At 59.7% G+C, this 55937-nt stretch carries 54 protein-coding genes and 1 pseudogene (1 of these 55 running past the window's edge); 30 read left to right on the forward strand and 25 right to left on the reverse strand.

The annotated features are described in order from the left end of the window. The 3 genes and pseudogenes from NW812_RS09275 to sppA form a co-directional block, all read left to right on the forward strand. Window positions 1-240: pseudogene (locus NW812_RS09275) on the forward strand (16S rRNA (adenine(1518)-N(6)/adenine(1519)-N(6))-dimethyltransferase); the annotation flags it as partial. A gap of 31 nt (window positions 241-271) precedes the next feature. Next, window positions 272-976 (forward strand): 3-oxoacyl-ACP reductase FabG, encoded by a 705-nt coding sequence (fabG, locus tag NW812_RS09280; RefSeq protein WP_414396123.1) that lies wholly within the window; start codon window positions 272-274, stop codon window positions 974-976. Window positions 977-1051: 75 nt separating this feature from the next. Further along, a complete protein-coding gene (gene sppA, locus NW812_RS09285; protein WP_414396282.1) occupies window positions 1052-1858 on the forward strand; it encodes a signal peptide peptidase SppA in 807 nt (268 codons plus the stop codon). A 38-nt stretch (window positions 1859-1896) separates the two neighbouring features. On the opposite strand, the gene raf1 is transcribed toward sppA, so the two are convergent. The 4 genes from raf1 to infC all read right to left on the reverse strand — a co-directional run bounded on the left by raf1 (window position 1897) and on the right by infC (window position 6106). Then, complete coding sequence (raf1, locus tag NW812_RS09290) at window positions 1897-2976, reverse strand: RuBisCO accumulation factor 1 (protein ID WP_414396125.1); 1080 nt, start codon at window positions 2974-2976, stop codon at window positions 1897-1899. Window positions 2977-3102: 126 nt separating this feature from the next. Then, entirely contained in the window at window positions 3103-4980 is a 1878-nt protein-coding gene (locus NW812_RS09295) for a serine/threonine-protein kinase (protein ID WP_414396127.1), read from the reverse strand. Between the two features lie 76 nt (window positions 4981-5056). Further along, on the reverse strand, window positions 5057-5521 hold the full coding sequence (gene bcp / locus NW812_RS09300; protein WP_414396129.1) for a thioredoxin-dependent thiol peroxidase: 465 nt from the start codon (window positions 5519-5521) through the stop codon (window positions 5057-5059). Between the two features lie 15 nt (window positions 5522-5536). Further along, window positions 5537-6106 (reverse strand): translation initiation factor IF-3, encoded by a 570-nt coding sequence (gene infC / locus NW812_RS09305; RefSeq protein ID WP_414396131.1) that lies wholly within the window; start codon window positions 6104-6106, stop codon window positions 5537-5539. 274 nt (window positions 6107-6380) lie between these two features. Between infC and NW812_RS09310 the strand changes: the two genes are divergently transcribed. The 4 genes from NW812_RS09310 to NW812_RS09325 all read left to right on the forward strand — a co-directional run bounded on the left by NW812_RS09310 (window position 6381) and on the right by NW812_RS09325 (window position 10246). Then, entirely contained in the window at window positions 6381-6620 is a 240-nt protein-coding gene (locus NW812_RS09310; protein ID WP_414396133.1) for a hypothetical protein, read from the forward strand. Window positions 6621-6629: 9 nt separating this feature from the next. Next, complete coding sequence (locus NW812_RS09315; RefSeq protein WP_414396135.1) at window positions 6630-8033, forward strand: aspartate ammonia-lyase; 1404 nt, start codon at window positions 6630-6632, stop codon at window positions 8031-8033. A 202-nt stretch (window positions 8034-8235) separates the two neighbouring features. Continuing rightward, window positions 8236-8817: a Uma2 family endonuclease gene (locus tag NW812_RS09320; RefSeq protein ID WP_414396137.1), complete on the forward strand. Its 582-nt coding sequence runs from the start codon at window positions 8236-8238 to the stop codon at window positions 8815-8817. A gap of 49 nt (window positions 8818-8866) precedes the next feature. Next, window positions 8867-10246, forward strand: a complete 1380-nt coding sequence (locus NW812_RS09325; protein WP_414396139.1) for an MFS transporter — start codon at window positions 8867-8869, stop codon at window positions 10244-10246. Here the strand turns inward: NW812_RS09325 and NW812_RS09330 are convergent. From NW812_RS09330 to mnmH, 5 genes are all read right to left on the reverse strand, one after another. Next, window positions 10239-10679, reverse strand: coding sequence for a hypothetical protein (locus NW812_RS09330; RefSeq protein WP_414396141.1), 441 nt, complete (start codon window positions 10677-10679; stop codon window positions 10239-10241). The genes NW812_RS09325 and NW812_RS09330 overlap by 8 nt on opposite strands. 136 nt (window positions 10680-10815) lie before the next feature. After that, window positions 10816-11913 carry a chlorophyll synthase ChlG gene (chlG, locus tag NW812_RS09335; RefSeq protein WP_414396143.1) on the reverse strand — a complete coding sequence of 366 codons (1098 nt, stop codon included), beginning with the start codon at window positions 11911-11913 and terminating at the stop codon, window positions 10816-10818. Window positions 11914-11948: 35 nt separating this feature from the next. Continuing rightward, window positions 11949-12785 carry a SpoIID/LytB domain-containing protein gene (locus tag NW812_RS09340; RefSeq protein ID WP_414396145.1) on the reverse strand — a complete coding sequence of 279 codons (837 nt, stop codon included), beginning with the start codon at window positions 12783-12785 and terminating at the stop codon, window positions 11949-11951. A gap of 29 nt (window positions 12786-12814) precedes the next feature. Beyond that, window positions 12815-14092 carry an MFS transporter gene (locus NW812_RS09345; protein WP_414396147.1) on the reverse strand — a complete coding sequence of 426 codons (1278 nt, stop codon included), beginning with the start codon at window positions 14090-14092 and terminating at the stop codon, window positions 12815-12817. A gap of 104 nt (window positions 14093-14196) precedes the next feature. Then, window positions 14197-15318, reverse strand: coding sequence for a tRNA 2-selenouridine(34) synthase MnmH (gene mnmH, locus NW812_RS09350; RefSeq protein WP_414396149.1), 1122 nt, complete (start codon window positions 15316-15318; stop codon window positions 14197-14199). A gap of 137 nt (window positions 15319-15455) precedes the next feature. Between mnmH and NW812_RS09355 the strand changes: the two genes are divergently transcribed. Then, window positions 15456-17387, forward strand: a complete 1932-nt coding sequence (locus NW812_RS09355) for a S9 family peptidase (protein WP_414396151.1) — start codon at window positions 15456-15458, stop codon at window positions 17385-17387. 69 nt (window positions 17388-17456) lie between these two features. Continuing rightward, window positions 17457-19646 (forward strand): transglycosylase SLT domain-containing protein, encoded by a 2190-nt coding sequence (locus NW812_RS09360; RefSeq protein ID WP_414396153.1) that lies wholly within the window; start codon window positions 17457-17459, stop codon window positions 19644-19646. Here NW812_RS09360 and NW812_RS09365 read toward each other — a convergent pair. Then, window positions 19542-19844 carry a DUF3082 domain-containing protein gene (locus tag NW812_RS09365; RefSeq protein ID WP_414396155.1) on the reverse strand — a complete coding sequence of 101 codons (303 nt, stop codon included), beginning with the start codon at window positions 19842-19844 and terminating at the stop codon, window positions 19542-19544. The genes NW812_RS09360 and NW812_RS09365 overlap by 105 nt on opposite strands. A gap of 72 nt (window positions 19845-19916) precedes the next feature. Here NW812_RS09365 and NW812_RS09370 point away from each other — a divergent pair, with 72 nt between their 5' ends. Beyond that, window positions 19917-20585: a J domain-containing protein gene (locus NW812_RS09370; RefSeq protein WP_414396157.1), complete on the forward strand. Its 669-nt coding sequence runs from the start codon at window positions 19917-19919 to the stop codon at window positions 20583-20585. Between the two features lie 183 nt (window positions 20586-20768). Here the strand turns inward: NW812_RS09370 and NW812_RS09375 are convergent, their stop codons facing one another. Further along, complete coding sequence (locus tag NW812_RS09375; RefSeq protein WP_414396159.1) at window positions 20769-21746, reverse strand: fatty acid desaturase; 978 nt, start codon at window positions 21744-21746, stop codon at window positions 20769-20771. A gap of 315 nt (window positions 21747-22061) precedes the next feature. On the opposite strand from NW812_RS09375, the gene psaK reads away from it, so the two are divergent. Both psaK and NW812_RS09385 read left to right on the forward strand, forming a co-directional pair. After that, complete coding sequence (gene psaK, locus NW812_RS09380) at window positions 22062-22307, forward strand: photosystem I reaction center subunit PsaK (RefSeq protein ID WP_414396161.1); 246 nt, start codon at window positions 22062-22064, stop codon at window positions 22305-22307. A gap of 572 nt (window positions 22308-22879) precedes the next feature. Next, a complete protein-coding gene (locus NW812_RS09385) occupies window positions 22880-23017 on the forward strand; it encodes a photosystem II reaction center protein K (protein ID WP_414396163.1) in 138 nt (45 codons plus the stop codon). Between the two features lie 111 nt (window positions 23018-23128). Here the strand turns inward: NW812_RS09385 and NW812_RS09390 are convergent, their stop codons facing one another. Further along, window positions 23129-23668 (reverse strand): DUF3611 family protein, encoded by a 540-nt coding sequence (locus NW812_RS09390; protein WP_414396164.1) that lies wholly within the window; start codon window positions 23666-23668, stop codon window positions 23129-23131. Between the two features lie 112 nt (window positions 23669-23780). Then, window positions 23781-24173: a DUF4168 domain-containing protein gene (locus NW812_RS09395; protein WP_414396166.1), complete on the reverse strand. Its 393-nt coding sequence runs from the start codon at window positions 24171-24173 to the stop codon at window positions 23781-23783. A 273-nt stretch (window positions 24174-24446) separates the two neighbouring features. Between NW812_RS09395 and bchI the strand changes: the two genes are divergently transcribed. Beyond that, window positions 24447-25505 carry a magnesium chelatase ATPase subunit I gene (gene bchI / locus NW812_RS09400; RefSeq protein ID WP_414396168.1) on the forward strand — a complete coding sequence of 353 codons (1059 nt, stop codon included), beginning with the start codon at window positions 24447-24449 and terminating at the stop codon, window positions 25503-25505. Window positions 25506-25539: 34 nt separating this feature from the next. Here the strand turns inward: bchI and NW812_RS09405 are convergent, their stop codons facing one another. The 6 genes from NW812_RS09405 to NW812_RS09430 all read right to left on the reverse strand — a co-directional run bounded on the left by NW812_RS09405 (window position 25540) and on the right by NW812_RS09430 (window position 30250). Beyond that, window positions 25540-26193, reverse strand: a complete 654-nt coding sequence (locus tag NW812_RS09405) for a cofactor assembly of complex C subunit B (RefSeq protein ID WP_414396170.1) — start codon at window positions 26191-26193, stop codon at window positions 25540-25542. A 50-nt stretch (window positions 26194-26243) separates the two neighbouring features. Next, entirely contained in the window at window positions 26244-26765 is a 522-nt protein-coding gene (locus tag NW812_RS09410; RefSeq protein ID WP_414396172.1) for a thermonuclease family protein, read from the reverse strand. Between the two features lie 91 nt (window positions 26766-26856). Further along, window positions 26857-28011 (reverse strand): homocysteine biosynthesis protein, encoded by a 1155-nt coding sequence (locus NW812_RS09415; RefSeq protein ID WP_414396174.1) that lies wholly within the window; start codon window positions 28009-28011, stop codon window positions 26857-26859. Window positions 28012-28069: 58 nt separating this feature from the next. Beyond that, on the reverse strand, window positions 28070-28378 hold the full coding sequence (locus tag NW812_RS09420) for a hypothetical protein (protein WP_414396176.1): 309 nt from the start codon (window positions 28376-28378) through the stop codon (window positions 28070-28072). A 92-nt stretch (window positions 28379-28470) separates the two neighbouring features. Next, window positions 28471-29202, reverse strand: a complete 732-nt coding sequence (gene pgl / locus NW812_RS09425) for a 6-phosphogluconolactonase (RefSeq protein WP_414396178.1) — start codon at window positions 29200-29202, stop codon at window positions 28471-28473. 40 nt (window positions 29203-29242) lie between these two features. Continuing rightward, a complete protein-coding gene (locus NW812_RS09430) occupies window positions 29243-30250 on the reverse strand; it encodes a phosphoribulokinase (protein ID WP_414396180.1) in 1008 nt (335 codons plus the stop codon). Between the two features lie 269 nt (window positions 30251-30519). Between NW812_RS09430 and NW812_RS09435 the strand changes: the two genes are divergently transcribed. From NW812_RS09435 to NW812_RS09465, 7 genes are all read left to right on the forward strand, one after another. Then, on the forward strand, window positions 30520-31410 hold the full coding sequence (locus tag NW812_RS09435; protein WP_414396182.1) for a ferredoxin--NADP(+) reductase: 891 nt from the start codon (window positions 30520-30522) through the stop codon (window positions 31408-31410). Between the two features lie 93 nt (window positions 31411-31503). Next, window positions 31504-34101: a leucine--tRNA ligase gene (leuS, locus tag NW812_RS09440; RefSeq protein ID WP_414396184.1), complete on the forward strand. Its 2598-nt coding sequence runs from the start codon at window positions 31504-31506 to the stop codon at window positions 34099-34101. 94 nt (window positions 34102-34195) lie between these two features. Next, window positions 34196-34762, forward strand: a complete 567-nt coding sequence (locus tag NW812_RS09445; RefSeq protein WP_414396186.1) for a formylmethanofuran dehydrogenase subunit E family protein — start codon at window positions 34196-34198, stop codon at window positions 34760-34762. A 165-nt stretch (window positions 34763-34927) separates the two neighbouring features. Beyond that, the gene (locus NW812_RS09450; protein WP_414396187.1) at window positions 34928-36874 is read left to right on the forward strand and encodes a TonB-dependent receptor plug domain-containing protein; all 1947 of its coding nucleotides are present in this window, start codon (window positions 34928-34930) and stop codon (window positions 36872-36874) included. A 69-nt stretch (window positions 36875-36943) separates the two neighbouring features. After that, window positions 36944-37330, forward strand: a complete 387-nt coding sequence (locus NW812_RS09455; RefSeq protein WP_099812174.1) for a DUF1636 domain-containing protein — start codon at window positions 36944-36946, stop codon at window positions 37328-37330. Window positions 37331-37339: 9 nt separating this feature from the next. Continuing rightward, entirely contained in the window at window positions 37340-38209 is an 870-nt protein-coding gene (locus NW812_RS09460) for a (2Fe-2S) ferredoxin domain-containing protein (protein WP_414396189.1), read from the forward strand. A gap of 3 nt (window positions 38210-38212) precedes the next feature. Next, window positions 38213-38884: a hypothetical protein gene (locus NW812_RS09465; RefSeq protein WP_414396191.1), complete on the forward strand. Its 672-nt coding sequence runs from the start codon at window positions 38213-38215 to the stop codon at window positions 38882-38884. On the opposite strand, the gene NW812_RS09470 is transcribed toward NW812_RS09465, so the two are convergent. Then, a complete protein-coding gene (locus NW812_RS09470) occupies window positions 38855-40036 on the reverse strand; it encodes an RNA-guided endonuclease InsQ/TnpB family protein (protein WP_414396193.1) in 1182 nt (393 codons plus the stop codon). The two genes, NW812_RS09465 and NW812_RS09470, sit on opposite strands and share 30 nt — an antisense overlap. Window positions 40037-40463: 427 nt before the next feature. On the opposite strand from NW812_RS09470, the gene NW812_RS09475 reads away from it, so the two are divergent. Next, window positions 40464-41402 carry a hypothetical protein gene (locus NW812_RS09475; protein ID WP_414396194.1) on the forward strand — a complete coding sequence of 313 codons (939 nt, stop codon included), beginning with the start codon at window positions 40464-40466 and terminating at the stop codon, window positions 41400-41402. Window positions 41403-41604: 202 nt separating this feature from the next. Here NW812_RS09475 and pth read toward each other — a convergent pair whose 3' ends face one another. Next, window positions 41605-42312, reverse strand: a complete 708-nt coding sequence (gene pth, locus NW812_RS09480) for an aminoacyl-tRNA hydrolase (protein ID WP_414396196.1) — start codon at window positions 42310-42312, stop codon at window positions 41605-41607. A gap of 138 nt (window positions 42313-42450) precedes the next feature. Here pth and NW812_RS09485 point away from each other — a divergent pair, with 138 nt between their 5' ends. The 3 genes from NW812_RS09485 (at window position 42451) to prfB (ending at window position 46336) form a co-directional block, all read left to right on the forward strand. After that, window positions 42451-43677, forward strand: coding sequence for an HD domain-containing phosphohydrolase (locus NW812_RS09485; RefSeq protein WP_414396198.1), 1227 nt, complete (start codon window positions 42451-42453; stop codon window positions 43675-43677). 251 nt (window positions 43678-43928) lie between these two features. After that, window positions 43929-45110: a methyl-accepting chemotaxis protein gene (locus NW812_RS09490; RefSeq protein WP_414396200.1), complete on the forward strand. Its 1182-nt coding sequence runs from the start codon at window positions 43929-43931 to the stop codon at window positions 45108-45110. Window positions 45111-45207: 97 nt separating this feature from the next. Further along, a protein-coding gene (prfB, locus tag NW812_RS09495; RefSeq protein WP_414396203.1) for a peptide chain release factor 2 occupies window positions 45208-46336 on the forward strand; the annotation gives its coding sequence in 2 pieces (ribosomal slippage) (window positions 45208-45279 and window positions 45281-46336; 1128 coding nt in all). Here prfB and NW812_RS09500 read toward each other — a convergent pair. Further along, window positions 46333-47340, reverse strand: a complete 1008-nt coding sequence (locus NW812_RS09500; RefSeq protein WP_414396205.1) for an o-succinylbenzoate synthase — start codon at window positions 47338-47340, stop codon at window positions 46333-46335. The genes prfB and NW812_RS09500 overlap by 4 nt on opposite strands. A gap of 110 nt (window positions 47341-47450) precedes the next feature. Here NW812_RS09500 and trmH point away from each other — a divergent pair, with 110 nt between their 5' ends. The 5 genes from trmH (at window position 47451) to NW812_RS09525 (ending at window position 52177) form a co-directional block, all read left to right on the forward strand. Then, a complete protein-coding gene (gene trmH, locus NW812_RS09505) occupies window positions 47451-48035 on the forward strand; it encodes a tRNA (guanosine(18)-2'-O)-methyltransferase TrmH (protein WP_414396207.1) in 585 nt (194 codons plus the stop codon). Window positions 48036-48214: 179 nt separating this feature from the next. Beyond that, on the forward strand, window positions 48215-49192 hold the full coding sequence (locus NW812_RS09510) for an alpha-ketoacid dehydrogenase subunit beta (protein ID WP_414396210.1): 978 nt from the start codon (window positions 48215-48217) through the stop codon (window positions 49190-49192). An 81-nt stretch (window positions 49193-49273) separates the two neighbouring features. Further along, window positions 49274-50653, forward strand: coding sequence for a DUF3084 domain-containing protein (locus tag NW812_RS09515; protein ID WP_414396212.1), 1380 nt, complete (start codon window positions 49274-49276; stop codon window positions 50651-50653). 11 nt (window positions 50654-50664) lie between these two features. Beyond that, entirely contained in the window at window positions 50665-51090 is a 426-nt protein-coding gene (locus NW812_RS09520) for a resolvase (RefSeq protein WP_414396215.1), read from the forward strand. Window positions 51091-51115: 25 nt separating this feature from the next. After that, on the forward strand, window positions 51116-52177 hold the full coding sequence (locus NW812_RS09525) for an extracellular solute-binding protein (RefSeq protein WP_414396217.1): 1062 nt from the start codon (window positions 51116-51118) through the stop codon (window positions 52175-52177). A gap of 11 nt (window positions 52178-52188) precedes the next feature. On the opposite strand, the gene tig is transcribed toward NW812_RS09525, so the two are convergent. From tig to ccsB, 3 genes are all read right to left on the reverse strand, one after another. Next, window positions 52189-53793 (reverse strand): trigger factor, encoded by a 1605-nt coding sequence (gene tig / locus NW812_RS09530; protein WP_414396219.1) that lies wholly within the window; start codon window positions 53791-53793, stop codon window positions 52189-52191. Window positions 53794-53851: 58 nt separating this feature from the next. Beyond that, window positions 53852-54235 (reverse strand): LapA family protein, encoded by a 384-nt coding sequence (locus NW812_RS09535; protein ID WP_414396221.1) that lies wholly within the window; start codon window positions 54233-54235, stop codon window positions 53852-53854. A 67-nt stretch (window positions 54236-54302) separates the two neighbouring features. Beyond that, the gene (ccsB, locus tag NW812_RS09540; protein WP_414396284.1) at window positions 54303-55259 is read right to left on the reverse strand and encodes a c-type cytochrome biogenesis protein CcsB; all 957 of its coding nucleotides are present in this window, start codon (window positions 55257-55259) and stop codon (window positions 54303-54305) included. 232 nt (window positions 55260-55491) lie between these two features. Between ccsB and NW812_RS09545 the strand changes: the two genes are divergently transcribed. Then, window positions 55492-55937, forward strand: the start of a protein-coding gene (locus tag NW812_RS09545) for a hypothetical protein (protein ID WP_414396223.1). 859 nt of this gene lie beyond the right edge of the window; the window shows 446 of its 1305 coding nt (coding positions 1-446); it begins with the start codon at window positions 55492-55494; its stop codon lies beyond the right edge, outside the window.

Here is a 55937-nt window from a genome sequence, read left to right on the forward strand (position 1 = left end):
CCCCGCTGGTTCTCCCAACTGGTTTGCCAGGGCTTCTCTGCCCGCCGCAAGCAACTTGTCAACGCTCTAAGAGGGCTCGTGGATCGCGAGACCGTGGCCGCCGCTCTGGCCCAACTCCGCCTCAGCCCCACGGCGCGCGCCGAAGAGCTGGATCTGGGCGATTGGCTGGCCCTGAGCAATCTACTGCTGGAGCAGATGCCTAGAATGGCTGCCGTTTCCGGCAAGGGAAAACCGCGGTAGGGTGAGAGGGAGTTCTCACCCAGAACAACCTATGCTCAACAACCAGGGCAAACAGATCCTTGTTACTGGAGGTACCGGTGGGCTGGGGCTGGGAGTAACCCCTGTGCTCCTGGACACAGGGGCAGCGTTGACCTTGACCTACCGCCAAGAAGAGGAGCTGGCTGCTTTGCGGCAGCGCCTGCCAGCCAATAGCCTGGATCGGGTGCGCTTTGTGCAGGTGGACTTGCTGAACGAAGCGGCTGTGGCCCGGCTCATTGACGATCTGCCCCGCGTCGATGGCTTGGTGCACCTGGTGGGTGGCTTTGCCATGGGCCCCACCCACGAGTACAGCCTAGAAGCTTGGCGGCGCGACTTCGACCTCAATCTCACCACCACTTTTTTGGCCTGCAAGCACAGCCTGCGCAAGATGTGGCAACAGGGTTATGGACGAATCGTAACGATAGCCTCCCGAGGGGCAGTAGAACCGGGATCTCAGCTGGCGGCCTACTGTGCCTCCAAAGCCGGGGTAGTGGCCCTCACCCGCACCATTGCCGCCGAGACCAGAGGCACCGACATCACCGCCAACGTCATCCTGCCCAGCATTATTGACACCCCCGCCAATCGCGCCGCCATGGGATCTGAGCAGGCAGAGCTGTGGGTGAAGCCGGAGTCGATTGGGCAGGTGATTGCCTTTTTGGTCTCGGAAGCAGCCCGCGATCTCAGAGGGGCAGCGATCCCGGTGTATGGCAATGTCTAATCCAGTTGGTTGACCCAGCCACCAAGCACCTTCCATGATAGGAGATATGGGCTTATTTTTGTGCCGTTCTTTACTATGCTGAAGCAATGGTTCTCGGGTGGTTTACGTCGGCAAATTGGCCGCATTGAGGTGGCGGGAGTTATCGATAGCAAAACCCGGGAGCGGGTTCTCAAAGCCTTGAAAGAGGTGGAAGAAAAACAGATCCCTGCCCTGGTGCTGCGCATCGACAGTCCTGGCGGGACGGTGGCGGACTCGCAGGAAATCTACAGCGCCCTTGTGCGCCTGCGGGAGCGAAAAGGTATCCCCATTGTGGCTAGCTTTGGCAACATCGCAGCCTCGGGGGGAGTTTACATTGCCATGGGAGCGGAAAAAATTGTCAGCAACCCTGGCACCATCACTGGCAGCATTGGTGTTATCATTCGCGGCAACAACCTTGAAAAGCTGCTAGACAAAATTGGGATCTCCTTTAAGGTAATTAAGTCCGGCCCCTACAAAGATATCCTCTCCTTTGATCGCGAGCTGACTCCCGAAGAGCGCAACATCCTCCAGGAGCTGATCGACATCACCTACAGCCAGTTCGTGCACACCGTTGCAGCGGCGCGACGGTTGAGCGTGAACGTGGTCAAAACCTTTGCCGATGGCCGCATTTTCAGTGGCGAGCAAGCGCTGCACTTGGGAGTAGTTGATCGCTTGGGAACGGAAGAAGATGCTCGCCTCTGGGCGGCTGAACTCGCAGGGCTGCCACCAGAGGCCAAGTTCTATGATCTGCTGCCCCGGCGCAGGGGGTGGGCCCGCTTCCTGCCCGTCGCAGAGGCCCTGGAACGGTTGCACTTTGAGGTCAGTACTTCTGGCTTGCCCCTGTGGCTTTACACCGGCCCTTGAAGGGCCCCTCTTAGCGGCCGCGTGAAAAGAGCCGCTGCTTACTCCTCTAGCTGCCAGGGATCTTGGGCCACCTCCTCATCGAAGATGCGAGGCGGACGTATGGCCATTAGCACTTGACCCAAGAGGGGAGAGGGGGGCAAGTCCTCGTCGATCCACTCCAGGGAGAGCCATCCCTCCCGATCCACTAGAAAAACCCCCGCTCTCCCTTCCCAGGTGCGAACGGCGCGATCGACCACTAGCAGGACGGGATCCCGCTCCTCCTCAGCGGCCACCGGCTGGTCCAAGAGGGATCCCAGGAGTTGATTTTCCACCTGCAGGGCCACGGGATCAGCGGCCCTCTGAAGGGCTGGCCAAGCGGGCAAGGCTATCCACGTCTGTCCAGCGGCACTGCTGACCCAGCCAAAAGGCCCCTGCGGTGCAGCAGGAGGGATCCCTTCCCAAGTGGCGGTGGCTAGCGGCAGGGATCCGGCCACGGGCAACAAGCGAGGCAACTCCTCTTCCGGGCGAAATACTGACAGCCTGGGCAAGAGCTTGCGCCGGGAGCCGAGAGCCAGCGTCGTCAGGAGCTGCTCGATCTGGCGGCGGGCGGTTTCGCTGTGGACATACTGGAGAGCCCGGCCAATGGCCCGTGTCCGCTCCTGCAGATCGCGGCTTTGCTGGGCAGTCTTCCAGGCTTGATAGGCCACCGCATCGCCGGGGTGATCCGTAAACCCTTCCGGAAGCTGCTGCAGTTGGGCATAGCTTTTCACAGCCCGAGCAATCTCGTGGGCCTCCCCGGCACCTAGGTTGCGGCTGACCACCAGCTCCGCTACCCGGATGCGGTCCTTGGGGGAGAGGATGCGCAGCTCGTAGAGGATGTCGCTACCTCGCTGGGCAAAGTGCTCCAAGAGGGCCGCGCTGGCGCCTGCCTTGGCCATTCCCTCGTAGACCTGGGCGGCAACAACCATCTGGTTTTGTTGGGCAGGCTCAAGCCCCGTGGCCTCAAAGATGGCCTGGGGGGTCATTTTCTGGTGCTGTAAGCTTTGGCAGGCCTTGGCCCAGTCCAACCACCCTCCCTCCCTGCGCCGCAGCTGCTCCAGCAACCCGCTGGGGGAGGGTTCAGGCAAATGCTGACTCATGGCAAAGCTTCCTCCGCAACCACTACCAGAAAGCAGGGCAAAGATCCACTGGAATCCCAAAGGGCGGCAGCTGGCCACGCCGAGGCCGGGGTAGAATACGATTTTAGGGACTTTCCCTGGGCCAAGTTAGTCCAAGGGGATTGCTCGGGCAGCATGGCCCTCCCCTGGCAACTGGTTGAAATCCAATTGCCACAGCTCAAAGCCCTGCAGCTCCCCGGCCTTGGGCACCTGCAGCCAGACCCGTCCCTTTTTTCCCACCTGCAACACCTTGGAGGCGGCGGGCACGGCCACCTGAGCCAAGGGATCCCCCCCCTTGCTGTACAGCCAGAGGGACAAGAACCCCTCCCCCTCCTGACACAGCAGCAGCACGCCCCAAGGGGCCTTGGCCATCTGGACAGGCCACCCTTTTAAAAACCAGCGGCGCAGGCGCAGCGGGTTGAGCTGGACTACGCCAAGGTGGGGGCAGCCGCCCTGTCTCTCGCCCTCACTAGGGGCGAATAGCAGCCGTTCTCCCAAGCTGAGCACCTCCCCTCGGGGATCTAGCGGCAGGCGATAGCAAAGCGGCTGCACTCCCGTCTGCCCAACTCCTGGATAGGGCAACACGCTCATGTCCACCCATTGCCGTCCCCGCCCTACCAGCAGCACCAGCTGCTCCGAGAGGGCCAGTAAACGGGGCAGGGATCCCGTTGGCACCTGCCAAGGCCAGCGGAAGTAGCAGTGGAACTCGGGAAAAGGTTGAGCTGCAGTTGGCCCAGTTGGCAGCCATTGCACTGCCCCAATTTCCTTGGCAGTGGCCCAGATGAGCTCCTGGCGCTCCTCTAGCCAGGTGGCTTGCCACCTCTCCTCAAAACTCAGGAGGGTGCGGATGCGGGTGGGACTGAGGTGCAGAAGGCTACTTTTGGAAACAGCCAGGGCCTCTGGAAAAGTCCCCAGGAACACCACCTCCTGCAGGGGCTCGGCCAAGGGAAAACAGGCCAGCGGCGGCGCCCCCAGGGCAAGGGTCTGGAGTTCCAGCCACTCTAAGCTCTGGGGGGTAACTCGCAGCAGCAGGGGGGAACGGCAGCCGCTGGGATCCTCACAGACATAAAACTTCTGCAAGCCGCCGTTGGCTGGCAGGTCCCAAACCTGAACCCCAGGGGGCGACTGGCGCAGCAGGCGCGGGCCAACCCAACAGGCAGCTGGCTCTTGCCACTTCTGGGCAACCGCCGCCAGGGCCGAACGCATCTGCGCTGCTGTGCGGAACCGCCGCAGGGGCAGCTTGCGCAAAGCCACCTCTAGCACCTCCTGCAAAGGCGCCGGGATCCCCTCCGGACAGACAAACCGCTGGTTGAGGTGGGCGTGCATCAACTGGGGGGGAGATCCGGAAAAGGGCCGCCGGCCCGTCAACAGCTCCAGCAGGATGATTCCCACCGCATAGAGATCCGAGGCAGGGCTAAACTGACCGTAGAACCGCTCGGGAGCCATGTAGGCCGGTGAGCCGGTAGCAGCGCTCTCCCGAGGAACTGGCTGCGGCTGGCGGGCAATGCCAAAATCGGTCAACTTCAGTTGCCAGCCCTGGGGCGTGGGCTTGAGCAAAATGTTCTCGGGCTTTACATCGCAGTGAATGACTCCCTGCCCATGGGCATGGTCTAGGCCGGCCAGGATCTGATCCACAAAGCCCAAAACCAGCTTGACGGGCAGCCACAGCCCCTGCTCCACCTGGTTGATCAGCTCCCGCAGGGTACCTCCCTCGCAGTACTCCAACACCAGATAGCGCCCCTCGCGGGCATGTTCCAGGGCGTAACAGCGGGTGATGTTGGGGTGGTTTAACGTCAACAGATAGCGCAGCTCCCGCAATAGGCTAGGGGTGGGAAAGCGCTCCAGCGGCAGCTCCTTGAGAGCCACCAGCTTCCCTCCTTGGCGGGGCCGGGCGCAGAAGACTCGCCCATACTGTCCTTGTCCAGCCAAGCCTAGGATCTGGTAGCTGTCGTGGATTGACTTGGTGGTGCGGGTGCGCCGGGACACAGCTCTAGCCCAAGGGGAATCGCTTTCCTTGCTTGGGGCGGGATCCACCAGCAGCAACTCTACCCAGCTCCAAAGGCTAGGAGCCGGTTAGCTGCTTGAGCAGTTCTGCCGCGTGGGTTTCCACCTTGACCTTAGTGATAACGGCCTCGATCTTCCCCTCCGGGTCGATAACGAAGGTGGTGCGGTGGACGCCGTTGTAGACTTTGCCCATGAACTTTTTCGGGCCGTAGACCCCGTAGGCAGTGGCTACCTTAGCCCCCTCATCCACCAACAGCGGAAAGGGCAGTTGCAGCTTCTGGGCAAACTTTTGGTGGGAGCGGGCATCGTCGGGGCTCACCCCCAGGATCTGAATCCCGTGGGCTCGATAGTCGGCATAGGTGTCCCGAAAGCCGCAGGCTTCTTTGGTGCAGCCGGGAGTGTTGTCCCGTGGGTAGAAGTAGAGCACCACCCGCTGGCCCCGCAGTTGGCTGAGGCTAATCGGCCTACCCTCGGCATCCGGCAGGGTAAACTCCGGGGCAGGATCCCCAACAGCAAGGGGCATGGGCAAGATCCCTCCTCAGGTTGATTTTTTAGGAGCAGCTTTAGGAGCAAGGATCATCGTAATGTTCCGACCCTCCTTCTGGGGAGGCTGCTGCATTTCCGCCACCTCTTGTAAGTCTCTGAACAAGCGGTGCAGTAACTCTTCCCCCAGCTCGGCGTGCTGTGCCTCGCGGCCACGGAACATTACCGTAGCCTTCACCTTGTCTCCCTCCCCCAGGAACTGTTGGGCACTCCGCAGGCGCACGTGGTAGTCGTGCTCGCCGATGTTGTAGCGAAACTTCACTTCCTTGATCTCGGCAGTGTGTTGTTTTTTGCGGGCCTCCCGTTCTTTTTTCTCTTTCTCAAACTTGAACTTGCCGTAGTCCATAATGCGGCAGACAGGAGGATCCGCTTTGTCACTCACCAAGACCAAGTCCAGATCCTTTTCCTCTGCTATGCGCAGCGCTTCCTGAGGACTCATGATCCCCAGCTGGGTGCCATCGGTATCGATGAGACGGATTTTGGGGAAGCGAATCCGCTCGTTGATAGCGGGCAGCTCTGCGCGCTGCTTGGGGGAAGAGGGGTCAAGTGGACGTTCGACGGACAAGTTCTCCTCTCTCTGAACGAACAACAGAATTTAGTTTACTTTGCGCCGCTGCCGGCCAATGGGCAAAAAACCCTGTTATTGGCCAGAAGGGCAGAAGCTTCTGCACCTATACTAGCCGGTATTTCCTGTTTCTTTCTAGAAGCTTTGGGCTTGCCCACGGGAAAAATACTGCTGGATTGGGGTAACAACTGCGGTAGGATAGCCAGGTGGCAGCCCTGCTGGCAAAGAGGGTGGGGCAAAGTTAGCCTTCTAGTTTACAGGGAGGGCAAAAGCGGTGCAACTGGGTTTAACGGAACGAGAACTGAAAGAGCTGGCTCAAAAGTCCGTCCAACTGATCCTTAGCCCCCGCGAAGGCGACAGCGAGGCGTTGGCCCAGTATAAGACTTCGGCAGAGTTTCGGGCGGCAGTTCACTTGGCCTGTGCAGCCATGGTGCTGGTCCTGGCGGAAAACAACGAGCGCCTCAGCCAGCAGTTGGCTGCTTTGCAGGAAAAGGGATCCAACCCCGCCAGCTAAGCCAGCCAAATGGCCATGCCTTCACAGGTGCGCAGCGAACGAGACTCGATGGGGGAGTGGCAACTGCCCCAGTCGGTGTACTACGGCATTCAAACGGCCCGCGCCCTGGAGAATTTTCCCATCAGCGGCCTCAAGCCGCTGCCAGAGTACGTGGAAGCCTGCGTGCTGATTAAAAAGGCGGCGGCGGAGGTCAACGGCGAGCTAGGCTGCATTCCAGTGGAGGTGGCCAGGGCCATTGTTCAAGCAGCCGATGAGATCCTGCAGGGATCCCTGCGGGATCAGTTTGTGGTGGATGTGTACCAGGCCGGGGCAGGCACCTCCCACCACATGAACGTCAACGAGGTGCTGGCCAACCGGGCTTTGGAGATCCTAGGGGAGCCCAAGGGCAAGTACGAGCGGGTCAGCCCCAACGACCATGTCAACTACGGCCAATCCACCAACGATGTCATTCCCACCGCCATTCGCCTGGCAGCCCTGCTGCGGGTGCGGCGGGATCTTTTGGGCACGCTGGACAACCTGGTGGCGGCGCTGGAGCAAAAGGCCCAGGAGTTTCGCGACATCCTCAAGGCGGGCCGCACCCATTTGCAGGATGCCGTGCCGGTGCGCCTGGGAGACAGCTTCGGCGCCTACGCAGCCATCTTTGCCCAACATCGTCAGTGGATCGAGGAGGCCAGCCAAGCCCTGTGCAGCTTGGGGCTGGGGGGAAGCGCCGTGGGCACCGGCCTCAACACCCATCCCCAGTACCGGCAGAAGGTGGTGCAGCGGCTGGCAGAGTACACCCAGTTGCCCCTCACACCGGCTCCCCATCCCATGGCGGCTATGCAGAGCATGGCTCCCTTTGTGCACCTGTCGGGATCCCTGCGCAACCTGGCCCAAGACGGCATCAAAGTGGCCAACGACCTACGCCTGATGGACTCTGGCCCCAAAACTGGCCTCAAAGAGATCCAACTGCCACCCGTGCAGCCTGGCTCCTCCATCATGCCTGGCAAGTACAACCCGGTGATAGCTGAGATGCTGAACATGGTCTGCTTTCAGGTAATCGGGCTAGACACCGCCATCACCTTGGCAGCTCAGGCAGGGCAATTTGAGCTCAACGTGATGATGCCGCTGATTGCCTATAACCTCCTGCATAGCTTGCAGATCCTCAACAACAGCCTGCGCGTCTTTACTGAGCGCTGCGTCCGCGGCATCAAGGCCCAGGCAGATCGCTGTCGCAGCTATGCCGAGGGAACCCTGGCTTTGGTGACTGCCCTCAATCCCTACATTGGCTACCTGCAGGCGGCAGAGGTGGCCAAGATCTCCCTGGAAACCGGGAAGCCCATCCGCCAGATCCTGTTGGAGCGCAACTTGATGAGCCCGGAAGAAGTGGCCAAGGTACTGGATCTGGAGGCGATGAGCCAGATGCAGGCCTGACCCATTGCTAGAGTGGAGGTGTACTGCTTCCGCCTGACCATGACCGTTACCCCTTATCGCTGGCCCACCCAGCACGACCTGCCCGACACAGACGACACTCCCTTGGACAACGAGGATCAAGGCCGCCAGTACCCCCTGCTGCGGGAACCGCTGCTGCTGCACTGGTCAGACCGGCAAGACTTTTTTGTGGCTTGCAATATATATGGGCCTTTACTACGCCCTACCCCGGCAGGTCGTTGTTCCAGATTTGTTTCTAGTGCTGGGGGTTCCTCGTTGGCGGGATGACACTGCCCGCAAAAGCTATGTGGTTTGGGATGAAGGGAATATCTTGCCTGTCCTCATCTTGGAGATCATTTGCAACGACCTGGGGGAAGAAAAACCCGGACAGGCCAAGTTCCAGCTCTATGAAAGGCGGCTGCGGATCCCTTACTACGTCACCTTCGAGCTAGAGACCAATGAGTTGAACGTTTATCAGCTCCAGGGTGGACACTATGAGCTGCTCCCCGGTTCCGGCGCTGGGGAACATCCCTCAATCCTGTTGCCCGATTTGGACTTGAGTATCGGTCGGTGGTGGGGATCTTACGAGGGGCGAGAACGCTTTTGGGTGCGCTGGTACGACAGAGCAGGGCAATTGTTGCCCACGGCAGCGGAGTTAGAGCGGCAACGGGCAGAGTTGGAACGGCAAAGAGCAGAAATGGAGCAGCAGCGGGCAGACCTAGAATGCTCCCGAGCCGAACGACTGGCCCAGCGGCTCCGAGAGTTGGGAGAAGACCCTGAGCTTTAAAGGGTCCCCATACCCCCTACACTGGAATCCTGGCATTCCAGGGGGGATGATGACCAGACAACAACTCAGCCTCCAGACAAAGCTGGCCTACGGGGTGGGGGATCTGGGCACGGGCATGACGGCCAGTATCCTCATTTTTTTCCTGCTGCCCTTTCTCACCAACACCGTCGGCATGGCAGCAGGCTTGGCCGGCAGCATCTCCGCCCTCACCCGCTTTTGGGATGCCATCAACGATCCCATCATCGGCCTCCTCAGCGACCGCACTCGCAGCCGTTGGGGTCGCCGCCGCCCCTGGCTCCTGTTTTCAGCCATCCCTTTTGGCCTAACCTTCGTAGCGCAGTGGTGGATCCCTTTTCCCGGTCGAACTGGGCTTCTGTTTGCCTACTACCTGGCGGTGTCGCTGCTGTTTAACGCCTTCTACTCGGCTGCCAACATCCCCTATGCCTCCCTGACGGCGGAGCTGACCCAGGATTACGACGAGCGCACCCAGCTTAACCAATTCCGCTTTGCTTTCTCGGTGGGGGGCAGCATGGTTGCGGTGGCCACCTTTCCCCTCTTGGTTAACCTGCTGCCGGATCGAGCTAGTGGGCATTTGCTGGCAGGGAGCTGTTTTGGGGTAATCTCCACTCTGCCTCTAGTGCTCTGTTTTTGGGGGGTGCGGGAACGGCATCAGTCCTGGCGGGATCCGCTGCCTTGGCTCCAGCAGTTGGGGGTGGCCCTCAGCAACCGCCCCTATCTATTTGTAAGCGGCATCTACCTGTGTTCCTGGCTAGCATTTCAGTTTACGGCCACCATCATCCCCTACTTCATCGTTTTCTGGATGGACTTGCCCGAGGTGTGGATTTCCCTGGTGGTGCTGGCGGTTCAGAGCGTTGCCGTGCTGACCCTGTTTGCCTGGACGCGACTGAGCGCCCGGCTAGGCAAGCGCGCCATGTACCTGATCGGGGCGGGGTTCTGGTTGATCGCGCAGGCAGGCCTGTTCTTCCTACAGCCCGGCCAGGAGCAGCTCATGATTGCGCTGGCGTTGTTGGCAGGAGCAGGGGTTTCAGCCACGGCCTACCTCGGGCCTTGGTCGATGTTGCCAGATGTCATTGACCTGGACGAGCTGCAAACCGGGGAGCGGCGGGAAGGGATCTTCTATGCCTTGATGGTGTTCCTGCAAAAAGTAGGCCTGGGGCTGGGGCTGTTTTTCCTGGGGCAAGTTCTAGATTGGGCTGGCTTTATCCCTTCGGTAGCTGGAGAGCCTCTGCCTTCCCAGCCCGAATCAGCCTTGCTAGCCATCCGCCTCGCCATCGGCCCCCTGCCGGCAGTGGCTTTGATCGGCGGCATTTGTCTAGTGTGGCTTTACCCCATTACCCGGCAGCGCCATCGGCAGATCCTGCAGGAACTGGAAGCAAGACGGGCTGGCCGCTCCTCGCCTCTTAGTTGAGGATAATGCGCAGGCCACTGCCAGAGGACTGCCCCGGCCCAGGGTTGGGCAGAATCCGCAGGCCGCTGCCGGTGGGCCGGATCACGTTGTCGGCAAAGAGGGTGTTGGGGCGGCCATCCCGCTCGTACACTACCACCTCGCTAGGGTTGAACTGGGAGCGGCAGAGGATGGGAGAGTTGTCGGCAGCGGTAGCGGCGCTGCAGCGATAGCCAGGGGCAGAGACCACTTGGCCCTCTGCATCGATGGAAAAAGGAACTCTCCCGGGTGGGATCGGAGCAAAAAGCGGCTGGTTGGGAATGAGCAGGCCACCTGGGCTGGGTTCAACCACAATCCCGCGCTCGTCGATGACAATCCGCTGTGCCTGGGCAGGAGCGCCAGTCCCCAAGAGCAAAGCCAGGCTCAGGCTAAGTTGGAGGGGAAGAAACAGCTTCATCGAACACCTCCTTTGGCCCGAGGCCATCCCACTGTTCATCCCAGCGGGATCCCTGGCTTGATCTTGGCCCAGACAGCGGGGGCAATCTAGGGCAGAAACCGTCACCTCGGTTGCCAGAATGGGCACCTTAGCTTGACTACCACAGCCCTGAGCGGCCCAACGCCAGTCCCACCACCAGCATGCCCAACACCAAAAAAGGCTGAGCGCTGGCCTGGTATTTCACGTCGTTCTTCAGCGGATCCCGCAGCAGGTACATGTCTTGGAAGGTGATCTGGGGGAGAATGAGCAGCACCAAAATCGCAGCGTAGAGCTTTAGACCAGCTCCCAGCAAAAACGCGGCCATGCCAAGCTGAAACAGGTCGATCATTAGCGCCGCGATCCAGGCCGCCCCCATGGCGCCAAACATCACTGGCAGCGAGGCCAGGCCAAACTGCCGATCTCCCTCCATGCTCTTGAAATCATTGACCACGGCAATCCCCAGGCCCGCCAAGCTGTAGAGGAGGGTTAGGATGCAGACCGTCCAGTTCAGCTCGCCAAATAGAGCGTGGCCCGTCCACCAGGGCAGGGCGATGTAACTAGCGCCCAGGGCGTAGTTGCCCAGCCAGCCGTTGCGCTTCAGCTTCAGGGGCGGCGCCGAGTAGATGTAGGCCAGCAAGGCTCCCCCCAGGGCAATGCTGGTAATCACCGGGAAGGGGTGGCCAGTATACCAGTCGAGGGCATAGGCCAGCGCCAGTCCCAGGATCAGCAGCACCCAGATTTGGATGACCACCCGCCGCAGGGAAATGGCCCCGGAAGGGATGGGGCGGTAGGGCTCGTTGATGGCGTCGATGTCGCGGTCATAGTACTCGTTCAGAGTTTGCGTGTAACCTGCCATCAGAGGGCCGGCTAGGACCATGCCCGCCAAGACTAGCGCCACGTTCTCCCAAGTCCAGGTGAAGTGGCCAGAGGAAGCCGCTCCCGGGATCAAGCCCCACATCAACGGGATCCAGGTAACCGGCTTCATCAGTTGCAGGTGGACTTGCCAGACGGAGCGAGACTCTACCTCCGCCCCCTTCATGCCCAGCAATTGGCGGAGACGGCGGCCAAGGGATCCCTTTTCAGAGCCCGCGGCAGTTTTGGGAGCGGCAGGATCCCCAGCAGGGGCCGCTGTGGCTGGATCGTAGGAAGTCGTTTCGTTCATGGTGAGGTGCGCAAGCAAACTTAAGCGGGGATAGCCATCCCTATTCTGCAGCATTTCCCCCCTTCCCTCAAAAGACCTCAAGAGGTGCCTTAGTCTGGCAAGCGGGCAAGTCTAACGCCTGGGTAGTAGTAGGCCAAAATTTGGCGGTAGCTCCAGCCCCGGCGGGCCAATTCCTGGGCACCCCACTGGCTCATGCCAATGCCATGGCCAAACTTGGGGTAGGGACTAAAGTCCGGCAGGCTCTGCAGGTAAGGGATCCCGTCCACTCCCACAGTTCGGCTTCCGGCACTGGCGCTGTACATGGCATTGACAAACTTTCCTCCATACACCAAGACCACGCCGCGGGTAGCCCGTGTTGCCTCTAGGGCGGCTGCCGAGCGCTGCGAGAGGCCGCGGTACACCTGGGAGCGGGTGTCGCTAAACACATCAAACCAGCGCCGGGAATTGCGGTGGTAGAGGACATAAGTGCGAGCAGCTACCGCCTGCGCCTTCAGGGCCTCCGGCAAGAAGCGGGCTCCCATTTCAGCTTCCACTACACTGGCCACATAGTCCTCGAGGTGAACGTAATTGATGGCTTGCACGCGGTTGTAGCCCATCAAGAGCACCTTGCCGGAATACCAACGGCCGTTGACTGCCACAAGACCCCCCTCCGGCGGCTCGATGAACAGCACTGGGCTCACAGCCTCGTGCAGGTGTACTCCCCGGCGGCTGGGGCGGGCCCAAAACCCCCGTAGGGGCGGCAGATCTGCCAACACCTCTCCGCGACCATTGGTCAGCCGGGCAGGCAGAGAAACCCCCACCACCAAAGGACTGGTGGTATCAGCCAACTGAACCCGCACCGTTACCGCCCAAGCGCCTTCCACCTCTCCCCCCCAGAGGCCCAGCAGCAGGGATCCGAGGAAGGCAAGCCAACGCCGTGCTTTCATCTAGCTAGGGTTTCTCCAGCCACCTCAGCTTAGGATAGGGCAAGAGGCGAGGGAAAGTTAGCGGGATCCCGCTGAGGGGACTTGTCTTGCCACCTGTAGCGATCCGGCTCCCAACCTAAAGCAAAGCGCAGGGAGGAGACCAGCTTACCGTTGCAGAAGCAGACAAAACAGACCCAGGAGGCAAAGGCCAGGAGAGCGGCGTAGCCAAACGGGATTCGATAGCTAGACCCAACCGCCAGGGTGCCGAGAATGGGCCCTGCCAGGCCCACGCCCAAGTCAAACCCACACATCACCAGGCTAAACAGGCGCCCGCGCTCTGCTGGCTCAGAGCGGTCGGCTACAAGGGCAGAGATGAGCGGGATCAGGGTGCCAAAGCTCGATCCCACCCCAATCCCAGCAGCCAGAAAGGCCCAAGCGCTGTTGGCTACAAGCAGCACTCCCATAACCAGCGCATAGGTGGCCAAGCTGAGAGCGATAAACGGCCCCCGCCCGTAGCAATCGGAAGCGGGACCCGTGAGCAGGCGCACGCCAAAGCTGGCAAAGGCCACTGCCGTGTAGAAAAGACCTGGATTCAAGGGAACTCCAGCCTCCTGCATTAACAGAGACACAAAAGTTGTTTGGGTGCCGAAGGCCAACCCCACCAGCAGCATCACTCCCGTGAGGGAGCACACCTTTGGGTGAAGCAAAAGGCTCCAGAAGGCCCCCTTGCAGGCCAGGGATCCCCCTTGTCCCCGCCGCTGCTCTTGGACGGCGCAGGTACAGAGAAAGCCCACCCCTCCCAGCAAAGCAGCGAAGAAAAATAGGGGCCCATAGCCAGCCAGTTCCTGCAAGAAGCCCCCCAAAGCGGGACCAATGGCAATACCCAGAGGATTGACCAAACTCATGAAGCTTAGGATCTCGCCGCGTCTTTCCTCGGGGGCAAGATCTGCAACCAGAGCCACGTAGGCAGTGGCAAAAGCAGCAATGCTAATTCCATGGAAGGCCCGCACCAGCGCTACCCATGGGATCCAGTCCGAAAGCCAGTACCCCAAGGGAGCCACTGCTGCTGCCCCCATGCCGATAAGAAGCACAATCTGACGGCTGTGGCCATCTGCCAGGCGCCCCAACCAAGGCCGAAGAGCCAACAGCCCAACGGAGAAGGATCCCATCACCAAGCCCACCTGTTGGCTAGTGCCGCCGGCATCCCGGACATAGAGGGGCAGGGTGGGTAGCAGCGAGGACAAACTAGCCCAAAAGAGCAAGCCGGCTACGAACAGGACGCCTAAGTTGCGTCGCTGCGCTGACTGGAGCTGCCCAACTTTCCTCACATGCACTCCTGCTAAACCTAGAGGGGCACCCCTAGAGGCTTCTGCACCAACGGCAAGCCTCCCTTGAGGCTCAGGCCCAGACAATTCTTTGGGTGCTGATTTACTTATCTTAATCTTAATGTCCAGGCTAGAGACGGGCTGGGAGATTGAAGTGCAGGGATCCCCGTCAGGCCAACCTCAAACTGCCCCTCGAGGAGGTAGGTGGCAGCCTTCTTAAGGGTGGTCTCGGAGAGGTCAGGCAGCTCAAGCCGAGCCCGAATACGATTGAAGTTCCGCTGTAGGCCGTGCTGGTAGGTGGGGTCGTAGTGCTGCAGCAGCAGCTCCCGGACAAACTGCGGCCAGTCTTGGGCGTCGATGAGCTCAAACCAGCGCTGCAGACGCGCTTGGCCATAGCGGGCTTTTAGGGGCAGCAACTTCTCCTTGAGCGCCTGGGGATGGGCTATCCAGTGGGGATAGTGGGCAATCAACCCCTTCACGCGCTCTTCTAGGGGCAACTGCACCTCGATGCAGTCGGCTTGGGTGAGGCCTTGCCAAAGGGCAGGGGGCAGGTGGAGTTGGCCCACTTTGGCACTCTCTGCCTCCACCCAAACTGGCTTAGCGGGATCCCACTTGAGGAAGACCTGGACCAACTGGCTTTCAAAGCTCTTCTGGCTGGGCTGCGGCTTCCCCCACTCGGCCCCCAGAAGGGATCCCCGATGGCAGGCCAGCTCTTCCAGATCCAGGACTTGGGCCCCCTGCTGATGGAGATAGTGGAGCAACAAGGTTTTGCCGCTCCCCGTTGGCCCGCAGAGCACTCGGTAGGTAAATTGCTGGGGCAAGGTCTGTAGTTGCCGACGCACCCAGGCGCGGTAGGTTTTGTACCCGCCTTGCAAGACGGTTACTTGCCAGCCCACCTTGGACAACACCAAGGCCAAGCTGGCCGAACGCTGTCCTCCCCGCCAGCAGTAGATCAGGGGGTGGTAGTCCCGGTCCTTGTCAGCAAAGTGGGTTTGCAGGTGACGGGCGATGTTCTGGGCCACCAGGCTGGCCCCCCGCTTGCGGGCTGTGAAGGGATCCACCTGCTTGTAGAGCGTGCCCACCTCCGCCCGTTCCGCATCGTCGAGCACAGGCAGGTTAATGGCCCCTGGCCAATGGTCTTCAGCATACTCTGCTGGCGAGCGCACGTCGATAATCTCGCTGTAGGTGTGCAGCCAGGGCTCGGCGGTGACGTGAATGGGAGCAGCCACAGGTGTGAGATTCTCTCTTGCTCGATCCTGACAGATTTCTGCCTGCGGGAGCAGTAGAATACTTCCTTTTGCAGGGATCCCTTGCGTTCGCCATAATAAAGCTCTTGGTCTAGCGTGTCGCTGGCAGGGAGGGGGAGATGGTGCAACAGGCTGGCTATGGATCCTGGCGGTCCCCGATTAGCGCGGATTTGGTGGTAGCCGGATCCCTGCGCCTGGGACAACCGGTCTGGGAAGGGCAGGATCTCTACTGGATCGAGGGCCGGCCCCAGGAAAAAGGGCGCAACGTCCTGAGGCGGCGCTTGGCTGACGGAAAGGTGGAGGAGCTGACGCCGGAGCCTTTTAACGTGCGCACGCGAGTCCACGAGTACGGCGGCGGCGCCTACTGGGTCTCTGAGGGAGTGGTGTATTTCTGCAACTTTGCCGATCAACGGCTGTACTGCCTGTCCCCAGGGGAGGAGATCCGGCCCCTCACCGAAGCTGGCCCCTACCGCTATGCCGACGGGGTGGTGGACAGGAGGCACCGGCGCATTCTCTGTGTGCGCGAGGATCATAGCCGCCAGGGAGAGCCAGAAAACACGCTGGTTGCCATTGACCTTGAAAGCGGAGCTCAGCAGGTTTTGGCCGGGGGCCACGATTTCTACGCCAGCCCGCGGCTCAGCCCAGACGGTCAAGCCCTGGTGTGGCTGACCTGGGATCACCCCCAAATGCCCTGGGACGGCACGGAGCTGTGGCGGGCTGAGGTTGCCCCCGACGGCAGTTTGGGAGAGCCCCAGAAACTGGCTGGCGGCCCGGCTGAGTCCATCTTCCAGCCCCAGTGGTCGCCGCAGGGGGAGCTTTACTTGGTTTCTGACCGCAGCGGCTGGTGGAACCTCTACCGCTGGGATCCCCAGGGCCCCCTTCCCCTCTGCCCTATGGAAGCCGAGTTTGGAGAACCCCAGTGGGTGTTTGGCTTGAGCACCTACGGCTTTTGTGAGGACGGGCGGATCCTGGCCATCTATCGCCAAGAGGGGCTCTGCCACCTGGCGCTTTTGGATCCCCGTTCAGGAGAGCTTCAGGAGATCCCCTTGTCCTACACCGAGCTGCACAACCTCCAAGTTAGCGGCGAAAAAGCTGCCTTTCTGGCCGCCTCCCCTAGCGAAGCCCCTGCCCTAGTCTGCTTGCATTTGCCGTCTGGACAGCTGGAGGTGGTGGCCCGCTCCAGCCATGTGGCAGTCGATCCAGAGTATTTGTCGATCCCCGAGCCCATCGCCTTTCCCACCTCAGGCGGGGCAGTGGCCTACGGCTTCTTCTATCCCCCCAAGAACCGCGACTTCGTGGCCCCTGCCGGCGAGAAGCCGCCTCTTTTGGTCAAGAGCCACGGTGGGCCCACAGGGGCGACGGCAGCCGTACTCGATCTCGGGATCCAGTACTGGACCAGTCGCGGGATTGCCGTCTTGGATGTCAACTACCGCGGCAGCAGCGGCTATGGACGGGCCTATCGGGAGGCCCTCAAGGGCCAATGGGGCCGGGTGGACGTGGAAGATTGCATCGCTGGGGCCAAGTTTCTGGCCCAACAAGGCCGGGTGGACGGGGAGCGATTGCTCATTCGCGGCGGCAGCGCTGGCGGCTATACCACCCTGGCGGCTTTGACGTTTCACAACGTCTTTAAGGCCGGCGCTAGCTACTATGGCATCAGCGACCTGGAAGCTTTGGCCAAAGAGACCCACAAGTTCGAGTCGCACTACCTCGACAGCCTCATCGGCCCTTACCCGGAGCGGCAGGATCTCTACCGGGAACGCTCTCCCATCTACCACCTAGAGGACCTCAATTGCCCGGTTATCTTCTTTCAGGGCCTGGAAGACGCCATCGTCCCTCCCAACCAGGCGGAGAGGATGGTGGCTGCCCTACAGGCCAAAGGGATCCCAGTGGCCTACGTGCCTTTTGCTGGAGAGCAGCACGGCTTTCGCCAGGCAGCCAACCTCAAACGGGCCCTGGAGGCAGAGCTTTACTTCTATGCCCAGATCCTGGGGTTTCCCCTGGCAGAGCCCATCGAGCCAGTTGCAATCGAAAACTGGAGCGCTTCCCCTTGAGGACCGGCTCCCAGCCGGTAAGGAGCTCGAGACTTTGCCGTTGAGTATCGTAAAGGCATGGGGATCCCAATGAGCAACCGAGGACGCTGGAGGCGATGGGTTGTTGGCGCTTTAGCCGCAGGCGGAGCGCTGAGCGGTGCCCTTTGGGGCTTTTACACCTGGGCAGAACCTGTCGAGATGGCAGCAGTGCCTCCAGCACCCCTGAGCTCGACTGCTGGCGCGGCCTTTTTGCGCGCCTACAGAGCTTTGCAGGCCGGCCAAGCCCAAGCGGCCCTGGAGGACTTGCAAGGCTTGGAAGAGAAGCTACCCGTTCTAACCGATGAGATTTGGAAGCTTAGGGCCCAGGCCTACGAAAAGCTGGGGGATCGAGAAACTGCCCAGAGGGTCTGGTGGCCCAAGATTTTGCAGGAGTACCCCCACAGTCCTGTAGCCGCCTATGCTCTTTGGGGAATAGGCCAGGTGGAGCAACTGCGGCAGCAATTTCCCACCCACCCCTTGACTGCTCGCGCCCTCAAGCACTTGCTGGAGCAGGATCCCAACCGCTATGACCTGCTGCGGGATTTGGCCCAACATCACCCGCAAACCCCTGGGCTAACCCCCCTCTTGGATCGCTGGCGGCAAGCCCAAGAGGGATCCCTCACGGCCTCCGACTGGCAGATCCTGGCCGATGCCTACTGGGAGCAACGGGAGTACGGCAAAGCCGCCCGCGCCTACAGGTACGCCCCTGCCACCTCGCGGAACCTCTACCGCTGGGGCCGCAGCCACCAGATCTCGCGGGAGTTTCCCCAGGCCAGGGCCGCCTACCAAGCGCTACTGGCGCAATTTCCCAACGCTGCAGAGGCCTCCCTCACCCGGCGTCGCCTGGCCGAGCTGAGCGACCTGCCGACGGCAATCCAGTTACTTCGCCAGGTGGGATCCGGCTCGGATCCAGAGGCCCCAGAGGCTCTCCTCAGCCTCAGCCAGCTTCATGAGCGCAACAACAGCCCCCAGTTGGCCCAAGCGGTGCGGCAGGCTCTTTGGGAGCGCTTCCCGGCCAGCGAAGCAGCAGCCAACGCCGCCTGGACAGTGGCTTGGCGCCAGGCGCAGGCGGGCAACCTGAGGGCAGCTATTGCTGTGGCTCAGCCGATTGGCTTGGCGCAGCGGGATACGGAAATGGGGGCGCAACTACTTTACTGGGCAGGCAAATGGCGGGAACGACTGGGGGACATAGCGGCGGCGCGGCAAACCTATCAGCAGGTGCTGCAGCGATTTCCTCGCACCTACTACGGCTGGCGGGCGGCGGCGCAACTGGGCTGGCCAGTAGGAGATTTCTCCAGCGGGCGCCAAAGGGTTGAAGTGGATTTCCAGCCGGTTCGCCAACCTCTGCCTGCGGTTTCCGAGGCTACCCAGACCCTGCATTTGCTCGGCGCTAGCCAACTGGCCTGGGAGCGCTGGCAGGGGGAAATGGCTTTGCAGCGACGGGATGCGGGCCAGATGAGTGTGGCCGAGCGCTTTGCAAGTGGCATTTTGCGCAACAACGCCGGCGAGCACCTGCGGGGCATCAACCAGGTGGCTGCCCTGCGCTTTAGCACCGAGGCGGATCCGCTGCTGGAGAGTTTAAGGCAACGGCAAGACTTCTGGCAGGCCCTCTACCCGCTGCACTACTACGCCAGCCCCGAGAACAAGTGGGAGAGGGATCCCCATGCCCAGCCTGGCCTGGCCCACTGGGCGCAACAGTTTAGCCTCAATCCCCTGATGGTGGCGGCCTTGATTCGCCAGGAATCCCGTTTTGAGCCGGAGATCGTCTCGGCCTCAGGAGCGCTGGGCTTGATGCAGGTGATGCCTGCCACCGGCCGCTGGATTGCCCAAAAAATTGGCCTAGCCCAGTACAGCCTCACCAACCCTGCCGACAACCTTCGCCTGGGATCCTGGTACTTCGACTACACCCACCGGGCCTATCAAGACAACACCCTGCTGGCCCTGGCCAGCTACAACGGCGGCCCCGGCAACGTCGCCAAGTGGCTGAGCCAATTTGGCTTTGAGGATCCCGACGAGTTTGTGGAGCAGATCCCCTTTGCCGAAACCCGCGGCTATGTCAAGGCGGTGTTCGGCAACTACTGGAACTACTGGCAGCTCTACACGCGGGAAGGACGCACCCTGGCCAGCGCGCTCCAGCTAGAGGCTAGACCGGTGCCGGGAAGAGGTCAGCCGCTCCCTCAGCAGTTGCACCGAGTAGGCCGCCAGCCCCAAGCCTACCATGACAAACATGAAGGCAACTAGAGAAACGGAGCCCACCAACAGGTAGCGCACCAAAATGCCGACTCCCCGTGCCAGGGATCCGCTGTCTAGATCAACAGGCGGCAGCTTGGCCAGCATTGAGAGCAGCAATTGCAGGAAACCGTAGCCTAGGCCGGCAGCAAAGGTGGCCCCCAAGAGAGCGCTGAGGGGATGGGGGGATCCCGGAGAGGAGGAAGACATGGGGCAACACGGGAGAGCTCACCTTTATTGTAGGCTCCGGCGTAGAATGTGAAGGTTTGCTAGCGGAAGACGATGGGGAGCGGATTGGAAGCGGTTTCCCACTACGAGGTTTTGGGAGTCTCCATGCAGGCGACGGCAGCCGAGATCAAGCGGGCCTACCGCCGCTTGGTCAAGTACTACCACCCCGATAGTCTGCTAGCCAAAAAGGATCAGGCCGCTGCTGAGCGGATCCGCCAGATCAACGCCGCTTACGCCGTGCTCCGGGATCCCCAAGCCCGCCGCGAATACGACCGGCAACTGCTTGCCAGCCAGACCTGGCGCCGCTCTCAGCCGATAGCCTCCCCGCCGCCGACGGTCAGCCAAGAAGCCCTCCTCCGCGAAGCCTGGATTCGGCAGGTTTACACCCCCCTGAACCGACTCTTGGGATCTCTGTTGGCTTCCCTAAAACCCCAGCTAAACGCTCTGTCCGCCGATCCCTTCGATCCCGAGTTGCTGGCGGCCTTTGACCTATACCTAGAGGAATGCGCGCAGAAATTGGCCCAAGCTCAGCAGATCTTTCGCCGTCTTCCCAACCCCAGCAGCTTGGGGAAAGTGGCTTCCTGCCTCTACTACGCCCTCAACCACCTGGAAGATGCTCTGGAGGAGCTGAGCCATTTTCCGCTTAACTTCGACGACCGCCACCTGCACACCGGGCAAGAGCTGTTTCGACGGGCCCAAGAGCTGCGCCGAGAGGCTGGCTAGGCCTATGCCAAGATCTCCCTCTAGCGGGATCGAGCCTATGCTGGCTTGCCTTCGCGATAGCGGTGCCGCCGGACCCTGGACCCGCGCACCTGCGCCCACAACGGCTTGGCCGGCGTCCTGCAGCAAGCTAGCTGCCTCGACAAACAGCAGCAACTGAGGGATCCGGGCGTGGGCAAGACCCTCTCAATCGGCCTCTTCGCCCTGCTGAGGATCCGCAGAGGATGACGCTCCTAGTGACTTGGCCTGGGCAGCCGCAGGGGCAGGCTTGTGCCAGTGCAGGCCAATTAGGGCGTCGTAGAGAAAGCTCCAAAACTCACCCTTTCGCCAAATGCCCAGGGTTTGGTGGCAGTTGCGAGCGTCCAGCTCTGGCTTAGCCACCCAGTAGGCCGCCTGATACTTGTACCAGGGAACCGAAGGCCAGAGGTGGTGGATGAGATGGTAGTTCTGTCCCAACAGGAGGATGTTGGCTAGCCGGCTAGGGTAGACCCTGGCGTTGTACCACCGCTCCTGAGATTGAAAGGGGCGATGGGGCAGGTAGTCGAAAAACAAGCCCAATAGAAGCCCCATGATAAAAGCAGGGGGCAGCCAGTAGTTTAGGAGGTAGTCGGTGTAGCCAAAGTGGAAGGCCAAGGCAAAGGTCAAGACCACTACTAGCCGACTCAAAGCCCACTCCAGCAGGTCCCAGCGGCCTTTGCGCCAGAGCTGCCGCTTGAAGAAAAACACCTCGTGGTAGAAAAAGCGCGGCGCAATGAGCCACAGCGGCCCCCCCGTGGAGACGTAGTGATCCGGATCGTTCTCAGGATGGTTGACGTGGGCATGGTGTTGCATATGCACCCGCTTAAAGACAGGGTAGGCAAAGCCCTGCAACAGAGCAGATCCATGCCCCATAGCCTCGTTCAAAAAGCGGTTGCGGTGGGCTGAGCCATGGGAGGCATCGTGGATTACCGTGCCCAGCACATAGAGGGCGACAAAGTTTAGCCAGAACACCAACCAGCGGGGCCAATGCCAAAAGGCATACCCACAAAAGCAGGCGGCTGACAGCGCCACGGACCCTAGAAACATCAATAGGGTGGGATTCCAAAATTCTGGCGGCGGCCCCAGCAGCTCACGAGGTAAGGTAAAAGGCCTGGAGTCCGGTTGCGGAGTCACAGCAGCAGTCATCGGCAGCCATCCTCGAGTGTGCACAGCGCAGACGGTGGGGATGGTTTAAGGCAACCCGCCAAACCCCAGCAAGCGGCAGGGATAAACTTTGTTAACTTTCGTTAGTATACGGCACAGAACCGCTCAGCTTGTCCCGTCAGGCCTGATTTTCCCGCCAACCCCAACTGCCGCCGACAGGGATCCCGGCAAGAACTGTTGTGAGGTTTTGTTGCGGCCTCTATTGCAATTCATGTGAAGATCGCGGGGGGATCCCTCTAAGTCTTGCAAAACAGGGGTAATCTAGGGGGCGGTTAACCTAAGCCAAGGAGGAAAACCATGCTGCTCCTTGTTGCGCCGCTAGCTATAACCGCTCACACCAGCCCCTGGTCTCCCCTAAGCGCGGTGATCATTCTGCTCTGCACAGGACTGGCATACCTGAGCTTCAAGTCCTCTTCGGGGGTCGCTTCAGAAACTGGACCGGTGTTGGGGATGACCTGGCCAGAAGTCCTGGGAGTTGCCAGCTTTGGTCATCTGCTGGGGGTAGGAGTAATCTTGGGCCTCTCCAACATGGGGGTTCTCTAGGTTGCATGGCAACGCAAGCCCTGGCCTTCGTGCCAAGCGCTCTGCACTGCTGCCGCGACCGAGGACAAGTCGCCTTGTGCTAGCCTAGTTATGGCTCTGCCAGTAAGGTGGCGACGCAGCTTCTTGAAAGCACTCCTGCCCTCAGGGTTCTCCTCTAGTCCTTGATTCACCGGACCTAACTAACCTTCTGCCTTGACGTAGATGGGCTGAGCTAGTAGGCTAGCAGGTACATCTTCTTGGGTAGGCGTTTTGCCTAGGCTAAAGTTGGCTCCGTCTTTAGCCTGTGTGCTCGATCAAGAGCAAGGAGCAACTACCTGCAGCTCGCGGGGAAGTGACGCCTGTGGAGATCCCTCTGGCGGGGTAGCAGAGGTGAACTCTACTACTAGCTACGGGTCGTGGAAGCAGGAAGAAAGCCTCAACGCCGAGCGAAAGTCTGCTTTTGCCCGGGGTTGAATAAGTCTTTCAGAGCGGTTCAGGAAAACTGCGACCCAGCCAAGATCTGGAGCCAATAGGAAAATCCCTAACGAACTCGTTTCTCTAGTCCCACTTCCTTCCTGGTGAGGTTTGGTGTCATGCCTGTAACGATGCTCCTGGCTGCTTTGCCAGAAGGCTATGAACTGTTCGACCCACTGGTCGATATTTTGCCGATCATCCCCGTTCTGTTTTTCCTGCTTGCCTTTGTCTGGCAGGCGGCGGTGGGCTTTAAGTAACGTCCCAGTCGGCTGGAATCGGTAGCTCCGGCTCGCCCCTCTTGCACTCGCGGAGGGGTTAGTTGTCTTTGCAGAATGCTCTGCCCCAGGCTAGTAGCTCTTCTAGAGGAGTCAGAGATTGCGGTCAAGGACACCGGTAATCCAGAGCACTCCTGCCAAGCAGACAAAGTGGGCGAAGGTGACGTTGATATTGGCAGCCAAGAGCAGTACTCCTGTTACCTGGTTGGCCTGGGTGCGGGCGAAAATGCGTGCCAATAGCTCGCCGACTTGGGCTTCCATGCCAATCAAAGCCAGGAACGCTCCAATGAGGCTGACGTAGGTAACCAACTGCAATTGCTTGGGCAAATCGAATTGGCCTGAGGCAGTAGCGGAAGCTGAGCGGCGCTCTGCGTGCAGCAAGTAGCGCCAGTTGAGGAAGAGGCCGGCTGCTAGAGTGAGTAAAGTCAGCAGAGTAAACCAGAAGGCGATAGTAGCCCCCAGCGAGTCATCTCGATAGACGGTATTCTGGCCAATTAAAAAACCAAGCCACAGCAGCAGGGCCGTTGCCCCCAGAACCCCCTGAAACCAGAACCCAAAGCGGCGCGTCAAGCGCAAGCGAGACCGCATGCGCTCAACCGTCGCCCCTCCTAGCTGCGACATGGGTCCGCTCATCCTTCTTCCCCCGCTCTCTATCCGCTTCCAGCCTATCCCCATCCTCTGCCCCCCGTCACCGCAAGGCGCGGCGCAGAAGCCTCTACCTCAAGCCGTGGGGTCATCTAGAAGGCTAGGGCTTGCGATGGGAGTCCCTGCTTTGCAGGCGCAGGATTTCCGCCTCGATGCGTTGTTTGAGCTCTTTTCCTTCTTCAGAGCGAATCCACAAGGTGATGCGGTTATATTCCGGCACGGTCATGCCATGGCGGGTGATGATCTCGGTGGCGGTGCGAATGAACTCCCGCCGGATTTGATCCTTGGTGGCCGGATCCTCGGTAGCCTGAGAGCGCTGCTGGGCTTCCTGCCGGTGGGGCTCCATCTCCAAGACGATGCGGGCATACTTGGTAACCTGTTCATCGCTTAGAGCTAGGGGAGTGGCAGGGGTTTGGGCTACAGCCAGGGAAACACCCACCAGCGGGATCCAGGTACAAACCCAGATCAAGCCCACCAGCCCTTTCTGGGCCACGCTTGCCAGCGAGAGTGCCGCTCCTCCTTTCCGACCTGCTTGACCAAACACCGCTACTATCTCCCCACCCAATCACTGCGTTGCCGGTGTCGCTGGGATCTTCTCCTAGGTGTAGCTTTTGTCTGCAACCCGCTTCAAGCTACCCCAGGCAAGCCACCGCTAGTTGTCGCCGGCGCCTACTTCTTTTGACCAAAAAGTGGCCCTGAGGTTCCTGCTGGGGCCTTGAACAGCCCAGAAGGGGGATAATGAGGGTGGATTGCTGGTTGTGGCTTTATGAACTTGGAGCGTCGCCCGGTTTTCCCTTTCACGGCCATTGTTGGCCAGGAAGAAATGAAGCTGGCCCTGCTCCTCAACGTTATCGATCCCCGCATCGGCGGCGTGCTGATCATGGGGGATCGGGGCACGGGCAAATCCACCACCATCCGCGCCTTGGCCGATCTCCTTCCCAAAATTGAGGTCGTCAAAGGGGATCCCTTCAACAGCCATCCGCGGCAGCGGGATCTGATGAGCGATCAGGTGTGGGAGCGCCTGCAGGCAGGAGAAACCCTGGAAACCACCTGGATCCAGGTGCCGATGGTGGACTTGCCCTTAGGGGCCACCGAAGACCGGGTCTGCGGCACCCTGGATATCGAGCGGGCTCTCTCTCAAGGGGTGAAGGCCTTTGAGCCGGGGCTTCTGGCCAAGGCCAACCGCGGCATCCTCTATGTGGACGAGGTCAACCTCCTGGACGACCACCTGGTGGACGTACTGCTGGATGCGGCGGCCTCCGGCTGGAACACCGTCGAGCGGGAGGGGATCTCCATTCGCCACCCAGCCCGCTTTGTGCTCGTGGGATCCGGCAACCCCGAGGAAGGGGAGCTGCGCCCCCAGCTTCTGGATCGCTTCGGCATGTTTGTCCGCATCGAAACGGTGCGGGATCCGGCCCTGCGAGTGCAGATTGTGGAAGAGCGCAGCCAGTTCGACGCCGATCCCCAGGCTTTCCTGGCCAAATACGCCGATGCCCAGCAGCGCCTGCGGGAGCGCATTGAAAAAGCCCAACACCTATTGCCGCAGGTGGGGATTGATCCCGAATTGCGCTTGAAGATCTCTGGCGTGTGTGCGGCCTTGGAAGTCGACGGGCTGCGGGGAGATATCGTCACCAACCGGGCGGCCAAGGCCCTAGCGGCTCTAGAAGGGCGTACGGAAGTTACTGTTGCCGACATTCGCCGGGTGATTAGCTTGTGCTTGCGCCACCGCCTGCGCAAGGATCCTCTGGAAACCATCGACTCCGGCTACAAGGTCGAGAAGGCCTTTAGCGAGGTGTTTCAGGTGAGCCTGGAGAGCGCTGCCTAGCCCTTGCTCCCAACCCCTCCTCCAGGGGGGGGAGTTAGGCAAACAGGGTTTCTAGTTTGTTGGCGATGGCAGCAATCCAGGCTTGCTCCTGGCGGCTGAAGCTGCGCGGCCTGTCACTGCCCAAGATAAGGCATCCCTTTTGGCCAATGGGCTGGCAGAGAACCGCCTGGGATCCGGGCGGCAACAGGCCCTCGAACTCGGCGCGGGCGGGGAAAAATCGCAGATCCCCTAGGTAAACCGGCTGCCCCGTCTTCAACACCTGCTGCAGAGTGCCTTGGGGCTGTAGGGAGGGCAACTGGCCAGGGCTAGCTAGGATCCCTCGCTGCAGCAGAGTGCGTCCCTCCACCCAGATCACCACGGTGCGGGCGGCGGTAGTGCTAAGGAGAGTGTGGGAGGCCCAGGCCAGCTCCAGTTTTTCGCGTTCAGACAGCTCAGGATGCCAATCGCAACCTGGACTCCCCTGCAGGGGAGCGGCCTGGGGAGGACGGGGCTGAACCTGCTGCCACAAAAGGCCAGTTAGGATTAAGACGGCGCTGAGGAGGATCCCCAAGGCGTCAGAGCGGGATTGACTGGCCAGCAGTTCTGGCGTAAAGGCCAGCCGGTTGATGACTAGGAGAATGCTGCCCAAAACGCCTGCCACCAAAGGCAGTCGCCGCAGCCAGCGGTTGGGATCTCGCTTGACCCTCAAAGCAGGAAGAGACGTCTAGCGCTAAGTCCAGTCTAGAGCTACCCAAGGTCTTAGAGGCGGCTCCAGATGCCGAGGCGCTCTTGGCGAGCTCTTTTTTCCAGGCCGCGGAAGTAGCTGTCGTACTTGATGTTGTGGGTATAGGAGGCAATGCGAGCCAAGCCGTTGCGCACCAGCAGGGCGTTCATCTGCTGGCCCTCCAGCCAGACATAGGCTTCCACCAAGCCAGTGGCATCGACGTTGCGCAGCAGCTTATCCCCTTCCAGCTTGACCGTGCGGCGGAGGATGCGCTCACGCATTAGCTCAAGCGCCTGCTGATAAAAAGGATCCTCCTGGGGGCTAAGGCCCTGGATCCCGGCCAGCCGGATCAAGCGCAATTTCTGTTCCCCTTCAATCTGCGCCACCAGCGTGTCGCCATTGACCACGCCCACCACCACTGCCTCGGGGTAGCGATCAAAGTAGTGGTTGTCGAAGTAGAAGGGGGTGTCAGGCACAACCCGCCGCTCCCCAAACCCGTGGCCGGGAAGAACAGGCAGGGCTAGGAGCCATCCCAACACCGCCCAGCCAAAAGCCATACGCCGGAACATCCTCTTTCCGCAGGGACACCTAAGGCGTAATGGTAGCGGCAACTCTCAGCTAGGCAACCCCTTGCCAGCCAAGGTTCTCTCATGAATAGGGATTTTGGGTGAGGAACTCCCGATCTAGCGGTAGGGGAGCCACTGGCTGGGTAAGGGTAAACTGACCGCTGGCAATCCACTGTTTGAGAATCTCGGCAACTTGCATCGAGCGGCGCAGGCTGACTAGGGGGGCAGTGCGCACCTTGCGGCCGTTGAGGACAATGTAGCCGGATTTGAGCTGGGCATAGCTCACCAGGCCAAAGGTGGGCCGCACCCGCCGGGGGATAGAAAAGTCAATCACGGGCGCCACCAAATCTTTGTCCCGGATGGCAATGGGCTCCAAATCGCTGGGGGAAAGGATGGGGATGGGGATCCCAACCCCTAACATCAAGCTGGGGCCGTAGTTGCGGAAGTAGCAGCCTCGCACCCATTCGGCTTGCATCTGTTTGGCGTCGCCAATCAAGGCCAGGGTGGCTGCGGGGCCAATGGGAGTTTGGTTGGGCAGCCGCTTTTGCAGCGGAAAGTGTTGGGTACCTTCCCAAGCTATATAGCCGATGCCGCCCCCCAGAAAGATGCGGCTGCCAATCCCCACCCGGCGCAGGAGGGGATCATTCAGCAGGGGGCATAGCTCGCCGGGATTGGAATAGATGGCGTTGCCCAGGTTGGGCTCCAACAGGCCCAAGTAGGTGTACAGCGGCCGATCGCCGCCATTGACGCCGACAATGAAGTTTTGGTAGGCGTTGCGGGGGTTGAACAGGTAGAACTGGTTAAGCTGATCCCGCGTCAGCAAGGTCTCGTAGTCGGCGCGGGGATAGCAGTCGGTTACTTGGCCAATGGCCCGCAGGTGCACCCGCTTGCCGGCAACCAGATCGGCGATGACATGGCCCCCTCCATAGGGCTGATCAGCTTGCTCGCTGGGCTGGGCTGCCCCGATGTAGAGATCGACAGCCCCAAAGCCGGCATAGGCGGGCACACCATTTAACCAGGCCTGGCGAATCTTGATTGGGGGATCCGTGTGCCCTAGGTTGAGAATTGCCCCCGAAGACTCCATCGGCTCAAAGGTACCGGTGGTTACCACGTCCACCTGCTGGAAGGCCTCCTCAAGGCTAAGGGTAGCTAGCTTGGCCTTGGCCTCCTGAGCCGTCCACACCCGCACCCGGCCTTGGAGAATCCGCCGGTTAATTTCGTCTAGAGTTCTTTCCATATAACTGCAGGCAGTCCGCGTTCCTTTGGGGCAGCGCTCTCGAATGGCTATCAATAGCTTAGATGGGCAAGAAGGCCTCAGGGAGGCAAGCTGCTAGCGGTGGCGGTAGGGCGTCCCTGGGCAGGGTAGGCCAGGCGGGCCGCCAAACTATCGGGCTTCTTGAGGATCTGGCTAGGCGGCGCGGCTTCTTTCCTCTCTCTCCAGGTGGACTTTGCCCTTCCAGCAAAGCCAGGGTTAGCCGGTCAAGGGCCTCCAGATCCAATTCGTCGTAGAACCGTTCTTGGAGGAGATAGCAGATTTGGGATTCTTGTTCGCGGGTGAGGCAGGCACTCTGGAGAACTGATTCGACAATTAGACGAATGGACATGGGGCAGCGCTCTAACTCAACTACCCCTATGAAATTCAGAAGGAGGAGGAGACAGCCGTGATCCAAGTCAAATGGCCATCCTCAGCCAGGGCCTAGCCAAGCGAGCCCACTGCCGGCAGGGGCAACTCTGCCGCCGCTGCCGCATCCAGCAGCCACAGCAGCCGCCCTCTAGGGTTGACGCTCTGACAGGGCAGGTGGGCCTCCGTCGTCAGCGCCTTTTTGACAATCTCGGCTTTGCTAGCTCCGGCAACCAAAAACACCACCTGGGCCGCTTGGTTTAGGACAGGATAGGTCAGGGTCAGGCGCGGCTCCTCTCCTTTCTGCCCCACGGTTACCCAGCGGTGTTGCACCTGCAGGGCGGCTGTGCCGGGGAACAAGGAAGCCGTATGGCCGTCCTCCCCCACTCCCAGCCAGATGAGATCAAAGGCAGGACATTCGTTGCCGAAAACCCGCCGCAGGGTTGCCTCGTATTCCGCTGCATCCCGCAAGGGATCCCCTGCCTGGGTAGGCATGGGAAAGACCTGCGAGGCAGGAACCCCGACCGTCTCTAGCAGGATCCGCCGTACCATGCCGTAGTTGCTCTCGGGGTGATCCGGGGGAACGTAGCGCTCATCCCCCCAGAACAACCAGGTTTGCTGCCAAGGGATCCCTGGCGTCTGGGTTAAAGCGGCATACAACTTTCGCGGGGTGTTTCCTCCTGCCAAAGCTACCGTAAAGCGACCCCGTTGACGAATGGCCGCCGCAGCCTGCTCCTGCCAGATCTCCACTGCCCGGCGGAAAAGAGCTGCCCCCTCCGGCCAGATTTCCAACTGGAACCCTTGCATCGGTGCCTTCTACTGCCTTAGCCGGGCCAAAGGGATCCCCCTAAGAAGCGACCGCCATCTTCTTGGTTTCCGCCTGGATTTTCTCGTAGAGGGATCGCAGCTTTAGGCCCACGATGACCTGGATGAGCCCGGAGCCGTTGCGGGATCCCGGATATTCGGGGTGCTTGCGCAGAAGCTCTGTCAGCTCGCCGTAATAGCGGGTCGACAGATTGCTCAGGTGGTTCTCGATGTAGATGACCTCCTCCAGCTTGTCGAAGCTGCCGTCAATTTCCAACACCGAGACCGGATGGTCGAAATAGGTGGAGGGGCCGTAGTGCAGGCGAATGCCGGGATAGGAGCAGGTTAGCTTCTTGCCGCACGGGATCCAGTCAATGGTGGAGCCTTCGTCAAACAAATAGACGTGGTCGAAGTACTTCACCCCTTCGCGCTGGATCAGGCGCACCCGCAACACCTTGTGCTCCGGATCCAGCTCTGGCAGGAGCTTGGTGGGCAGTACCTCAATCACCACATCGGCATAGCGCTTCTGCACATCGACGTAGGCCTCGAAATCCGGGCGGCGGGCCTCGATGGAGCGCAGCACATCCTCATAGGTGTGGCCCCGCTCTGCCATGTCCCGCTTAACCTTCCAGGCAACCTTAATTTCCGGCGCCAGATCCAGATAGATCTTAAAGTCCAGCAACTCCCGCACCCGCTCGTCGTACATGGGGTGAAGGCCCTCCAAGACGATGATGGGGCTGGGATCCACCCGCTCAGGGGGGTCAATGGTCCCCGTCTCGTGGTTGTAGATGGGCTTCATCACGCTCTGGCCATTTTTGAGGGCCTTGGCCTGCTCGTACATGAGGTCGAAGTTGTTAGCGCGGGGATCCAGCGCCGTAATGCCCTTTTCCTTGCGCTGTTGGCGATCCAAGGAGTGGTAGTCATCCAGACAAATGGTGGTGATGAGATCCCGGCCAAACAAGTCACTCAGCCGCCGCAAAAACGTGGACTTGCCACAGCCAGAATCTCCAGCAACACCTATCATCACAATGCGTTCGGGACTGCTTGCCATGGGAACTCCTTGGGGATAGGCGGGGCAAAACTGCAAGGAGGCTTCTAAAACTTTATGGATTTGCATATTACCACAAGACGCTCCACCGCAAGCGAGCCTGAGGCTGGAAAAGCTGGCGCTGGCAGAAGATAAACCATTTCCTGGGCAGTGCAGGCGTTTTTCTGGATGGGCAAGGGAGACGCCGCCAGTTGACAGGACAAGTTCCCTTCCGCAAAGGCAGCCTGCTAAGGTGTTTGCTGTAGCTACCACTGCCAGGAGCAGTCCCAGTCATGGTTGCCAGCGCCCAAAAACGAGAAGTTGTGGTCAATCTCTACCGCCCCAATGCCCCTCTAGTTGGCCAATGTTTGGAGACCTACTCCCTTGTTGAGGAAGGGGCACCTGGCCTAACCAAGCACATTGTGCTTAGCCTGCCCGATCCCAACTTCCGCTACCTGGAGGGCCAGAGCGTTGGCATTATTCCTCCTGGCGTCGATGCCCAAGGCAAGCCCCACAAGCCCCGACTCTACTCGATAGCCTCCACCCGCTATGGCGACGATGGCGAGGGGCGCACGGTTTCCTTGAGCGTGAAGCGGGCCGAATACGTGGATAAGGAAACCGGCCAGCCGGGAGTGGGAGTCTGCTCGGGCTTCCTCACCGATCTCCGAGCTGGGGATGAGGTGATGATCACGGGGCCGGCTGGGAAGACGTTCCTCCTGCCGGAGGATCCAAACGCCAACCTGATCTTGATTGCCACTGGCACGGGCATTGCTCCTTTTCGGGCCTTCATCAAGCATTTGCTCGAGGAGGATCCCAACTACCAAGGCAGGATCTGGCTGTTTTTTGGGGTACCCACCACTTCCAGCCTGCTGTACCGGGGCGACCTGGAAGCCTGGAAAGCTGAGCATGGGGACCGCTTTCGCGTCGACTACGCCATCAGCCGCGAGCAGCAAACCCCCGATGGCAAAAAGATGTATGTGCAAAACCGCATGGCCGAGTACGGCGCCGAGCTGTGGGAGATGCTGCAAAAACCCAACACCTACGTCTACATCTGTGGTCTCAAGGGGATGGAGGATGGCATCAACAGCGTCATGGCTGCCGTAGCCCAACAAGCAGGCCAAGACTGGAGCAGCTTCCAGAAGGAGCTCAAGAAAGCTAGCCGCTGGAACGAGGAAACCTACTAGGGGGGTCCTGGAGGTTTCTGGAGCGGCCAAAGCATGCCAAAATGCTGGTATCTAGGCTCCCCAGAGCAAAAGGTTTTCCAGGAGTCCTAAGCTGTGGACGCGCGCTACAATCCCCAGGCCATTGAAAGGAAATGGCAGGCCCACTGGCGTGAAATTGGGTTGGATCGCACGCCAGAGCTAACAGCAGAAAGCCGCAAGTTCTACGCCCTGTCGATGTTCCCCTACCCCAGCGGCAGCCTGCACATGGGGCATGTGCGCAATTACACCATCACGGATGTCATTGCCCGCCACAAGCGGATGCAGGGGTATGCGGTGCTGCACCCCATGGGGTGGGACGCTTTTGGCTTGCCGGCAGAGAACGCCGCCATTGACCGGGGGATCCCGCCGGCCAAGTGGACCTACCAGAACATTGCCCAGATGCGGGATCAACTGCAGCGGCTGGGGCTTTCCTACGACTGGGAGCGGGAGATCACCACCTGCGCCCCCGACTACTACAAATGGACGCAGTGGCTGTTCCTGCAGTTTTTCAAGGCAGGCCTGGCCTACCAAAAGGAAGCGCCGGTGAACTGGGATCCCGTGGATCAGACCGTCCTGGCCAACGAGCAGGTGGATGCGGAAGGGAGATCCTGGAGATCTGGGGCTCGGGTGGAAAAGCGCCTCCTCAAGCAGTGGTTTCTCAAGATCACGGCCTATGCCGACCAACTCCTGGCTGACCTGGAGAAGCTCTCCGGCTGGCCAGAGCGGGTGCGCACCATGCAGGAGAACTGGATTGGCCAGTCGGTAGGGGCTAGAGTTCTCTTCAAAACCGAAACAGGGGAAGAGCTGCCGGTGTTTACTACCCGGCCTGATACCCTCTGGGGAGCCACCTTCATGGTGCTGGCGCCGGAGCATCCTTTGGTGGAGAAGCTCACCACCCCCGAGCAGCAGGCTGCCGTCAAAGCCTACCAGGCCGAGGCCGCTGCCCGCAGCGAGATCGAGCGCAGCGCTGAGGATCGGGAAAAGACGGGCGTCTGGACGGGCTCCTACGCCATCAACCCCGTCAACCAAGAGCGCATCCCCATCTGGATTGCCGACTACGTGTTGATGGGCTATGGCACAGGGGCCATCATGGCCGTGCCTGCCCACGACCAGCGGGACTTTGAGTTTGCCCGCAAGTTTGGTCTGCCCATCAAGCTGGTGGTGCAGCCGCCTCAGGGTGGGGTGGAGAGTGCCGAAGATCTCCAGGCGGCCTGGACAGGGGAGGGGGTGTTGATAAACTCCGGCCCCTTGAACGGAATCCCGGTGGGCAAGGGCCCAGGGCAAAGTGTGGAAAGGGCCATCGCCTGGCTGGAGGAGCAGGGGCTAGGGGAACGGCAGGTCAACTACCGCCTGCGCGACTGGCTTATCTCGCGGCAGCGCTACTGGGGCTGCCCCATCCCGGTCATCCACTGCCCCCATTGCGGCATTGTGCCGGTGCCGGAAGAAGATCTGCCAGTGCTCTTGCCAGAAGATGTAGAGCTGACGGGGCGAGGCGGATCCCCATTAGCCCAACTGGAGGAGTGGGTGAAGGTGAAATGCCCCACCTGTGGCGCAGAGGCCCGCCGGGAAACGGACACCATGGACACCTTCATCTGCTCGTCCTGGTATTTCCTGCGCTTTAGCGATCCCCGCAACGACCGCGAGATCTTCCGCAAGGATCTGGTCAACGCCTGGCTGCCGGTGGATCAGTACGTGGGCGGCATCGAGCACGCCATCTTGCACCTGCTCTACGCCCGCTTTTTCACCAAAGTGCTGCGGGATCTGGGGTTGCTGAATTTCGATGAGCCCTTCTCCCGCCTGCTCACCCAGGGGATGGTGCAGGCGCGCACTTACTACAACCCCAACAAGTCCGGCAAGGATCGCTGGATCCCCACAGCGCTGGTTAGGGATCCCAACGATCCGCGGGATCCCGAAACCGGTGAGCCCCTGCAGGTTATCTACGCTACGATGTCCAAATCCAAGGGCAACGGCGTGGATCCGGAAGAGGTGCTGGCCAACTACGGGGCAGACACGGCCCGCATGTTCATCCTCTTCAAGGCGCCGCCGGAAAAGGACTTGGAATGGGACGATGCCGACGTGGAAGGGCAGTTTCGCTTTCTCAACCGCGTCTGGCGGCAGGTGTACGACTTTGTCAGTCGCGGTGGCGGGACGGCGTCCTTGCAGGCCAAAGTCGAGGTGGGATCCCTGACCAAGGCGGAAAGGGATCTGCGCCGCGCCGTCCACACGGCCATCAAGGAAGTCAGTGAGGATCTGGAGGAGTACCAGTTCAACACTGCCATTGCCGAGCTGATGAAGCTGAGCAATGCCCTAGCCGAGGCGGGGATCCCGGACTCGCCAGTTTATGCGGAAGGGATCCGCACCCTGGTCTTGCTCCTGGCGCCCTTTGCCCCCCACATTGCCGAAGAGCTGTGGCAGGCCCTAGGCGGTACCGACTCGGTGCATCGCCAGTCTTGGCCCAGCTACGACCCGGCGGCGCTGGTGGCCGATACGGTCACGATTGTGGTGCAGGTCAACGGCAAGCTGCGCGGCTCCTTTGAAGCCCCTGCCGATGTCACGCCGGAGGAGCAGGAGCGGCTAGCTCTGCAGTCGGAAGCGGCCCAGAAGTATCTCCAAGGGGCGACGCCGAAGAAGGTCGTCGTGGTGCCGAAGAAGCTGGTCAACGTGGTTGTCTAGCTCTCCGTTTGCTCAGGTAACCTCCCCCCCTGCATAGGCAAGACCCAGGAGCAGGGCTTAGGATACTGCCTTGGGGTTTAGTTCTTGTCTGCCTATGCGCAAGCGATGGGTTCTCAAGCCGCAGCAGCTTCCTCTGCTGTGGATGGCCATTCAGCTAGCGGTCGGGATCCCTGCCCTGGCCCACCCCAGCAGCAGCTCTGCCAATCCTCCGGCTGCCCTTGAGGCTGCCACCCAGCGAGTTACCGAAATCCACGGCGGTGCTGGCCCCTGGGCGGTGGTGGGTTATCGCATGGGGATGCGGGCTCTCAAGGAGCTGGGCTTGGCAAGTCCCCTCCCCCCCACCTCCCCAAGTCGCTTTGTGGTGGAAGTCATTCACGAGTCGCCGCTCCAGATTCCCTTTGCCTGCATCGTGGATGGGTTGCACGCCGCCACTGGAGCCAGCTTGGGCAAGCTGAACTTAAAGCTGGTGGAGGTGGACTCCCTGGACAAAATGCGCAGTGTCGTAATCCATCGAGAAACTGGCAAGCGAGTGGAGTTTCAAGTCTTGCCTGGGTTTATTGCTAAGTACCGAGAGCTGCCCCCAGAACGGCTTATGGCAGCGGGGCAGGAAGTTCTTCAAATGGCCGACGAGGCTCTTTTCCGTCTCACGATTAGACCCTAGCGCCGATCCCCCCAGCAGGATGGGAACTCCAGGGCGGGAGAGATATGATGCCTAGCACGGCTTTCAAATCCGGCGCTGTGCCGCAACTGTGATGGCAGGATGCCCGCCTGCGGCTTCAGCTCAGGGCTCAGAGCCCTTCCGCATTGCACGGAGCAAGGAGCTGACATGAAAAAGACAGTTCTAGGTCTCAGCCTTGGGCTGGGAAGTTGGGTTTTGGGGATCCCAGCCTGGGCGCAAGCAGTCTTGGATACCGGCCTCAGCGCCGAGATTTTGAATCAAACCGTCACCACCCCGTTTCGCCGTCCCGACCTCTTGCGAGAGTCTTCCCGCCCCGTCTATGTCATCACCCGCCAGCAGATGCGCGAGCAAGGGGCAAGAACCGTGCAGGAAGCCCTGCGCTATCTGCCCGGCATCCTCAGCGATGGCACAGCCGGCACCCAGTTGGGGGCTCTCAGCTCTCAGTTCATGCGAGGGGCGCGAACGGCCCAGGTGCTGGTGCTGTTGGATGGCCGCCCCCTCAACGATCTGGGTTTTTTCGGGGGGTTTGACCTCTCGCAAATCACCACCGATGTCGTCGAGCGAATTGAAGTCTCCCCCGGCGGCGGCTCTACCCTGTACGGCTCAGACGCTGTTGGCGGCGTCATCAACATCGTCACGGTGGAGCCCCAGCCAGAAACGGAGACGGTGGTGGAAGCGGCGGTCGGCAGCTATGGCCTCAATGAGCAAGGGATCCAAAGCCGCGGCCAAGGGCAGGAGCTGGGCTGGGTGCTCAGCTACCGTCGCCTGCAGAGCAACAACGACTTTCCCTTTACCATCCGGCGGCTGGGCAAGTCAGGCAGGCGGGAAAACTCGGCGGTGGAGTACCACAACTTGCAGGCCAAGCTCACCTGGCAACTGGCCGAAGACCAAGTCCTAACGGCAAACGCCCTCTACCTCAACAAAACCTTCCGCGTGCCCGGTAGCGTAGACTTTCCTTCTCCCGATGCCGAGCAAACCACCGACGACCTGCTGCTGGATCTCAGGTGGCTGTGGACTCAGGAGACAGGATCCCTGCAAGCTCGGCTCTTTTTGGACGATCTCAACTACCGCTTCAGCGCCCCGCAAAGCCAGGGCTCCCGCGACCTCATCCTGCGCGATAGCTGGGGATCCCAGCTCCAGTATGCTTGGAAAGCCGGCGAAAACCTAGAAGGAGTCCTGGGGGCAGATTATCGCTCCATCTCAGCCCGCAATACAACTTTTTCGTTTGCCAGGGGTTCTACCAATATCAACTACGACGATACGGTTAACCAGGGAGCCCTGTTTGCCCGCCTGGATTACAGCCCAGATCCCCGTTTCCACCTCGACTTAGGCATCCGCCAGGACTTCAGCAGTTTGGCCAGCGGCTCGGCTACCTCGCCTGCTCTAGGGATCCGCTGGGCTTTGGCGGAAGGCACCACCTTGAGGGCCAGCTATGCCGGCAGCTTTCGCACTCCCTTGATCTCGGAATTGTTCTTCCGGCTGCGCGGCTTTTTTGAAGTGGATGGCAACCCCAATCTCCGCCCAGAGCGAGGGGAAAGCTTTGACATTGGCTTAGATCAAGCCTTGGGAGATTTTGGCCTGCTGCGCTTGACTTTTGCCCACAACCGCATCCGCGATGGCATCACCTTTGTCAGCCTTGGGCCGCGCCGGGGAACCTATGAGAATATTGGGCTGGTTGAATACACCGGCCTGGAGGCAGCTTTGGATGTGCGGCTGGGGGAAAACTGGACGCTTTTTGCCAACTACACCCTCAATGATCCCATCATCCGCGCTGCCCTTGACCCAGCTACAGTTGGCAAGCAGCTAGCCTTTGTGGGAGCCGATAGCCTGAACTTAGGCCTGACCTACCGTCACGAGCAAGGCTGGTACAGCTCAATTTTAGTCCATCACATTGGGAGCTTTTTTACCAACAACACCAACACGGAATCCCTACCAGGCTACACCACCGTAGCTTGGCGAGGAGGGATCCCGTTGACTGAGGACCTAAGCCTAGAGATGGGGATCGACAACCTGCTGGATGAGCAGTATGAAGTTTTCCCCGGCTATCCCGGCGTTGGTCGCACGTTGAGAGTGAACTTGCGGGGGCAATTTTAGCAACATCTCAGGTTGTTTTTGAATTCTGGCTAACCATTTGTGGGGTGCTTCTAGTTTGGAAGCAACTGTATGACGATCTCAACTAGAATCTCGACTCAAGCTGAGGCCAAACATTACCTTTGGGTTTGTACCACCTGCGGATCTCGCTGGGTCAACGGCCAAAAAGAAGGGACTAGCAAAGGAGAAATGCTTCTAGCCGCCTTGCAATCGCAGGTGCTCAACCCTCAATTGCAGCTTAAGCCGGTTGCCTGTATGAGCGGCTGCAGCCATGCTTGCGTGATTGCCCTGGCAGCCCCTGGAAAGATGACCTACGTGTTTGGAGATCTCGATCCCCAAGACGTGGAGCCAATCTTGCAAACAGCGGAGCTGTATTTGACAAAGCCCGATGGCGTCCTGCCCTGGGCAGAGCGCCCTCTTAAAAAGGGGGTGATTGCCCGCATTCCACCAGTCCAATAGGAGCAACCTATGGCCGCTTTCAGTCCCTGGATTACGCCTCTAAACCAGAGTTGGCAGGAGATTTCCCCCACTGGCTGGATAACCCTCTACGAAGGGATCCCGGCTCACATCGACTGTCTTGGGCCGCTCCTCTATGAGCTCTTCCAGGAGCACTGGGCTGAGATCCAAGTGGGCTGTGTGGCGGAGGGGGGAGTGCTGGAAGCGGCCTTTACCAGTCCTCCTGCTCTCTGTGTGCTCTACGACGGCTACTTGACCGTGGCTACCGAAACTTGGCATTTGCATCTGTGTCTAGAGGAGCACCGAGGCGGCCCCTATGGCCGAACCCCCCTAGAACTGCGCCGCAAAAGATTGGTGAGCCGCGCCGCCCTCTATCGCCGCCTCAATCCGCAGCGCCAGCCTCGCCAATGGGGAATTCAATTTTGGAACGGGGCAGAGGAATCTCTGCTGCAGATCTTCTTGCCCAGTCCCTTTTTAGGGCCAGGAGAAGACTACCTGCCCGAAAGCAAAGCCAACTACCAAAAGCTCTCCCTCTATGAACGCCTGCGAGCCATTTATGTCGAGGGAAAAGAGCGGATCCCTTACGAGGATAACCCTCTCAAGCGGCCCTACTTGGCGGTTTGCCGCTCCAGCCGCTGCTATCCTTCCCGCAACTATCAACCGGTTGTGGAAGCCCTGCAATCTGCCCTGCAGGAAGCGAATTTAGATATTCGGGTCATTACTTCCGGATGTCTAGAAGTCTGTCAGGAAGGCCCTGTGGTTTTCTACTCTGGCGACCGCACTTGGTACAAGCGGGTTACACCTCCAGTAGCGCGGCAAATTGTCCAGGAGCATCTGCTAAAGAACTGCCCCCTGAAAGCTCACCTTTTTCCCGGAGATTAGCCTATGGTCAGTCTGCAATCCCTTGTGCAGTCCATCCCCAAACCTCGCCCCTGGATCCCGGTTGCCATTTGGCTACGGGCTGCCCAAGACTTGGCCTGTGGCCGATTTTGGCCCAGTCTATTTACCACCATTGGCTGCCTTAGCAACATTGCCTATACCTGTACGCTTCCTTTTGTAACCGTTGGCATCATTGCGGGCACCACGTTAACTCGCCAAAGGGCAATAGTTAGCGCCTCGATGATTTGGCTAGCCAACCAAATCTTTGGCTATGTCTGGCACAACTATCCCCGCACGCCTGACTCTTTTGCCTGGGGGGTGGTCTTGGGGATCGGCACGGTGGGGGTGGCCCTGCTAGCCAGCTACCGCCCTCTCTTCTTCCAGCCCCACCCTCCCCGAGCTGGACGATGGCTGTGGAATTATCTTTGGATCCCAGCCATGCTCATCCTGGGTTTTCTTGCTTTTGAAGGGCTGATCTTGGCAGCCGGCCTAGTTTTGGGAGGGACAGAGGGTTTGACCCTACCTGTTCTCGGCAAGATCTGGCTGGATAACTGGCTGTGGACAGGATTTTGGCTTGGGATTCATACTCTTTTGGTGTGGGACAGGGCACTTGACGTTCTCCCTGCCATAAAAGGCAGGGATTCTTTCTCAGACAGCAGGATGGCTCCTACCGGCTGAGCTACACAGAGCATGAGGCTGAAACCTCAACCCTGTGGGGGATGCCATAACCCCAACTACTAGGCCAGAGCCCAGATACGTTCTGCGAAGGTTGAGTGCTCCCACCCCGTCGCGATGAAACTCAAACCCACACCCACACCTATACACACGGCCTCTCGGCTTGTTCCTCTTGTTGCAAGCAGGACAGGTTTGAGAGCTGTACCGCTCATCCAGCAGCACAACTTTCATTCCCAGTCGTTCAGCCTTGTAGGTGATGTGGTGCCGAGTTTGGCCATGCAACATCTGGTGGAGCTTTTGGTTCAACCTTGTGCCGTAATCAGCAGACACCCTGATATTCCGAATGTCCCCAATCACAACGGTCTGGACGCCCCTTGCATACAGCGTCGAGACAAGCCTTGTAGTTTGCTTGTGCAAAATATCTCGAATTTGGTGATTTAACCTCGCCAGCTGCTTTCGCCCAGAAGCTAAAACTCTCCTGTAACGCCTTGAGCCACGCCTCTTTCTGGCAAGCAGCCTTGACAGAGTAGATTTCAGCTTGTTCTGGTAGCGGCGCTTGGAACGCAGCAGCCTGCCATTGGCGATGTAGGTGTTCTCCCCATCATGGGCAACGGCCAGGTGAACCTCACCCAGATCCACACCGGCAACACCGCTTTCTTTCCTCTCTTCTTTGGGCCGAGCATCACTCAATTTGTAGCAAGCCCTTAGCTCGTATTGCCTGCCGTCCCAGCCAATTTCTACCCAGACAGGTGTATCCCAAGCCCAAGGGATCACCAACGGCTCGTTGCCTTTTCCGTTGGACAACCGCAACTTTCCATTTACGACTTTGATGGCTGAAGCTTTCCATTGGATTTTGTAATAGTACCGTCGGCGTCGAGGTGGACGAGCATTGGGATCCGTTTTGCGGCGTTCTCGCCACGACTTTAGGGAGGCAAAGAAACTTTGGACAACAGCATCCGCACTGTGGGCGTGAAGTCTGTTTTCAGGATCACTGGGAAACCAACGCATGAGCGTGGCAGGCTTCAACCACAGCCCTTTCTTGCGGACGACGCGCCAAAAACTGACGAGTGTCTGGGAGTACAGCTCGCCTGCCGCCCTGCTCAAAAGTTGTAGTTGTTCCGAGACTCCCAGCTTGAGCTTGCGGACAAAGTACATGCAAAAAATTGTCTTTCTGCTATCTAGAGCATTATACAAAAAGCCGCTCCCAAGGTCGGGGCTTGAAACCCAGTTTTATTGGTCACTTAGGTTTTCCGCACTAACCCAAATGTTCCAAGCTCAACCTCAGGAAGCTGTGAGACTTCTCTCAATGCCGCCGGCGCCTCAGACCAATTGAGAGTGTTTTTCCGTGCAGCCCTATCGTTCTCAAGCTGTCGAAGGGCGCCGCCCTATGGCTGTCGGAGCAGGCTGCCGACGAGGGCCGGGCGAAGAACCGCCTCTTAGTGGAGCTGGCTAGCGGCAAAATCCTCTAAGACCTTCGGGCTTTGGAGCACGACTGTGTAGCCAAGAAATCTGGACACCGCTGCGATGGCGAACTAGCCTAGAGGCAACTTCTCTTTCCATGCTGTTTAGTGGGGCGGGATCCATGCTTAGGCCCAGTCTTTTGCTTTCCGGATCGGCCCTGGTGGGCTTGCTGTCTTGGCTGTGCTTGAACGGCGAGTGTGGCTGGCTGGCCTCGCTGCGCAAGGGGCAGACCACGGAAGGTCTCTCTGTGCCCCTCTTGCAGGAAGCTCAGTTGCCGCGATTTAAAGACAAGCCAGGTCCTGAACCTTTGCTTCGGCGGCAGGCTCAATGGCAAGCCCGGGCACGAGAGCTTGAGCAGCGCTCCCAGGCTCATCAACTGCTCCTGCAGCTAGGGCAATTCATCGAGCAGGAGCCAGGAAATGCGAGGCTCTATCTCCAGCGGGCCCAGTACCTCTGGGAGTATTCGCAGGTGGGCGAGCCAGAGCAGCCAGCTGCCGACCATCTAGTGCTCAGGGCTCTGCGGGATCTGGACATTGCCATTGCTTTGGATCCCTATTTGCCTGAGGCTTATTTGCTCAAGGCCAGGATTCAGCGCGAGCATTTTGGAGAGCTGGAGCAGGCTTTGGCAACCTTGTCTCCCTTGGATCGCATTGCCTATCGCAACCCCCAACTCCACTTGTTGCGCTCCCGCATTTGGGCCGAGCAAGGGCATTTGGAATCGGCATTTGATGTAGCTAACCTGGCCATTGAACTAGCCAAACAAAATCAAAACATCGCCGATCTCTTCGATGCCTACATTCATCGCGGCCTGATGTGGGCGAGCATCTGCAATTTCCAACTGGCCGTTGCCGATTTCAACCGGGCGATTGAGCTGCAGCCGCAGCGGGCTGAAGGGTACTACCACCGGGGCATGGCGCGCGCCTACCAGGGAGAAGACAAGGCTGGCGCTGCTGCGGATCTGGACAGCGCCTTGAGTCTGTGGCGGTCTGCGGGCACGGGATCCCCAAAACTGCTGCAGTATGTGGAGGCGGTGCGGCAAGACCTCTTGCAACAGCCGTAGCCCCGCTTAGCTTGCGACTAGAGAGGGTAAAAAGTTCGGCTTAGGAGGAGAACGGCTTCGCTCCACTTGAGGGAGGGGAGTTGCTGACTTCTTTGGACCTGGGGGTGCCCCTGCGGGGAGCCTCTTAGAGGGTTCCTTGCCCTCTCCTGCCAGTGGCTCTGGGGAAGCCGACCTCCTTCGGATAGCGCCCAAGATCCCGGCCTCAGCCTTCCACAGGCCCAGTCTTGGCTGGGTCGAGAGAAGCTGCCGGATCTTGCCGATCTCGCTCAGATAGCGGCTCAGAGAGATCCAGAGGGTTGAAGCGGTTCATCGCCGCCCTCAATCCTTCTTGCAAGCAACACTCCACTGCCTCCACTGCCGCCCTTAGAACCCGCTCCAGCACTGCCTGCTCAGTAGGTTCAAACCTTCCCAAAACATGCCCAACCATGTCTTGGTTGCCCTTAGGTCTGCCCACGCCCAGGCGCAAGCGAGGGAAGGCTTCGCTGCCCAGGTGCTGAATGACAGACTTCATGCCGTTATGCCCGCCGGCGGAGCCAGATCCCCGCAGTCGCAGGCGACCCAGGGGCAAGTCCACATCATCGTAGACCACCAGCACCGACCTGGGATCCAACTTGTACCAATCCAGGACTGCCCGCACTGCCTCGCCAGAGCGATTCATATAAGTCGCCGGCTTGAGCAGGCGCCGCTTGCCCCCTAGGGCAAAACCTTCTCCGTAGCTGCCTTGGAACTGCTTTTCCAGAGCTAATGGGATCCCCCAGCGCTCTGCCAACTGATCCACCACCATAAAGCCGCAGTTGTGGCGGGTGTTGGCATACTGCGGGCCAGGATTGCCTAGGCCAACGATGAGCTGGAGGGCAACCTCATCTAGCTGCTGGGTCTTGACCTGGGTCACAGCGTCTCTCGCTGCCATAGGTAAACAAGGTAGGGTAGCAGAGTTACTTTGGATTGGCGACCCCCAGCCTCCTAACTTGGAGCAGGGGCAGGATCCCTGCTAGCGCTCCAATCCCGCTTCCTTGGGAACACTCGTAACCCACTGGAGGATCAGGTTATGTCCCATGGGCCTTCCGCCTTCGATCTCTCTCTTGCTCTTGGCGAAGCCGAATTTGAGGCTGCTGCTGCCTTGCGCCTGAGTCAGCGGCTGATCCAAGTGGGGATCGCCCTTTCTTCGGAAACGGATTTAAGGCGCCTGCTGGAACTGATTGTCGCCCAAGCCCGCGAGCTAACCTGCTGTGATGGCGCTAGCCTGTTCATCCGGGAGGGAGAAGAGTTGCGCTTTTTCGTGGTCAACCGCAACGAGGAGCTGCAGGATCTGCGCCTGCCCCTTGCTCCTTCCAGCATTGTGGGCTATGTGGTGCTCACGGGGGAGAGCTTGAATCTGCCGGACGTCTATCGCTTGCCAGCGGGCTTGCCCTATGCCTTCAACTCCCAAGTCGATCAGCAGACCGGCTACCGCACCCGCTCTTTGCTCACGGTGCCGATGCGGGATCCCTCAGGAAATATCCTTGGCGCCCTGCAACTCTTGAACCGTCTCAGGCCGGATTGCCCTGCCAACCTAGCGCCCAACCAGGTGGCTGACTGGAGCCAGCCGTTTTCTGAGCTGGAAGTCCGGGTGGCAGAAGCCCTGGCTTCCCAGGCGGCGGTTGCCTACCAAAATGTGCGCTTGCGGGAAGAGCTGAAAGCCGCTCACCTGGAAACGATTTTCTGTCTAGCCCAAGCCGCCGAATACCGGGATCAGGACACCTCTTTTCACCTCAAGCGGATGAGCCACTACTCCCGCATCATTGCCAAACAGTTGGGCCTCTCCAGCCATGAACAAGAGCTGATCTTCTATGCCAGCCCCCTGCACGATGTGGGCAAAATCGGGATCCCGGATGCCATCTTGCGGAAGCCAGGCCCCCTCACCCCCGAAGAGCGTCTAATTATGAACCGCCACCCCGAGATTGGCTACGAGATCCTCAGTAAATCGGACTCGGAGCTGATGAAAAAAAGCGCCATCATTGCCCTCACCCACCACGAGAAGTTCGACGGCAGCGGCTACCCGCGGGGCCTTAAGGGAGAAGAGATCCCGCTAGAAGGGCGGATTGTGGCCTTAGCCGACGTGTTCGACGCTTTAGCTAGCCGCCGCCCCTACAAAGAAGCTTGGGATCTGTCAGATATCTTTCGCTTCGTGGAAAGCCAAAGCGGTAACCACTTCGATCCCCAAGTGGTGGCAGCTTTCAACCGTGGTCGCAGTGAAATTCTAGAGATCTACCACCGCTACCAAGAGCCTCGCTAAGCTCAGATCGCTTCAGCCCCTGGGGTTGGGACAGCTCCCTTGTCTGTCCGTAAAAACCGCAAAAAAGAGCCTCTTCCCGTATAACTCCGGACAGAGCTGTAGTCAGGAAACCAGATCCCAAGTCAAACTAAAGGTAACCAGCACCACTGCTGCTAGGCCTTTGAAAAGCAGAGCAGAGGCAGGTCCTTATTGTCCTCCTCTGTACATTTTATTTATTTGTCTCTACCCAGCCTGTGCTGAGGATTCCTAGGATGACTACCCTGACGAATCCGCCCACTCCCACCCTATCGATCCACACCAAGCTGCGCGATCTGGCGCTAGTGGACTTTCAGGTAGGTGAGTCCACCCCCTGCGAGAACGTGGTGCGCCGCCTGGAAGACGACCCCACCCTTTCAGGGGTAGTCGTGTTGGACGAGCAGTCGCAGCTGCGGGGGATGCTGACTCGGCGTGCCATTTTGGAGTGGATGCTGAGCAAACCCTATGGCCTGGAGGTGTTTTCGAAGCGGCCCAAAGGACTACGTCCCGCTTACGCGAACAGCTCCCTAGCAGAGTTCCAGGGCCAGGGTTTTCTCCTTTTGCCCGGCGACTGCGATGTCATTGAGGCGGCCAGCCAGGCTTTCCGGCGGCCCCAGGAGACTATCTACGACCCGGTGGTGGTAGAAGTCGGCCCCCAAGACTATCGCCTTTTGGATGTGCCGGTGTTGTTGGTGGCTCAGTCCCAGGTACATCTAGCCACCCAGCGGAAGCTCGAAGAACAGCAGGAGGAGATGAAACGGATTCTGGCCGAGCTGGAGCAGGAGAAAAACCGCAGCCTCCAGTATGCCCGCGATCTGGAGCGGCAGAAAGCCGAGATCCTCAGCCAGAACATTGCTTTGGAGCAAGAGCGGCGCCGGGCCCAGCAGCGCAAGGACTACGTCCCGCTTACGCGAACGGAAGAACTGGTCCGCCTCAACGCTCGCCTCATCCAGATCAGCTCGGTGCTCTCGGAGAAGGGCAAATCCACCTTTGCTGGGGTAGAGGCGGTGCGCCGCCTATTTCAGGAAATTGCCGACAGCAATCAGGAGCTATCCCGCGAGCTCAAAGAAATCAACACCATCGTCGACGTGAAAGGACTACGTCCCGCTTACGCGAACGTAGAGGTGGCGGGCTACATTCGTCTGCTCTCCTTCAACGCGGCTGTAGAGGCCAACCGCAGCGGTGGGGGCGGGGGTTTTGGCGCCATTGCCCAGGAGATCCGCAAGTTGGCGGGGCGCACTACCGAGGCCAGCAACCGCATCCGCGGCCTGGCAGATCGCATCCAACGCCAAAGCCAATCCACCCTGCAATCAGCCCAGGCCAGCGCCGAGGTGGTGCAATCCCTCCACCAGCAAGCCCAGTCGGCTCAGGTGGCCTTGGAGGAGTTGCAAGCTTTGTTGGAGCAAGCTCGGATTTAGTCTGAATACGATAGATAGCTACCTCCTTCTGGAGGTCGGGAAGTTAAGATGAGATTCTGGACGGGGTCCAAAAGTATGAGACAGTGTTCGTAAGCCTATGGAACTGGCCGAGCTGAAACGCAGCTTAGAATCGCTCACGGCGCGCCTGAGCACTGCTCAGGACTACCTTTGACCTGCCTTGCCTGGAACAGCAGATCGCCATTCTGGAGCAGGAAGCCTCCCAGCCGCAATTTTGGAACGATGTAGAGGCAGCTCGTCGCCACCTAAAGCAGCTCAACAGCCTCAAGGCCTCCTGGGAGCAGGTCCACCGCTGGAAAGCCCGCCTGGAAGAGGTCGCCACTGCCCTGGAGCTCCTGCAAGAAGAAGCCGATTCGGAGCTCTTGGCCGAGACAGCGGGATCCCTAGCCGCGGTGGAGCGAGAGTTGAGCCAATGGGAGCTGCAGCAACTGCTTTCAGGGCCCTACGACAAAAACGGCGCCATCCTCACCATCACTGCTGGAGCTGGAGGAACCGATGCCCAGGACTGGGCGGCGATGCTGCTGAGGATGTACACCCGCTGGGCAGAGAACCAGGGCTACAAGGTTACCCTTTCGGACTACTCGGAAGGGGCAGAGGCGGGCATCAAGTCAGCCACGCTGTTGATTGAGGGGCCCTATGCCTACGGGTATCTTTCCGCGGAGAAGGGCAACCACCGCATGGAGCGCATCAGCCCCTTCAACGCCAACGGCAAGCGCCAGACTAGCTTTGCCGGCGTTGAGGTCATGCCCATCCTCGAGGAAGAGAACGAGTTTGAGCTGCGGATGGAGGATCTGGAGTTCGAGACCTGCCGTTCGGGAGGGGCAGGAGGCCAAAACGTCAACAAGGTGGAAACGGCGGTGCGGGTTATCCACAAGCCCACCGGCATTGCCGTGCGCTGCAGCGAGGAGCGTTCCCAACTGCAAAACAAGGAGCGGGCCATCCAGATCCTCAAGGCAAAGCTCCTCGAAATCGAGGAGGAAAAGCGCCGGCAAAAGTTGGCCGAGATCCGCGGCGAGATCGTGACCCAGGGCTTTGGGGGTCGGATTCGCACCTACACCTTCGATCCCTACAAGTTAATCAAAGACCACCGCACCAACGCCGAAACCACCAACGTCGAGGCGTTTATGAACGGCGAGCCGGAGGAGCTGATGCACTTCATCCAGGCCTACCTACGGCAGGAACACGCCAAGCAAGCCGCCGCAGTCTAGGGCTGGCTGTGGCGCTCCCACACCGCTTGCATCCAAGCGGCCCGCTCGTGGGGCGAGAGCTTGAGCAGGTCCAGGGGATCCCCCTCCTGGAAAAGCTCCCCCACCCCCCATCCCACGGCCCTGGGGCAGGCGGTTTTTGCTTGCAGGGATCCCGCCCAAGCTAGCCCATGCCAAGCGCCGATAGGGGTTTCTAGGGCTGAGGAGAACACCAGATCCAACCCCGGGTGTTGGCTGAGGTAGTCTCTAAGGGCAAGACCCGATCCCATCAAAGAGGGTTTGACCACCAGGATCCCTTGCCAGCCCGAGCGATGGACAGCTTGCAACTGCTCCAGGCCGACCACCGACTCATCCAGGGCAATGGGGGTTTGAAACTCACGGCTAAGTTGGATTAAGTCAGCGTACTGCTCTGGCGGCAAAGGCTGCTCGAAGAACTCGATCTTGCCCGGCCACTCCCGATTGATCCGGTCGCAGAGATCCAGCCACTGCCGCGCCTCTGCTAGAGTCAAGCCGCCGTTGGCATCTAGCCGCAGCCGGGATCCCGCAGGCAACCGCTCCAGCCAGCTTTCTAGCTTCTTCCGCTCCGCTGCGAAGGGATCCATTCCCACCTTGCCCTTGTAAACTGGGTAGGAGCCGGAGGGGGTATCCTTCCCCAAAAGCCCACAAAAGGAAAGACCGGAGAGATCCCTATCTAGCCAGCCAGGATCCCGACAGGCCAGCCAGGCGCATTCCAGCCCAAAGCGGGTAGCAGGCAGCGCTGCCGGGATCTCCTTGATCTGCGCCTCCGAGAGCTCAGCCGGCAACTGCCGACAAAAGGCCAGGGCCTCCTCGAGGGTCTCACTGCCCAGCCAAGGAATGGGGGCTACCTCCCCGTAGCCCTGCTGCCCTGTCTCCAGGTCTGTCAGGCGGATTAGGATCCCTTCGCGGGTAGACCAGAGACCGTAGCGGGTGCGCAGGGGCTGCCGGAAAGGTTGCTGATAGCAGCAAACTTCAAGGCGGGCCAGCAATTTTCCGATCCCTGGGAACCCTGACCAAGAGCCATCTTACAGGCGGCAGAGCTGGGGTAGGTGCTAGTCCGATTTAGCGGCTAAAGCGAAGGTTTCTCCGGGAGGCACCCATGAAGGAGCGCACTCCAGAGAGGCGAAGGCGCTTGGAGGAGGTTTTAAGGCGGAGGCAGCCGGATCTCACGGTGCTTCTAGAGAACGTCCACAAACCCCACAATCTTTCCGCCATCCTGCGCACCTGCGATGCTGTGGGGGTGCTCAGAGTTCACGCCGTGAACCCCACGGAGGGTGTACCCACTTTCAACGAGACCAGCAGCGGCAGCCACAAGTGGGTCTACCTCAAGGTTCACCCCACCACGGAAGAGGCCTTCCAGCACCTTCGGGAAAAAGGCTTCCAAATCTATGCCACTGCCTTGAAGGAGGGGGCCCGCAGCTACCGACAGGTGGACTACACCAAGCCCACTGCCATTGTCTTTGGAGCGGAGAAGTGGGGGGTTTCTGAGCAGGCCTTGGCCCTAGCTGACGCGCTCATCCACATCCCCATGCTGGGCATGGTGCAGAGCCTAAATGTCTCGGTGGCAGCAGCCGTGATTCTCTTTGAGGCTCAAAGACAAAGGCTCGAAGCAGGGCTTTACGACGCACCCCGCCTGGATCCCGAACTTTACCAGCAGATTTTGGAGGACTGGCTTATGAAGTAAATTTCCAAGGATCCCTCCGCAAAGCCCAGCAGGACAAGGAAGGCAAGGCCACTTTGCCCCCAGCTAGTCGCAAGGGGCGCTTGCAAAAGGGTTGCTGCCGTTTGGGTGCATAGACGGAGTTCTCTCCCAGCGGCAAAGGGGTGGTTTAATGTAGAGACTAGTGAGCAGCAGTTGCCCCTATGCCGGAGACTTTCCTCTACAGCGCCTTGCGTGCCGCTCTTGACGAAGAAATGGCCCGGGATCCCAACGTGTTTGTTTTGGGAGAAGATGTAGGCCACTACGGCGGCTCCTACAAAGTGACCAAAGACCTATACCGCAAGTACGGGGAGATGCGCCTCCTGGACACCCCCATTTGCGAAAACAGCTTCACCGGCCTTGCCATTGGGGCAGCGATAACCGGCTTGCGCCCGGTGGTGGAAGGGATGAACATGGGTTTTCTGCTGCTGGCTTTTAACCAGATTGCCAACAATGCCGGCATGCTGCGCTACATGTCTGGCGGCAACTTCAAGGTCCCGATTGTCATCCGCGGACCTGGCGGCGTGGGCCGGCAGCTGGGGGCCGAGCACTCGCAGCGGCTGGAGGCCTACTTTCAAGCAGTGCCGGGGCTGAAGATCGTTGCCTGTTCCACTCCCTACAACGCCAAAGGTCTGCTCAAGTCGGCCATCCGCGACGACAACCCCGTCCTCTTCTTCGAACATGTTCTTCTCTACAACGTGAAGGGAGAGGTGCCAGAGGAGGAGTACCTTTTGCCCTTGAATAAGGCGGAAGTTGTCCGCTCTGGATCCGACGTTACCCTCCTCACCTACTCCCGTATGCGCTACCACGTGCTCAAGGCTGTGGATACCCTGGTAGCGCAGGAGATCGATCCTGAGGTGATTGATTTGATCTCCCTCAAGCCGCTGGATATGGAGACCATTGCAGCTTCGGTGCGCAAAACGCACCGAGTGGTCATTGTGGAGGAAGATGTAAAAACTGGCGGCATTGGGGCAGAGCTGACTGCGCGTATCATGGAAGAACTCTTCGACGAGCTGGATGCGCCAGTGGTGCGCCTGGCTTCCCAAGACATTCCCACTCCTTACAACGGCACCTTGGAAGCAGCCACCATCGTGCAGCCAGAAGATATTGTGGCAGCTGTGGAGCGGCTCCTCTACGCTTAAAACGCTTGCTAAATAGCGCCAAAAATTTCTCAAGTCCTCTGGGTGGCCTTGCTAAGATTTCCGTGGCAGGGATCCCGGGATATGCAGGGCGTACTGCTGATCCTCTACATGCTGTTTGTCAGTGGCCTGATTGCCGTGGTTGGGGATCGGGTTGGGTATCGCATTGGCAAAAAGCGCCTAACCTGGTTTAACCTCCGCCCTCGCCACACAGCCATTTTGGTAGCCGTGATTACGGGGGTGAGCATCTCAGCCCTGACCCTAGGCACGCTGCTGCTTCTAAACCGCTCGCTGTCAGAAGCCCTTTTTAGCTACACCAACCAAATTGCTCGGGCTAGGCAAGAGCTGCAGGCCCTCAATCGCCAAAAAGCTTGGCTGGAGACCGAGAATGCTGCCCTCAGGGCCGAGCGGGATCGCCTGCGGCTAGATCTGGATCGATTTCGCAGCCAGCAGTCGGCAGCCCAAACCCGCCTGAGTGAAGTTCAGGATCAACTGGCCGCAGCCCTGCAGGCCCGGCAGGAGGCCGAAGCCAAGCTGGCAGCAACCCAAGAGCAGCTGGCCCAGGTGCAGCTTAAGCTGGAGCAGGCCCAAGTAGAGCTGGCGGCGGTCAAGAAGGAGGTGGAATCGGCGCAGCAAACCATCGTCACCCTAAAGTCCCAAAAGCAGACCTTGCAGTTGGATCGGGATCAACTGGAGCGCTCCCTGGAGGCGGCGCAGGCAGCCCTAAACCAACTGGAGACCCAGAAAAACCAGCTCGAGGGGGAAATTGCCCAGCTCAGCCAGTTGGCAGTGCGGCTGCGGCGGGGCGAGCTTGCCATCTTGGCAGGCGAAGTCTTAGCTACAGGGGTAGTTCAGACCCCTGCCGGGGCAAAGCCAGAGACAGTCCGGCAGCAGTTTGAGCAACTGTTGGCGCAGGCAGAACAGCGGGCGCTGGCGCTGGGATCCCAGCCTATACCTCCTCTAGAAAACGCCATCCTCATCCGCCGCGAGGATGCGGATCGAGCTTTGAAAAAGCTGCAGGAAGCCGGCAGCTGGGCGGTGCGCATCCTCTCTCTCACCAACCGGCTCAAGGGTGAGCCTGTGCCTGTGGTGGTTCAGATTTACCCCAACCAGCGCCTCTTCGCCAAGGGGTCGGTGCTGGCCCAAGGAGTGATCCAGCCGGGCCTCAGCGAAAGTGAAATCCAGCAGCGGCTGCTGGAGCTGCTAAACGAGGCCAACCAGCGCTCCCAAGAAAAAGGTCTCCTTGCAGATCCCATCACTGGCACTGTTGGAGAGTTCTCCCAGGTCAAGTTTTTGGAAGTGGTGCAGCAGCTGCGCCAAAGCACCACCCCTCTGGATGTGAAGCTGGTGGCTGATGCCGACATCTACACGGCAGGGCCGCTGCGGGTGAGTTTTCTCATGGCGCAAGCCTCCAGCCAATACGGCTCTGCTCCAGCTCAGCTAAGAGGGCGCAGGGAGGGGTGAGGGTCAAGGAGATGGAGCGGGTATTAGTGGGTTTTGATCCAGGGCGGGACAAGTGCGGCCTTGCGGTTGTGCAAACCCAGCCAGCCTGGCAAGTTTTGCACCGGGAGGTGGTTCCTGCCCAAGAGGCCCTGCCCAGGTTGGGGGCTCTCTGGCAGCAGTTTGGAGCAGAGCGGCTCATCCTGGGGGATCAGACGACGGCGCGGCAGTGGAAGTCTCAACTGGAGCTGCTTCTTCCGCCGCACCAGATTGTCCTGGTGGACGAACGCCACAGCTCGGAAGAAGCCCGGCGGCGCTACTGGGAGGTTTACCGGCCGCGGTGGTGGCAGCACCTACTGCCCAAAGGGCTGCGGCTGCCGGAGAGGGCCTACGATGATCTGGTGGCCTTGATTCTGGTGGAGCGGTACTGGCGGGGGCAAAAGCCAGCTAAGCCGACGTGAATTCCTCCTCTTAGCCGGGCTAGCGGTGGCCGGCTGTGGCGGGCCCAGTGCCCATTTGCCCCTCATCCTCGCCCTCAAGCCGGGGATCCCTCAGAGCTTAGTCAGCGAGTTTCGCCGTCGCACTCGGGCCCGCTTTCGGTTGCAGCTGGTGGATGAGCGAAGCCAGTTGTTGGCTTACCTGCGCCAAAGCCTTCAGCCACCCCAGCCCTCCTGGTGGCCTTTTAGCCAACGACTGCCGGTGCCAGCTCTCAGCCTGCTGGGGGCCGACGCTTTGGATTGGGCTCTGGCTGCCGGTTGGCTGGATCCCTTGCCGCGCAGTCTCTTGGGAGAACGCTGGCAGCAGTTGCATCCCCGTTGGCAAGCAGCAGCCCTGCGGGAGGGGCAGATCTGGGGTGTGCCCTGGCGCTGGGGGGTGACGGCCATTGCCTACCGCCGGGACCGGGTCAGCAAACCCCTCCAGGACTGGGCCGACCTGTGGCGGCCTGAGTTGGCTGGCAAGATCACGCTGCCGGATCACCCACGCGAGGTGATTGGGCTGACCCTAAAAAAGATGGGCCGCTCCTACAACGATCCCCTCGATCCGGAAGAAACCGAGCTGCGACGGGAGCTGGGATCCCTGCACCGTCAAGTTTTGGCCTATACCTCCGCTGACTATTTGCCCATGTTGCGCCTGGCCGATAGCTGGGTAGCTGTGGGCTGGTCGCAAGATCTCTACGCCACCCAGGCCAACTACCCCGAGTTGGAGGTGGTGATACCGGCCTCGGGATCTGCTGTCTGGTGGGATGTCTGGGTGCGGCCTCGGGCTGCCCAGCCTCTCCCTGAAGAGCTGCAGGCGGAGCTGCCATCCCTGCTGGTCAACTGGATTGACTTTGTCTTAAATCCCGAGTTTGCCCCTCGCCTCGTCAACTTAAGCGGGATCCCTTCAGTGTTACCGCTGGACTTGAACCAACTTTCCCTGCGGCTGCGCCACCGGCCCGACTTCCACCCCTCCACCTGGGAACGGGCCGAGATCTGGCGGCCCTTGAGCCTGGCCGAAGCCGAGTCCTACCTCCGCCTCTGGGATCAGATGCGGCGCGGCCTCCTGTAGCTTGACCGCTTTTACTTGACCTTTTTGCTCTTTCTACCCGACTTGGGCTTGTCCTGGACGGCCGATTCGGCTTCTCGATCTAAGCTCTCCCCAGAGGCAGAGGCTGGTTCCGACTCTGGAGCGGCAACTATGGCGGTTTCCGTGGCCACTCCTGAAGGGGCTTCTGCGGCAGCCTCAGCTGGGGCTGTAGAAGCCTCAAGGCTTGCTGCCGCCAGTACCGACCCAGCTTTTTCTTCGAAGTCTTCGCCTTTAGCCCCGACGGGAAGGGGGGGTGCCTCGGTGGGATTGCCCTCGCTATCGACCCAGTTGACCGTGGTTTGAGACTTCAACCAGGCCATCACCTTACGAGTAAGCAAATTTTCGTAAACGACCTGGCGTGTCCGCTCCCGATCCAGCTTTTGGCCCTGCTGAGCGTAGGCTTTCATCACCGCTTCCATTTCCACTTCCAATTCAGTGGGGCCGACGGCAATTTGCTCCTGCCGGACGATGGCGCTGAGAGCAAAGGCGCGGCGCAGCCGGTCGATGGCCTCAGCTCGGTGGCGCTCCCTCAATTGGTTGAGAGTCTCAGGTGGCAGTTGAGCCAGGAGCTTGCGGATTTCTCCCGGGGCAACCCTTGCTTGCTGCTGCAGCGACTGCAGGTCTTGAGCTAGCAGCTGCGTTATCTCTTGCTCAACAAGGCTCTCGGGCAGATCCACCTCGGTGGTTGCCAAAATGGCGTTGAGGATAGCCGTTTCAAGGTTTTCTTCGGATTGTCTTAGGGCATCTTGCTCAAGGCGCTTTTGCAGGTGTTCCCGCAGCTCCGCCACCGTCTGGAAGTTGCTGACTTCCTGGACAAAGGCATCGTCCAGCTCCGGCAGCTCTTTGGTTTTGATCTCCTTGAGGCAGACGGTAAAGGTAACCGTTTTCCCAGCCAGCTCTTTTCTAAAGTAATCCTCGGGCAGGGTGGCAGTGATCTCCTTAGTCTCGTCGAGCTGCATGCCCACAACACCTGCTACAAAGCCGGGAATGAAGTTTTCCTCTTTCAGCTCCAGTTGCAAGTCTTGGGCGGCAAGCTCCTTGAGGGGATTGCCCTCGGCGTCGCGGGCTTGGAAATCCAGCACCACCATGTCCCCCAACTGGGCAGGCCGATCCTCCACAGGCAAGAGGGTAGCCCGCTGATCTCGCAGCTTTTCGATGAGGCGGTCGACTTCCTCAGGCTTGACGTCAACCCGGGTTGCCGTAACCGTCAGCCCTTTGTACTGGCCAACGCGAGCCTCAGGGTACACTTCCACATACCCTGAGAAGCTGAACTCGGCTTCTGGGTTAAAGCGCTCCAGAAGCTGCTTCACCTCTTCATCCAGCTCAAACTGGCCGATGGGGGTGACTTGAGCCTCCTGGAGAACCTCCTGGATAGCCTCCTGGATTAGGTCGTCGATAGCACTGGCAATAACCCTCTCGCGGCCCACCTGGCGCACTACCAGGTTGCGAGGGGCCTTGCCCTTGCGAAACCCCGGGATCTGGACGTTCCGCTCCAGTTGGCGCAGGGTTTTTTCGTAGGAGCGCTTAACCCGGTCAGCTTCCACCACGATCTTGAAGCCAAGCCGGCTACCAGGGCGCTTTTCTTGAGTAACCTGCATAGGTGCTAGTGCAAAGGCAAACAGAGGCTCAATTGTACCGCAAAGACCAATGGAAAACCTAGGCAGGGGATCCCTCGGTGGTCACTTCCTTAACCTCTTGGAGGTCTTCCTGAGGCTCAGCTCGTTTGCTGGGGGGCAGTTGCTTAACTTTTGCCTCCAGCTCCACCACCATTTCCTTCAGCTCGCTGATGGCCACTTCCTTCTCTTGCAGTTGCCGATTTTTCTCGCGGGCTTCGAGGCTAAATTGCAGCCGCATCCAGAGGCCATAGATCCAGGCCAAGGCAGCGCCAATCCCAGCAGAAGCCAAAAGCTCAATCACTAGCGGGCTCTCGATGCTGACGCCAGGGGCAAAGGTAATCGTTACCGGGTTGGCGTTTTGCATGGCAAAGAGGGCCACACCCAGGAGGGCCGAGAAAAAGATTAGGTAGTTAAACAGACGCATGCCGTTTTCCTCAAATCAAAGGTATCCACGACGACTTGCCAGCACCAGAGTCAATGGGGCGGCGGACCTAAAAGAACCAGCCGTAGCTGTGTAAGCCTTTGCCCAAAAAGTTCACTCCCAGGTAACAAACCCAAACCACCCCAAAGCCCAAGCTGGCTAGAAGCGCAGGACGCCTGCCCTGCCAGCCCTTGGTGATGCGGGCGTGTAGATAGGCAGCAAAAACCAACCAGGTAATCAAGGCCCAGGTTTCCTTGGGATCCCAGCTCCAGTAGGTACCCCAGGCCTCGTTGGCCCAGACGGCCCCGGCAATAATGCCAATGGTAAGTAGCGGAAAGCCCAGCCCGATGAAGCGGTAGCTGGCGTTGTCTAAGATCTCGGCCAGGCTCAGTTGTTGCCGAGGGATCCCTTCTGGAGTCGGCTGGGGAGGAAGTTCAGTCCTGGCACGGGCTATCAGCTCCGGCTGGACTGCAGCTTGGGACGGGCGAAATTGCAGGCCAAGGGAGTTGCCCTTGAGCTGTACCTCCTGGCCACGGGTGAGGATGAGAAAGGCCATGGCCAACAGGGAGCCCACCAAGAGGGCTGCGTAGGCCAACAGCATGACGCTGACATGCATCATCAGCCAGTTGGACTGCAGAGCTGGCACCAGCGGCTGGGCTGCCTGCATATCCTCCGGCAAGGCCAAGGCGGCAAAGGCAACAATGCCTGTCGCTAATGGGGCAGTCATCACTCCCACCCAACGGCGGCGAGTCCACTGGAGAGCCACTAGGTGCAAGGCGGTGATCCCCCAGGCCAAGAAAAACAAAGACTCGTACAAATTGCTCAAAGGGAAGTAGCCGGCATCGATCCAGCGGGCCGTCAACAGAGCAGCTATTGTCAAGTTGGCCCCCACCATTCCTGCCAAGCCCAGTTCGGCCAAAAGGGGCACTTGGGGAAAAGCTGCCCCACCCCAGTAAAAGAGCATGGCCCCCAGACAAATGGCAAAGGCCAGGGTGTTGAGGAGAGCTTGCCACTGAGTGAGATCCAAGCCCGCGAGCGCTATCGTCGCTGCCAAGCAACTCATAGATGACCCCAAAGCTTTTCCGGACAGGACCAAGCCTGCCGATCCCATTCTAGGGCGGGGAAGGGATCCTCCCCAAAGGACACATCCTGGTAATGTGAGGATGGCTTGTCTGCGGCTTGGCAAGTGTTGGAATGGGAGGCTCATGCAAGAACACGCGGGAAGTGCCAGCTTGAAGGCATGGGGATTGAGATGGTGGATGGTGCTGTTGGCAGCTTTGGTGCTGGTTGGCTGTGGGGGATCTGCGCCCAAGCAACCCCAGGAGCACCAACCACCTCAGCTCGAGCGGGTGCCAACGCCAACAGAAATTGCCAAGCTGGATGCCTACTTGCAGCACTATCGCCCGCAGGTGCAGATCCTCAGCCCACAACCTGGCGAGATCTTGCCAGAGCGCCAGGTCACGGTTCGCTTTGCAGTACGAGGGTACCCGATTTTTAAGGATCCGCAACTGGGTCTTGGTCCCCATTTGCATGTGGTTCTAGACAACCAGCCTTACATTTCTCACTACGACGCTGATGCCCCTCTTGTTTTTGAGGATTTGGAACCGGGATCCCATACGCTGCGGGTGTTTGCCGTCAAGCCCTGGCACGAGAGCTTTAAAAACTCCGAAGCCTACGCTCAAGTCAGCTTCCATGTGCTAGCTCC

Source organism: Synechococcus sp. O70.2 (genome assembly GCF_047462135.1).
Taxonomy (GTDB): Bacteria; Cyanobacteriota; Cyanobacteriia; order Thermostichales; family Thermostichaceae; genus Thermostichus.

Excerpts from the sequence above, each read along its gene's own strand:
- fabG (WP_414396123.1), top strand. The coding sequence starts at position 272 with ATGCTCAACAACCAGGGCAAACAGATCCTTGTTACTGGAGGTACCGGT.
- sppA (WP_414396282.1), top strand. The coding sequence starts at position 1,052 with ATGCTGAAGCAATGGTTCTCGGGTGGTTTACGTCGGCAAATTGGCCGC.
- raf1 (WP_414396125.1), bottom strand. The coding sequence starts at position 2,976 with ATGAGTCAGCATTTGCCTGAACCCTCCCCCAGCGGGTTGCTGGAGCAG.
- bcp (WP_414396129.1), bottom strand. The coding sequence starts at position 5,521 with ATGCCCCTTGCTGTTGGGGATCCTGCCCCGGAGTTTACCCTGCCGGAT.
- NW812_RS09315 (WP_414396135.1), top strand. The coding sequence starts at position 6,630 with ATGGCCATGCCTTCACAGGTGCGCAGCGAACGAGACTCGATGGGGGAG.
- NW812_RS09320 (WP_414396137.1), top strand. The coding sequence starts at position 8,236 with ATGGGCCTTTACTACGCCCTACCCCGGCAGGTCGTTGTTCCAGATTTG.
- NW812_RS09325 (WP_414396139.1), top strand. The coding sequence starts at position 8,867 with ATGACCAGACAACAACTCAGCCTCCAGACAAAGCTGGCCTACGGGGTG.
- NW812_RS09330 (WP_414396141.1), bottom strand. The coding sequence starts at position 10,679 with ATGAAGCTGTTTCTTCCCCTCCAACTTAGCCTGAGCCTGGCTTTGCTC.
- chlG (WP_414396143.1), bottom strand. The coding sequence starts at position 11,913 with ATGCTGCAGAATAGGGATGGCTATCCCCGCTTAAGTTTGCTTGCGCAC.
- NW812_RS09340 (WP_414396145.1), bottom strand. The coding sequence starts at position 12,785 with ATGAAAGCACGGCGTTGGCTTGCCTTCCTCGGATCCCTGCTGCTGGGC.
- NW812_RS09355 (WP_414396151.1), top strand. The coding sequence starts at position 15,456 with ATGGTGCAACAGGCTGGCTATGGATCCTGGCGGTCCCCGATTAGCGCG.
- NW812_RS09360 (WP_414396153.1), top strand. The coding sequence starts at position 17,457 with ATGAGCAACCGAGGACGCTGGAGGCGATGGGTTGTTGGCGCTTTAGCC.
- NW812_RS09365 (WP_414396155.1), bottom strand. The coding sequence starts at position 19,844 with ATGTCTTCCTCCTCTCCGGGATCCCCCCATCCCCTCAGCGCTCTCTTG.
- NW812_RS09370 (WP_414396157.1), top strand. The coding sequence starts at position 19,917 with ATGGGGAGCGGATTGGAAGCGGTTTCCCACTACGAGGTTTTGGGAGTC.
- NW812_RS09375 (WP_414396159.1), bottom strand. The coding sequence starts at position 21,746 with ATGACTGCTGCTGTGACTCCGCAACCGGACTCCAGGCCTTTTACCTTA.
- psaK (WP_414396161.1), top strand. The coding sequence starts at position 22,062 with ATGCTGCTCCTTGTTGCGCCGCTAGCTATAACCGCTCACACCAGCCCC.
- NW812_RS09385 (WP_414396163.1), top strand. The coding sequence starts at position 22,880 with ATGCCTGTAACGATGCTCCTGGCTGCTTTGCCAGAAGGCTATGAACTG.
- NW812_RS09390 (WP_414396164.1), bottom strand. The coding sequence starts at position 23,668 with ATGAGCGGACCCATGTCGCAGCTAGGAGGGGCGACGGTTGAGCGCATG.
- bchI (WP_414396168.1), top strand. The coding sequence starts at position 24,447 with ATGAACTTGGAGCGTCGCCCGGTTTTCCCTTTCACGGCCATTGTTGGC.
- NW812_RS09410 (WP_414396172.1), bottom strand. The coding sequence starts at position 26,765 with ATGGCTTTTGGCTGGGCGGTGTTGGGATGGCTCCTAGCCCTGCCTGTT.
- NW812_RS09415 (WP_414396174.1), bottom strand. The coding sequence starts at position 28,011 with ATGGAAAGAACTCTAGACGAAATTAACCGGCGGATTCTCCAAGGCCGG.
- NW812_RS09420 (WP_414396176.1), bottom strand. The coding sequence starts at position 28,378 with ATGTCCATTCGTCTAATTGTCGAATCAGTTCTCCAGAGTGCCTGCCTC.
- pgl (WP_414396178.1), bottom strand. The coding sequence starts at position 29,202 with ATGCAAGGGTTCCAGTTGGAAATCTGGCCGGAGGGGGCAGCTCTTTTC.
- NW812_RS09430 (WP_414396180.1), bottom strand. The coding sequence starts at position 30,250 with ATGGCAAGCAGTCCCGAACGCATTGTGATGATAGGTGTTGCTGGAGAT.
- NW812_RS09435 (WP_414396182.1), top strand. The coding sequence starts at position 30,520 with ATGGTTGCCAGCGCCCAAAAACGAGAAGTTGTGGTCAATCTCTACCGC.
- NW812_RS09445 (WP_414396186.1), top strand. The coding sequence starts at position 34,196 with ATGCGCAAGCGATGGGTTCTCAAGCCGCAGCAGCTTCCTCTGCTGTGG.
- NW812_RS09450 (WP_414396187.1), top strand. The coding sequence starts at position 34,928 with ATGAAAAAGACAGTTCTAGGTCTCAGCCTTGGGCTGGGAAGTTGGGTT.
- NW812_RS09455 (WP_099812174.1), top strand. The coding sequence starts at position 36,944 with ATGACGATCTCAACTAGAATCTCGACTCAAGCTGAGGCCAAACATTAC.
- NW812_RS09460 (WP_414396189.1), top strand. The coding sequence starts at position 37,340 with ATGGCCGCTTTCAGTCCCTGGATTACGCCTCTAAACCAGAGTTGGCAG.
- NW812_RS09465 (WP_414396191.1), top strand. The coding sequence starts at position 38,213 with ATGGTCAGTCTGCAATCCCTTGTGCAGTCCATCCCCAAACCTCGCCCC.
- NW812_RS09470 (WP_414396193.1), bottom strand. The coding sequence starts at position 40,036 with ATGTACTTTGTCCGCAAGCTCAAGCTGGGAGTCTCGGAACAACTACAA.
- NW812_RS09475 (WP_414396194.1), top strand. The coding sequence starts at position 40,464 with ATGCTTAGGCCCAGTCTTTTGCTTTCCGGATCGGCCCTGGTGGGCTTG.
- pth (WP_414396196.1), bottom strand. The coding sequence starts at position 42,312 with ATGGCAGCGAGAGACGCTGTGACCCAGGTCAAGACCCAGCAGCTAGAT.
- NW812_RS09485 (WP_414396198.1), top strand. The coding sequence starts at position 42,451 with ATGTCCCATGGGCCTTCCGCCTTCGATCTCTCTCTTGCTCTTGGCGAA.
- NW812_RS09490 (WP_414396200.1), top strand. The coding sequence starts at position 43,929 with ATGACTACCCTGACGAATCCGCCCACTCCCACCCTATCGATCCACACC.
- trmH (WP_414396207.1), top strand. The coding sequence starts at position 47,451 with ATGAAGGAGCGCACTCCAGAGAGGCGAAGGCGCTTGGAGGAGGTTTTA.
- NW812_RS09510 (WP_414396210.1), top strand. The coding sequence starts at position 48,215 with ATGCCGGAGACTTTCCTCTACAGCGCCTTGCGTGCCGCTCTTGACGAA.
- NW812_RS09515 (WP_414396212.1), top strand. The coding sequence starts at position 49,274 with ATGCAGGGCGTACTGCTGATCCTCTACATGCTGTTTGTCAGTGGCCTG.
- NW812_RS09520 (WP_414396215.1), top strand. The coding sequence starts at position 50,665 with ATGGAGCGGGTATTAGTGGGTTTTGATCCAGGGCGGGACAAGTGCGGC.
- tig (WP_414396219.1), bottom strand. The coding sequence starts at position 53,793 with ATGCAGGTTACTCAAGAAAAGCGCCCTGGTAGCCGGCTTGGCTTCAAG.
- NW812_RS09535 (WP_414396221.1), bottom strand. The coding sequence starts at position 54,235 with ATGCGTCTGTTTAACTACCTAATCTTTTTCTCGGCCCTCCTGGGTGTG.